Source organism: Rhodoferax sp. RT4P68 (assembly GCF_056521305.1).
The window spans coordinates 55,837-113,381 of record NZ_JBWMBB010000011.1; the positions used below are offsets into that span (position 1 = coordinate 55,837).

The window sequence follows — 57,545 nt, forward strand, 5'->3', positions numbered from 1 at the left end:
GCACGATCTCGTAGGCCGGCAGCGCGCTGTTCAGCGGTTGCACGGTGATGCTCTGCGGCTGGCCGCCGTAGCGCAGTTCCTCGATGCGGGCGCCGCGGTCTTCGATGATGATGCGCTCGATGCGCTGGTCGCGGCCCTGGGGCGCGGCGTTGTCGCCCACCAGCGGTGCGGGGGCTTGCGACCAGGCAGAAGTGGCCGCCGCCAGGCAGAAACAGGTGAACAGAAGTGCGCGCATGGCGCCATTGTAGGTGGCGCATTGCAGCGTACAGCGGCAGGCACAATGCCCCGATGAGCGACACGAACACTCTGCTGCTGGTCGATGGATCCAGCTATCTGTACCGCGCCTACCACGCGCTGCCGGACCTGCGCGGCCCCGATCAATTCCCCACCGGCGCGCTGCACGGCATGGTGGCCATGCTCACCAAACTGCGCGCGCAGTTCCCGTCGGCGCACGCGGTCTGCGTGTTCGATGCGCCCGGCAAGACCTTCCGCGACGATTGGTATCCGCAGTACAAGGCCAACCGCGCTTCCATGCCCGAGCCGCTGGTGCAGCAGATTGCGCCGATCCACGAAGTGGTGCGTCTGCTGGGCTGGCCGGTGCTCTCGATCCCCGGCATCGAGGCCGACGACGTGATCGGCACGCTGGCGCGCACGATGGCCGCGCGTGGCGGCACGGTGGTGGTCTCCACCGGCGACAAGGACATGGCGCAACTGGTCGACGCGCGTGTCACGCTGATCAACACCATGAGCAACGAGACGCTGGACCCGGCCGGCGTGCTGGCCAAGTTTGGCGTGCCGCCCGAGCGCATCGTCGACTACCTCTCGCTGATCGGCGACACGGTGGACAACGTGCCCGGCGTCGACAAGGTCGGCCCCAAGACCGCCGTGAAATGGCTGACCGAGCATGGCTCGCTCGATGGCGTGATGGCGGCCGCAGCCGACATCAAGGGCGCGACCGGCGACAACCTGCGCAAGGCGCTGGACTGGCTGCCGATGGGCCGCCAGCTGGTGACCATCCGCACCGATTGCGACCTGGCCGAGCAGGTGGCCGGCTGGCCCGGCGAGGCGGCGTTCGAGGCGCTGAAGTTCGCCGAGCCCGACCCGGCCGCCCTGCTGGAGTTCTACAACCGCTACGGCTTCAAGACGATGGGCCGCGATCTGCAAGCGCGCATGGCCGCGACCAAGCCCGCGCCTGCGACGACCGACGACCTGTTCGCCGAAGGCCCGGGCGACGCCGCCGAGCCCGCCGCCGTCGCCTGCGACCCCGTGGCGCCCAGCGGCGACTACCAGACCATTACCACCTGGGAGCAGTTCGACGCCTGGCTGGCCCGCCTGCGCGCCGCGCCGCTGGCCGCGCTGGACACCGAGACCGACTCGCTGGACCCGATGCGTGCCCGCATCGTCGGCATCTCGTTCGCGCTGCAGGCACGCGAGGCGGCCTACATTCCTTTGGCCCACAACTACGCCGATGCGCCCGACCAGCTGCCGTTGGACGAAGTGCTGGCCAAGCTCAGGCCCTGGCTGGAGGACGAGGCCGCCGGCAAGATGGGCCAGAACATCAAGTACGACAGCCATGTGTTCGCCAACCACGGCATCACCGTGCGCGGCTGGCGGCATGACACGCTGCTGCAAAGCTATGTGCTGGAGGCCCACAAGCCGCACAGCCTGGAGAGCCTGGCCGACCGCCACCTGGGCCGCAAGGGCCTGTCGTACGAAGACATCTGCGGCAAGGGCGCCAAGCAGATTCCGTTTGCGCAGGTCGACGTGCAGACCGCCACCACCTATTCCGGCGAAGACAGCGAGATGGTGCTGGACGTGCACCGCGTGCTGTGGCCCGAGCTGGACGCCGAGCCGGCGGCAGCGCCCAGCCGGCGCTATGTGTACGAGCAGATCGAGATGCACACCAGCGGTTTGCTCCAGCGCATCGAGCGCCATGGCGTGCTGGTCGACGCGGTCGCGTTGCACAAGCAGAGCCAGACGCTGGCCGAACGCATGATCGCGCTGGAGCATCAGGCCTACGAGCTGGCCGGCCAGCCCTTCAACATGGGCAGCCCCAAGCAGATCGGCGAAATTCTGTTCACCAAGCTGGGCATCCCGGTGCAGAAGAAGACCGCCACCGGCGCCCCGTCCACCGACGAAGAGGTGCTGGAAAAGCTGGCCGCCGACTACCCGCTGCCGGCGCGGCTGCTGGAGCACCGGGGCCTGGCCAAGCTCAAAAGCACTTACACCGACAAGCTGCCGCTGATGGTCAACCCCATCACCGGCCGCGTGCACACCAACTACGCGCAAGCCGTGGCCGTGACGGGCCGGCTGTCCAGCAACGAGCCCAACCTGCAGAACATCCCGATCCGCACGCCCGAGGGCCGGCGCGTGCGCGAGGCCTTCATTGCGCCGCCCGGGCATCTGATCGCCAGCGCCGACTACTCGCAGATCGAGTTGCGCATCATGGCCCACATCAGCGAAGACCCGGGGCTGCTGAGCGCCTTCGCCGAGGGCCGCGACGTGCACCGCGCCACTGCCTCCGAAGTGTTCGGCGTGGCGGTGGACGAGGTCAGCAGCGAGCAGCGCCGCTATGCCAAGGTCATCAACTTCGGCCTGATCTACGGCATGGGTGCGTTCGGCCTGGCCAGCAACCTGGGCATCGACCAGAAGGCCGCGAAGGTCTACATCGACCGCTACTTCGACCGCTTCGCCGGCGTCAAGCGCTACATGGACGAGACGCGCAAGAAGGCGGGCGAGCTGGGCTATGTGGAAACGCTGTTCGGCCGGCGCATCGTGCTGCCCGAGATCCTGGGCGGCAGCGGCCCGCGCCGCGCTGGCGCCGAGCGCCAGGCGATCAACGCGCCCATGCAGGGGACGGCGGCCGATCTGATCAAGCTGGCCATGATCGCCGTGCAAGCCGAGCTGGACCGCGCGGGCAAGTCGACCCGCATCGTGATGCAGGTGCACGACGAACTGGTGTTCGAGCTGCCCGAGGACGAAGAGGGCTGGCTGCGCACCGAGGTGCCCCGGCTGATGGCCGGCGTGGCGCAGCTCAAGGTGCCACTGCTGGCCGAGGTCGGCGTCGGCGCGAACTGGGACCAGGCGCACTGAAATCCCTGCCGCACGCAGGCCATGCGCCTGCGGTATCGTCCCGCGCGGCCCGCTGCACGGAACCAATGGCGACGGGTCTCCATATGTCAACCTTCCACCATTCCAGGAGCCCGCATGCTGCATGACGATCTGAAGGCCGATTTCGATTCCTTGCTGCCCGGACGCAGCACCGAACAGGGTGCCTCGCGCCGCACCGCGCTGAAGGCCGCGCTGGGCGTGGGCTACGCCGCCTCGACCTTGCCCATCATGGCGCAGACGGCCGTGAAGACCTCTGCCGAGGGGCTCACGGCGGGCGAAGTCAGCTTCGAGGTCAATGGCTTCAAGGTGCCGGCGTACCGCGCGGCGCCGGCCGGCAAGACCGGCTTGCCGGTGGTGCTGGTGATCCAGGAGATCTTCGGCGTGCACGAGTACATCGCCGACACGGCGCGCCGCTTCGCCAAGGCCGGCTATCTGGCCATCGCGCCGTCGCTGTACGCCCGCCAGGGCGACCCCACGCAGTACAGCGAGATCGCCAAGCTGCAGGCCGAACTGGTCAGCAAGGTGCCGGATGCGCAGGTCATGGCCGACCTGGATGCGGCGGTGAAATGGGCCGGTGCCAACGGTGGCGATGTGTCCAAGGTCGGCATCACCGGCTTTTGCTGGGGTGGCCGCATCACCTGGCTGTACAGCGCGCACAGCCCGAGCGTGAAGGCCGGCGTGGCCTGGTACGGCCGCCTGGTGGGCAACGCTTCCGAGCTGACGCCGCGCCACCCGGTGGATGTGGCGGCCCGGCTCAATGGCCCCGTGCTGGGCCTGTATGGCGCAGCCGACACCGGCATTCCGCTGGACACGGTCGAGAAGATGAAGGCGGCGCTGGCGACCGGCAACGCCGCTGCCAAGGCCTCGGAGTTCGTGGTCTATCCCGATGCGCCGCATGCCTTCCATGCCGATTACCGGCCGAGCTTCCGGCAGGGGCCCGCCGAAGACGGCTGGAAGCGCGCGCTGGCCTGGTTCAAGACGCACGGCGTGGCCTGACGCTCTGCGCTGCACACGCCAACGAGCCGCCCCAGGGCGGCTTTTTGTTGTGCGCCGAGCGATCCGCCCCGGGCTGGGCGCTTGTTCCTACACCGCCTCTTCCGCGCGGACGACGGGTGTTCGGCCACAGCCGGGCCACGATGCATGCCAGTCCCGCAAGGGTCGTTCAACACAGCACGTACCAGACGTGAAGGAGCAATGACATGGCAGCAGAAGAACGCGATCTGAACCGCGACCCGATCACCAATGCACCGGGCGCACACCCGGTCGGCACCGGCGTCGGCGCAGCCAGCGGCGGGGCCGCAGGCGCGGCCATCGGTGCGATCGGCGGCCCGGTGGGCGCGGCGATCGGCCTGGTGGCCGGTGCGGTGGTGGGTGGCCTGGCTGGCAAGTCGGTGGCCGAGGGCATCAACCCGACGGCCGAGGAAGCCCACTGGCGCGGTGCGTACGAGCGCGAGTCGTATGTCGAGCCCGGTCGCAGCTATGACGATTACGGCCCGGCTTACGCCTATGGCTGGACAGCACGCCCCGACTACACGGGCGACTTCGAACAGGCGGAAGCAGAACTGGCCCGTGACTGGGGCCAACGCCGTGGCAGCTCGGCGCTGAGCTGGGAGCAGGCACGCCCTGCCACCCGTGCGGCGTGGGACCGTGTGTCCGGCGATGTGGACTACGCGGAAGGCGACACCACCGCCGATCGCGACGACCTGCTGGAAACGCTGGACGATCTGCTCAAGACCAGCCGCGATGGCCAGAAGGGCTTTGCCGAATCCGCCGAGCACACGAAGACGGCTTCGTTGGCCCAGGTGCTGACGCAGCGCTCACGCGATTGCGCGCAAGCGGCCACCGAACTGGCGGCGCACATCGCCAAGCTGGGAGGCGAGGTCAACGATGGCGGAAGCGCCAGCGGTGCCCTGCACCGTGGCTGGGTCAGCCTGCGCGGCAGCGTGGGCGCCTTGAGCGACCTGGCGATGCTGGAGGAGTGCGAGCGCGGTGAGGATGCGGCACTGGCCCGCTACCGCAAGGCGTTGACGATGCCCATGCCCGCCGATCTCAAGGCCGTGGTGCAGCGCCATGCGGACGGTGCCCAGCGCAACCACGACCAGATCAAGCAGCTGCGCGACGCCGAGCGCGCCAAGGGCTGACGCGCGGGTTCAGCCCTTCGCCACGGGGCGGCTTGGGTCAGAACACCAGTCGCTCCAGCTGCCGGCGTACAGCGCAGTGCGCGGCAGGCCGGCGATCTCCATGGCGAGCAGATTCGGCGTGGCGGTGACACCGCTGCCGCAGTGGTGCACCACTGTGGCGGCATCGCGTCCTGCCAACAGGGCATCGAACTCGGCACGCAGTTGTTCGGCGCTCTTGAACAGGCCGTCCGGCCCGATGTTCTCCACATAGGGCCGGTTGAGCGCACTGGGGATGTGGCCGGCCACCGGGTCCAGCGGCTCGGTCTCACCCCGATAGCGTGCTGCCGCACGTGCATCCAGCACGGTTTGCTGCGGCCGGCCGATGTTCGACAGCACCTCGGCCGCATCGACCAACCGCGCCAGCGGCGGCCGCAGTTCGAAGTTCGTCTGGAAATGGCTCGGCTCGTCCCGGCCGGTCACCTCGCCGCCCGCTGCCTGCCAGGCCTGCAGGCCCCCGTCCAGTACGGCGACGGCCTCGTGTCCCATCCACTTCAACATCCACCACAGCCTGCCGCTGTAGTTGGTGCCGCTGCGGTCGTACGTGATGGCCTGCATGTCATTGGCAAAACCGACGCTGGACAACCAGATGGCGAACTTTTCGCGGTTGGGCAGAGGGTGGCGTCCACCGGAGGCCGGCTCGTCCGATTCGTGCGCCGTGAGGATGCCGCCCGCGCCGGGCGCGCCATGGCGGGCGCTGAGGTCACGGTCCAGGTCCGCATGCACCGCGCCGGGAATGTGGGCCTGCGCATACTGCGCGGCGCCTGCGGCCGGCTGCATCAGATCGAAGCTGCAATCGAACAGCATGTGGCGCTGGCCGCTTTGCTGCAGGGCTTGCAACTGGGCCACGGAGATCAGGGTGGTGTAGGGCATGGTGGCGAGGGGTGGAAGACGGTCGCGCCATTGTGATGCGGCGCGCGCGTCAGTGTTCCTCGGCCGGTGCTTTGGGGACGGCGCGCTGGCGCAGCACGGTGGCCGCCACGCCGCTGGCGATGACCAACGCCATGCCAGCCCAGCCGGCCCCGTCGATGGCATCGCCGAACAGCAGCACGCTGTAGATCGCCGCGAACACGATGCCGGAGTACTGCAGGTTGGCCACTACCAGCGTGCCGGCCTGCGACTGGGCAAGACCGTAGGCCCGCGTCATGCACAGCTGGCCCAGCGCTGCCAACACGCCGACCGGCAGCAGCCACAGCGCGTGGCGCCAGTTCCAGGGCGAAACGCCATCGATCAGCATCCACAGGCCCCCGAACACAGCGGAGCCGACCGCGAAATAGAACACCGTGCGCGTCTCCGGTTCGCCGATGCGCGACAACGCGATCACCTGCAGGTAGGCGAACGCGGCCGTCAGGCCCGACAGCAGGCCCATCAGCCCGGCGAAGCCCTGGCTCTGGTTCATGTCGGGCTTGAGCACCAGCACGACGCCGACGAAGCCGGCGAGCACCGTCAGCGCCAGCACGCCCTGCAGCGGCGGCAACGGCACGCGCCCGTCACGCCCCGGCATCGGCACCCAGGCCAGCAGCGCGCCGCCGATCAGGAAGGTCGCGATCCAGATGCTGCTCATGTAGTTCAGCGTCATGGCCGTGGCCAGCGGCATGTGGGCAATGGCAAAGAACCAGGCGCCCAGCGAGAACGTGCCGATCACGCTGCGCCACGCGTGCATGCCGGGGTAGCGCGTGGCCAGCGGCACCCCCTGCCGGCGCGCCAGCACGGCCAGGAACACGATGCCGATGACGCCGCGCCAGAACACCAGCTCGGCGCTGGTGAACCAGCTCGATGCGATCTTCACGCACACGCCCATCGTGGCGAACAGGAACGCGGATGCCACCATCCAGAGGCTTTGCATGGGCGAGGTCTTGTGGTTGGGTGGCGCACGCGAACGGCCGCCTCTCTGGGAAGCCGGCCGCGCGCAGCGCGCAGGCAGGGGCCGGGCGCGTCAGCGCGCGGGAGTCAGCGCGGTGGGCAGGGCAGGGCGGGCCGCCGGGCTGGGTGCCAGCTGCACCTGGCGCCGGTACCACTCGTGGAAGTGCTGCATACCGTCTTCCATCGGGCTTTGGTAGGGGCCGACCTCGTCGTCGCCACGCGCCATCAGCGCCCGGCGCCCGGCGTCCATGCGCAGCGCGATCTCGTCGTCCTCGACACAGGTCTCCATGTAGGCGGCCTGCTGCGATTCGACGAACTCGCGCTCGAACGCGGCGATCTCTTCCGGGTAGTAGAACTCCACCGTGTTCAGTGTCTTCTGCGGCCCCATGGGGTGCAGCGTCGAGACCGTGAGCACATGCGGGTACCACTCGACCATCACCGTGGGGTAGTAGGTCAGCCAGATGGCGCCATGGCGCGGCGGCTTGCCGTTGCGGTAGCCCATCAGCGCCTGCTGCCAGCGCTGGTAGGCCGGGCTGCCGGCCTTGCCCAGGCGGTTGGCCACGCCCACGGTCTGCACCGAGTACTGGTCGCCGAATTCCCAACGCAGGTCGTCGCAACTGACGAAACCGCCCAGGCCGGGGTGGAACGGTCCGACGTGGTAGTCCTCCAGATAGACCTCGATGAAGGTCTTCCAGTTGTAGTCGCACTCATGCAGCTCGACACGGTCGAAGACGTAGCCCTCAAAGTTGAGGTCGGCGCGCGGGCCCAAGCGGGCCAGGTCCTGCGCGACGCGGTGCGCCTGCGCGCCCTCGAACAGCAGGCCGTTCCAGTTCTGCAGCGGGTAGTTGTGCAGGTTCAGGCAGGGGTCCTGCGCGAAATGCGGCGCGCCCAGCAAGGCGCCGGCCGGCGTGCCGTTGCCGCCGCTGTAAGTCCAGCGGTGCAGCGGGCAGACGATGTTGCCGCCCGCGCTGCCGCTTTGCGTCTGCTGCAGTGAACCGCGCTCGCGCAGGATCAACGCCTGCCGATGACGGCAGACGTTGGACACCAGTTCCACGCCGTTCGGCGTGCGCACCAGGGCACGGCCCGCGCGCTCCTGCGGCAGGGTGTGGAAGTCGCCCACCTGGGGCACCAAGAGTTCATGCCCCACATAGCGGGGCCCGCGCTGGAAGATGGTCTCGATTTCGCGCTGGAACAGCGCCTGGTCGAAGTAACTGGAAACTGGAAGTTGGCTTGCGGCCTGCTGCAGTTGAAGACTTAAATCAGACATGCACGTCCTGACCTAGAGACTCCCCCTATGAAGGGGCAGGTGGTAGGCGCCTGTTCCGTCGGCGCTGGGGCTCTGGAGTTTGCGCGGGAGGGGTGAATCGGCTGTGCCGCTGCGGCTCCTTTCGAAGCGGGGGCGCTGGCTGGGAAACGGGAGGGGCGATTGTAGCCGCGCACGATGGCCGTTCCCTTTGCAAGGACGCCCCCAATCGACAGCGCCTAAAATCCGCCCCTTCGCCATCTGAATGCCACGTCTGCCCATGCCCAAGGCTTCCGCCTCGTCACTTTCTCCTGCCCCCATGCAGAACGTCCCGGCCAGCTACGAGGCAGCCTTGCAGGAACTTGAATCGCTCGTCGGCCAGATGGAGTCCGGGCAGATGCCTCTGGACGGCCTGCTGGCAGGCTATCGCCGCGGCGCCGAACTGCTGGGTTTTTGCCGCGACCGGCTGGGCGCGGTGGAAGAGCAGATCCGTGTGCTGGACCAGGGACTGCTGAAGCCCTGGAGCGCCGAATGAACGCCGCACCGGGCCGCCCCGTGCAAGCTCGCATCCCAGGTGAGGCCGATAGTGCCCTCGCGGGCGACAGGGCGATCGCCACGCCTGCCTTGCCCGCTGCGTTTGATTTGCACACCTGGAGCCAGCAGACGCTGGACCGCGTCGAGACCGCGCTGTCGACCTGGGTGGCGCCTGAGCGACCGGCTGATTTCGACCCCGACAGCTGGGCCGCGCTGGGCCACGAGGCGCCTGCTGCCCTGCGCGAAGCCATGCGCTATGCCGTGCTCGACGGCGGCAAGCGTCTGCGGCCCTGTCTGGTTCTCGCAGCCCGTGCCGCCGTCGCCCATGGCGAGCCGCCGGCGTTGAGCGCGGGGCTGGACGACGCCGCCCTGCGCGCGGCCTGCGCGGCCGAATTGATCCACGCCTATTCGCTGGTGCACGACGACATGCCGTGCATGGACAACGACGTGTTGCGCCGGGGCAAGCCGACGGTGCACGTACGCTTCGGCGAGGCACAGGCGCTGTTGGCCGGCGATGCGTTGCAGGCGCTGGCCTTCGAATTGCTGACGGCCGATGACGCCACCGCCCCGGCGCAGGTGCAGGCCACGCTGTGCCGGCTGCTGGCGCGCGCCGCCGGTTACGAAGGCATGGCCGGTGGCCAGGCGATCGACCTGGCCAGCATCGGCCTGCCGCTCTGCGAAGACCAGTTGCGTGGCATGCATCGCCTGAAGACCGGCGCACTGCTGCGCGGCAGCGTGATGCTGGGCGCGGCCTGCCGCGACCCGGGCCGCCCGCTGCCCGAGGTTGCGATCGCCGGGTTGAGCGCCTATGGTTCCGCCCTGGGCCTGGCCTTCCAGGTGGTCGACGACATCCTGGACGTGACCGCCGATTCGGCGACGCTGGGCAAGACGGCCGGCAAGGACGCCGAGCAGGACAAGCCGACCTACGTATCGGTTCTGGGCCTGGCGCGCTCGCAGGCTTACGCGCAGGAGTTGCTGCAACAAGCCCTTGCAGCCCTCGACGGCGCCAGGCTGGCCGACACGCGCGCCCTGCGTGCGTTGGCCGACATGGTGGTGAACCGCTCGAGCTGAGCTGCGGCGGACTACGGAGAAGATTACCTATGGCGACCTCGAACGCACAGCGCTATCCATTGCTGGACAGCATCAACGACCCCGCAGACCTGCGCCGCCTGGCGCGTACCGACCTGAAGCCGCTGGCCGACCAGCTGCGCGCCTTCGTGCTGGACAGCGTGTCCACGACCGGCGGCCACCTCAGCTCCAACCTGGGCACGGTCGAGCTGACCGTGGCGCTGCACTATGTCTTCAACACGCCGGACGACCGTTTGGTGTGGGACGTGGGCCACCAGACCTATCCGCACAAGATCCTGACCGGCCGGCGCGAGCGCATGGGCAGCCTGCGCCAGTTGGGCGGGCTGTCGGGTTTTCCCATGCGGGCCGAGAGCCGCTACGACACCTTCGGCACGGCGCATTCCTCGACCTCGATCTCCGCCGCGTTGGGCATGGCCATGGCCGCCAAACAGCTGGGTGAAGACCGCCAGTCCGTGGCGATCATCGGCGACGGCGCGCTGTCGGCCGGCATGGCGTTCGAAGCGCTGAACAACGCTGGCGTGTGCGACTGCAACCTGCTCGTCATCCTGAACGACAACGACATGAGCATCAGCCCGCCGGTGGGCGCGCTGAACCGCTATCTGGCGCAGCTGATGAGCGGGCATTTCTATGCGGCGGCCAAGAACGTGGGCAAGCAGGTGCTCAAGGCCGCGCCGCCGCTGTTCGAACTGGCCAAGCGGCTGGAGCAACATGCCAAGGGCATGGTGGTGCCGGCCACGCTGTTCGAGCAGTTCGGCTTCAACTACATCGGCCCGATCGACGGCCACGACCTCGAATCGCTGATCCCCACGCTGGAGAACATCCGCGAGCTGAGCGGTCCGCAATTCCTGCATGTCGTGACCAAAAAGGGCCAGGGCTACAAGTTGGCCGAGGCCGACCCCGTGGCCTATCACGGCCCCGGCAAGTTCGACCCCCGCGTTGGCCTGGTCAAGCCCAGCACGCCGGCCAAGCCCAGCTTCACGCAGGTGTTCGGCCAGTGGTTGTGCGACATGGCCGAGCGCGACCCGCGGCTGGTCGGCATCACACCGGCCATGCGCGAGGGCTCCGGCATGGTGGAGTTCGAAAAGCGCTTTCCCAAGCGCTACTACGACGTGGGCATCGCCGAGCAGCACGCCGTGACCTTCGCCGCCGGCCTGGCCTGCGAGGGGCTCAAGCCCGTGGTGGCGATCTATTCCACCTTCCTGCAGCGCGCCTACGACCAGTTGATCCACGACGTGGCGTTGCAGAAGCTGCCCGTGGTGTTCGCCATCGACCGCGCAGGCCTGGTCGGTGCCGATGGCGCCACGCATGCCGGCGCCTACGACATCGCGTACCTGCGCTGCATCCCCAACATGGGCATCGCCTGCCCATCGGACGAGAACGAGTGCCGCGCGCTGCTGACCACGGCGTTCGAGCAGGACCACCCGGTCGCGGTGCGTTACCCACGTGGCGCCGGCGCTGGCGTGGCCATCGCGCCCGGCCTGCAGGCACTGCCCTATGGACGAGGCGAAGTGCGCCGCACGGCCCAGGCCGAGGCCGGCCGCCGCCTGGCGATCCTGGCGTTCGGCACGCTGCTGCACCCGGCGCTGCAAGCCGCCGAGCGGCTGAATGCGACCGTGGTCAACATGCGCTGGGCCAAGCCGCTGGACCAGGCGCTGCTGCTGCAGATCGCCGCCGACCACGACGCACTGGTCACCGTGGAAGATGGCGCCATCATGGGCGGCGCCGGCAGCGCCGTGGGCGAGGCCCTGAATGCCGCCGGTGTCACCCGGCCGCTGCTGCAGCTGGGCCTGCCGGACCGCTTCATCGAGCATGGCGACCCGGTCAAGCTGATGGCCCTGCAAGGCCTGGACGCACCCGGCATCGAGCGTTCCATCGCCGAGCGCTTTCCTGCTTTGGTGGAACAAGCACAGGCTGCGTTGAAGCTCGTGGCGTGATGCGGTGCGGCGGCGGATGTGGTGCCCTGCCATGGGCGCGCCGCAGGGGTAAACCCGCACCGGCCGCCGTTCTGCGTTTTTCTACAATCCGCGCCTGACGCAAGTCCCCGTTTCTCCAAAAGGGAAGCGGGTTTTTTCATTCTGACCCTCGGAGAGTTTTTCAATGGATCGTCGTTCCGTTATCAAGAATGCCGGCATCGCCGGTGTGCTGGCCGCTGGCATCGCGCCGGCCGTGCACGCCCAGGCGGCAGTGCGCTGGCGCCTGGCCTCCAGCTTTCCGCGCTCGCTCGACACCATTTTCGGCAGCGCCGAGATGCTGTCCAAGACGGTGAAGGCCTTGTCCGGCGGCCGGTTCGAGATCACGGTGCACCCAGCGGGTGAACTGATGCCGGCCTTCGGAGTGGTCGATGCCCTGCAGGGCGACAACATCGAGATGGCGCAGTCTGCGGCCTACTACTTCACCGGCAAGGACCCGATCTTCGCCTTCAGCTGTGCCGTGCCCTTCGGCCTGACCGCCCGCCAGAACACCTCGTGGAAAGACTACGGCGGTGGCCGCAAGCTGCTCGACGACTTCTTCGGCAAGTACAACTTCAAGACCGCCAGCGCCGGCAGCACCGGCACGCAGATGGGTGGCTGGTACCGCAAGGAGATCAAGACCGTCGCCGACCTCAAGGGCCTGAAGATGCGCCTGGGGGGCGGTGTCTTCGGCGAAGCCATGGCCAAGCTGGGCGTGGTCGCCCAGAACATGCCGGCCGGTGACGTCTACCAGGCGCTGGAAAAGGGCACGCTGGATGCCGCCGAGTTCGTCGGCCCGCACGACGATGCCAAGCTGGGCTTCAACAAGGTGGCACCGTTCTACTACTACCCCGGCTGGTGGGAAGGCGGCGCCGACCTGGAGTTCTTCATCAACGTGAAGAAGTACGCCGCCCTGTCGGACGAGAACAAGGCCATCCTGGACGCCGCCTGCAAGGTGGCTGCCGTCGACATGACCGCCAAGTACGACGCCGTCAACCCGGTCGCGCTGAAGAAGCTGGTGGCTGAGAAGACCCAGCTCAAAGCCTTCCCCAAGTCGGTGATGGACGCCGGCTTCAAGGCCTCGATGGAAGTGTTCGCCGAGCACGAAGCCAAGTCGCCCGAGTTCAAGAAGATCCACGAGAGCATGCGCGCCTTCCAGCGTGACCAGATCCTGTGGAACCGCTTCTCCGAGTACCCGTTCAACCAGTACATGAACGGCGTCAAGATCTGACGCCCGCGGGCCCCGCAAGGCCCGGCAGGCAGACGAAAAAAAGCCCCGCCATGCGGGGCTTTTTTGCTGGGCGACGGCGTCAAGGCTTCTGCTGCTTGAGCGCGTCCTGCATGGCCTTCATAGGGTCGTCTGCCGCGCCGCTGTCGGCTGCAGGCTCGGCGGCGGGGGCCGTGCCCTCAGGGGTGAGTTCGGCTGGCGCGGCCGGTGCGTCGCCTTCGGGCTTCTCGTCGGCGCCATAACCGGCGTCCGAGCCGTAGCCGTCGGTGGCCTCGGGCTTGAGGCCTTCGCGCATCTGCTCGCCTACTTCTTTCAGATCATAGGTCTGCGCCTTGTCCAGGCTGCCGGTCACCAGGCCCGGGAAGGCGATCAACACGCCCACCATGAACAGCTGGATCAGCAGGAACGGGATGGCGCCCTTGTAGATCTGCATCGTGGTCACCGGGTCCATGACCTTCTGCGTGACGCGGTCCACATAGGGCTTGTCCGGTGCCACCGAGCGCAGGAAGAACAGCGCGAAGCCGAACGGCGGGTGCATGAACGAGGTCTGCATGTTCACCGCCAGCAGCACGCCGAACCAGATCAGATCGATGCCCAGCTTGTCGGCCACCGGCGCCAGCAACGGCACGACGATGAACGACAGTTCGAAGTAATCCAGGAAGAACGCCAGGAAGAAGATCAGCACGTTCACGAAGATCAGGAAGCCGACCTGGCCGCCCGGCAGGCCGGTCAGCAGGTGCTCGACCCAGATCGGGCCGTCTGCGGCCTGGAACACCAGGCCGAACACCGTGGCGCCGATCAGGATGAACATCACGAAGCTGCCCAGCTTGGTGGTCGAGGCCAGTGCCTGCTTGAGCAGCCTCATGTCCAACCGGCCGCGCGCCCAGCCCATCACCAGGGCGCCAATCGCACCCATGGCGCCACCTTCCGTCGGCGTGGCCACGCCCAGAAAAATGGTGCCCAGCACCAGGAAGATCAGCAGCAGCGGCGGGATCAGCACGAAAGTCACGCGCTCAGCCAGCCGCGACAGCAGGCCCATCTTCGTGAACTTGTTGACCAGCGCGATCAGCAACGCCACGAAGGCGCCGCCGCACATGGCCACGACCACCTTCTCGTCGGTGGCAACCGAGGTGACCGGCTCGCCACGCCACCAGGTGTGCACTTCTGGCATGTGCCGCGCCAGCACCACGGAGACGAGGAACGCGATGACCATCAGCACCACCAGCGACAGGTAGCCGCCGCTGCCATTGGGTTCGCGGTACACGCGCGCCTCGGGCGGCAGCGCCGGCACGTGCGAGGGGCGGAACACCGCCAGCAGCCCGATGTAGACGACGTAACAGCCCACCAGCATGAAGGCCGGCACGAACGCGCCCTTGTACATGTCGCCCACGCTGCGGCCCAACTGGTCGGCCATGATGATCAGCACCAGCGAGGGCGGCAGGATCTGCGCCAACGTGCCAGAGGCGGCGATGACGCCGCTGGCCATGCGCCGGTCGTAGCCATAGCGCAGCATGATGGGCAGCGAGATCAGGCCCATGGAGATGACGGAGGCGGCCACCACACCGGTCGTGGCGGCCAGTAGCGCGCCGACGAACACCACGGCCAGCGCCAGGCCGCCGCGCAAGGGGCCGAAGACCTGGCCCACGGTGTCCAGCAGGTCCTCGGCCATGCCGCTGCGTTCCAGGACCAGCCCCATCAACGTGAAGAACGGCACCGCCAACAAGGTGTCGTTGGCCATGATGCCGATCAGCCGCTGCGGCAGCCAGGCCATGACGGAGGCGGGGAACACGTTCAGCTCGATGCCGACGAAGCCGAAGAACAGCCCGCAGGCGCCCAGGCTGAAAGCCACCGGGAATCCCAGCAGCAGAAAACAGATCAAGCCCGCGAACATGATCGGGGCGAAATTGGCGGTGAAGAACTCCATGGCGATGCTTCTGCTTTCTTTTGGGGTTCAGCGCGCCACGGCCGCGGAGGCGGTGGCCGCCTTGTCGTCAGCCGCGCGCTGGCGCAGGATCTCGGCCAGTTCTTCTTCCGCGGTTTTCTCACCGGACTTGACGGTCGGGTCCGGACCATGGCCGGACAGGAAGGCCACGCGCTTGATCAGCTCCGACCAACCCTGCAGCAGCAACAGCGTGAAGCCGACCGGCAGCGCCAGCCACACTGGCCAGCGGATCAGGCCGCCGGGGTTGCCCGACATTTCGCCGGTCTGGTATTGCTGGATGAACATCGGCACGGTGTAGTACAGCACCACCAGGCACAGCGGCGTGAGGAACAGTGCGAAGCCCAGGATGTCGATCCAGATCTGCGCGCGCTTGGGCAGACGACTGTTGAGCACGTCGATGCGCACATGCTCGCGGTTCAGCAAGGTCAGGCCGGCCGCGACGAGGAACGACCAGGCGAACAGGTACCACTGCACTTCGAGGTAGGCGTTCGAACTCATGTTGAACACCTTGCGCACGATGGCGTTGACGGCGCTGATGACGGTGGACGCCAGGATCAGCCAGATGACCCACTTGCCGACCTGGGTGTTGAGCCAGTCGATGGCCCGCGAAAGCTTCAGTAAGCCGTGCATGTCTACCTCGATTTTTGGTGAACGCCTGACACGAAACACCCGACGCACCGGCGTTGTGCGCCAGTGGGTCGGGTGCGTGCGGCGCCGGCATTTTATAGGTGCACGCACCGCGCCCCGGGGCCCGCAATGGGGCGGGGCGCGACCCATAATGACCATCATGTCTGGCCACCCCGAGAATGCCCGCCTGCCCCCATCGCAAGCCGGTGCGGTGATCGACACCCCTGCGGTGCGCCAGGCCGGCCGCGACACGCTGTCATTGGCGTTGATGGACACGCGCAACCACACGCTGGCGCTGATCGCACATGGCGAGAACGCTGCGGCCAGCGCCGGGCAGATGCTCGGTGGCACGCACGGCGATCTGCTCTGGCTGGCTGGCCACGCAGGTTGGTTTGCCGAGTGCTGGATCGGGCGCAACACGCAGCGCCACCAGGGGCCGAACTGCCAGGCCCGGCCCACGCGGCTGCCGTCCGTCGACCCACGCGCCGATGCCTGGTGGGGTGAGACCTCGCGCGTGCTGGCGGCGTCGGATCTGCCGGGCGCAGCCACCACCCGCGCCTACCTGCTGGAGCAGCTGGAGACCACGCTCGAGCTGCTGGAGAAATCGCCCGAGGACGACGCCGGCCTTTACTTTTACCGTCTCGCGCTGCTGCACGAGGACATGTTGCGCGAGACCATGCTGGTGCAAGCCCAGCGCGCCGGCCTGTTGCTGGCGGTGCAGCTGCCCGCAGCGCGCCGCCCCCTGGCGCCGATCGGCCTGCCCGCCACGCGCTGGACTTTGGGTGCGACGCCTGGCGGTTTCGTGTTCGACGCCGAGAAGTGGTTGCACGACGTGCAGCTGCCCGAATTCGAGATCGACGCCCAGCCAGTGAGCTGGTCGCAGTTCGTCGAGTTCGTCGACGACGGCGGCTACGACCGGCCCGAATGCTGGCGCACCGAGGGCTGGGCCTGGCTGCAGGCATTGGCCGAGGGCGATGGCCGGCGCGGGCCGCGCTATGTGGAGCAGATCGGCGTGGCCAGCGGCGCAGTGCTGCAGCAGCGCTTCGGCCGGCGCGTGCGCGTGGCGGGTGCGCAGCCGGCCATGCACCTGAGCTGGTGGGAGGCCGATGCCTGGTGCCGCTGGGCCGGGCGGCGCCTGCCGGGCGAGGCCGAGTGGGAATACGCGGCCTGCACGGCCCAGCGCCGTGGCTTCGACTGGGGCGGCGTGCACGAGTGGACAGCCAGCAGCCTGCAGCCCTGGCCGGGCTATGCACCCGACCCCTGGGACGGCTACAGCACGCCGTTCATGGGGCGTGCGCGGGTGCTGCGCGGTGCCTCGTTCGCAACACCGGCGCGCCTGCGCGATGCGCGCTTTCGCAACTTCGCGATGCCGGACGATGACCTGCGCTTCGTGGGCTTTCGCAGCTGCGCCGTGTGATGGCGCGCGGCACGCTCAGGACGCTCAGGGCTTGATGGGCGCGCCGCTGGCAGCTGGCTGACCGATGGCGGCTTCCAGGCGTTTGTTGACCACCTGGTTCAGCGCCTTGAGTTTGGGCTCCAGATCGGCCCGCACGTCGGGCACCAGCTTTTCCGACAGCGGGCGGAACATCTCTTCCGTGGACTGCTGGTACTTCACGAAGATGGGCGATTCCAGCGTCGCGACCAGCTGCTTGAGCTCGGCTTCGGAGAACTTCGACTCCAGCACCGCGCCGCTGGTCGTGGGCAACAGGCGCAGCGCGCGTTCACGCATCAGGGGCACGACCTCGTCCACATACTTGCGCACGTCGAGCTGGATCTCCTGCAGCACGGCTTCGCGCTTTTCCAGCGGCACGCGCTGCTGCACCACGGCGGCGATCTGCTGCATCATCATCAGGGCCGGCCGCTCGGCCATGGCGCGGGCCTGGGACTCGACCACCGGGCGCTGCAACTGCAGCACCTTGGCCACGAGTTCCTTCTTGGCAGGTGAAATCTGGGCATGTGCCAGCGTGCAGCAGGCGGCCAGCAATGCCGTGGCGAGGACTTTGTTCAAAAGCGTCTTTCGGAAGGTGGAAATAGAAAAGCCATCGATGGTCGATGGCGCTTGCTCAGTATCGCGTGTGGCGCAGAAGGTGGTCAAGTTGCCAGCACCCGGACGATTTCAGGCAACAGCGTGTCGCCGCCTGCCTGCTGCACGCCCCGGTCCAGTGTCTGCAGCACCGCCTGAGCGATCGCGTGCGCCGCGCCCGTGTCCTGTGCCATGTCGTCGTAGTAGCCCAGGTCCTTGCGGGCGCTGGACAACGAGAAGCGCAGGCCCGATGGATCCTGTGCCATGAGGTAGGGCTTGAGCCGCTCCAACGCGGCGCCACCGCCGCCGCCCTTGGCCAGCACGTCGACAAACACCTGCGGCGCCACACCGGCGCGCTGGGCACAGGCTGCGGCCTCGGCCAGCAGCGTCACAAAGCCCAGCGACACATAGTTGTGCAGCAGCTTCATGCGGTGGCCGGCGCCGATCGGGCCGGCATGCGTGATGTTCTCTGCGAAGCAGGCCAGCAGCGGCCGGCACTCATCGAACAGCGCAGCGTCGCCGCCCACCAGCAGGTTCAAGCGGCCCTCGTGCGCTTCCTTTGGTGTGCGGGTCATCGGCGTGTCGAGAAAGCGGCCGCCGGCGGCTTGGACGGCCGCCGCCACGCGCTCGGTCGAGGAGGGCACGGCGGTCGAACAGTCGATCACCACGGCGCCCGGCTTGAGGCCCTGCAGCACGCCATCGGCGCCCAGCAGCACCGCTTCCACCTGGGGCGTGCCGGTCACGCACAGGATCACGATGTCGACCGCAGCCGCCAGCGCTGCGGGCGTCGCCACGGTCGTTGCGCCAGCGGCCAACAGCTCGTCCAGCGGCTGGTTGCCCGCATGCTCCAGCACTACCAGCGGGTAGCCGTGGCGAGCAATGTTGCGCGCAATGCCGTGGCCCATCATGCCCACGCCGATCATGCCGATGGTCTGCTTCATGGATTCACTTTCACTTGGGTTTGCACGAGGTAACAGCCGCGCCGCCGCAGCTGCTGGAGGGCGCGAATTGTCTGGCATATCCGACGCCCTCTTTCCACCTGGCTTGCGAGGCCCCAGGCGCACCTACGGCATCGCCACCATCGAGGGCGGCGGCGTCGGCCAGGAGGTGTGCCGACCCTCGGGGGCTATACCGCAACCGCGCTGGCGCTGGCAATGGGCCGTGGAAGCCTGGCCATCGTGGCGTTGCGCTTGCCGGTGGGCACGGCGTGCCCTTGGTCCGTTGCATCGTCCTGCACGGCCCCAGGTAGATGGAAGACACCGACGGCGTCGACCAGGCGGCCCACCTGCGCATTGAGGCTGGCAGCGGCAGCGGCCGATTCCTCGACCAGCGCCGCGTTTTGCTGTGTGACCTGGTCGAGCAGGCTGATGGCCTGGCCGACCTGTCCCATGCCTGCGGTCTGTTCGCTGTTGGCGGCGCTGATCTCGGTGATCAAGGCGGCCACGCGCTTCACCTGCGCGACGATGTCACCCATGGCCTTGCCCGCCGCACCGGCCTGCGCCGTGCCGACCTGGCTCATCTTCTCGCTCTCGCCGATCAGGCCCTTGATCTCCTTGGCGGCCTGGGCCGAGCGGCCTGCCAGGCTGCGCACTTCGGAGGCCACGACAGCAAAGCCGCGTCCCTGTTCGCCCGCGCGCGCCGCCTCGACCGCCGCGTTCAGGGCCAGGATGTTGGTCTGGAACGCGATGCCGTCGATCAGCCCGATGATCTCGCTCACCTTGCGCGAGCCGCCGGCGATCGCATCCATGGTGGTGACCACCTGACCCACCATGTCGCCCCCCTTCTCGGCCGCTGCGGCGGCGGCAGTGGCCAGCTGCGTGGCCTGACGCGCCGTGTCCGCGTTGGCCTGCACGGTCGAGCCGATCTGTTCCATCGACGCGGCGGTCTGCTGCAGGCTGCTGGCCTGCTGCTCGGTGCGTTGGCTCAGATCCTGGTTGCCGGCCGCAATCTCGTGGGCACCGGTGGCGATGCTGTCGCTGCTGGTGCGCACCGTGGAGACCACCTTGATGAGGCTGGTGTTCATGTCGCGCAGGGCAGACAGCAGCTGCCCGGTCTCGTCCTTGCTGCGGACCTCGATGTGCGAGGTGAGATCGCCTGCGGACACGGTCTTGGCGATGCGCACGGCGTTGGAGAGCGGCGCCGTGATGCTGCGGGTGATCCGCCAGGCCGCCAGCCCGCCGAGGATGACGCCCGCCGTGCACAGCGCCAGCATGATGAGGCGAGCACTCCCGTAGGCCGTCTGGGCTTGCTCAGCCGCCTCGATGCTGGCCTTGTCCGCGCTCTCGGCCAGTTCGCCCAGCGCATTGAGCCATGCCTGCATCGGCGCATCGACCTGGCTGCCCAGGAAGCGAGAGGCATCCTCGGCCAGATCTCCGCGCCCCAGTTCGACCACTTGGTCGACCAGCGGCATCGCCGTCGCCTTGAGCTTGGCCACTTTGGCAAAAAGCTCCTTGGCTTGCGGTGTGGTGTCCTCCAGCGAGCCGTACATCGCCTGCAGTTCATTCTCCGCAGCGTCGTAGTTCTGGCGCGCCTGCGCGATGCCACCGATGGCATTGCGCTTGCGGATCCCGTCGTAGAGCACGATATCGCGGCTGCGCAGGCCCACCTCGTTGACCGCGATGCGCATGGCAACCGCCAAACGCGCTTCCTTGTTGTTGACCGAAGCGATGTGGTCAAGCCGCTGCTGGATCTGGGCCATCGACGCCATGGCGAGGACCGACACACCCACGAGCAGCACCACCATCAGGCCGAAGCCAAGGGCCAGGCGGGTGCCCAGCTTGAGATTGCGCACTGCGTTCATTGAGTCTCCGTGATTGGGCGGAGCCATCTGCCGGGGTGGCTTTCGGTGCACGCGCCTGTCTGCTCGCAATGTATACCGAATTGGTGACTGAAAGTGACACCCGCGTCCCTTTCGGCGGGACGAGAACTCCGGCCGTCGAAGCCACCACGGCGCCTGCAGTTCGCTTCAAGTGAGACCTGGGTCAGGCCAACGACCCCACCGGCAACGTGACATCGAGCGGGGGCGCCACGGCGCCTCTGATTCAGTTCGAGTCGGAGGCCATCAACTGGGCACTTGTCCCATGCGCGGCAGCCCAGCCAGCCGCCGCGTGCGCAGCAGCAGCGTCAGCACAATGCCCAGGTTCAACAGATTCCAGGCGATGCCATTGATGAAGGCCGCCTGGTAGCTGCCGGTGAGGTCGAACACCTTGCCCGACATCCAGCCGCCCAGCGCCATGCCCAGCAGCGTGCACATCAGCACCGTGCCCACGCGGGCGCCAGCTTCCTGCGGCGGAAAGTGCTCGCGCACGATGATCGCGTAGGAGGGCACGATGCCGCCCTGGAACAGGCCGAACAGCGCCGACACCAGGAACAGCGGCACCAGGCCATCGAACGGCAGGAACATCAGCAGCGCCAGGCCCTGCAACGCCGAGCCGAGCAGCAGCGTGCGCAGGCCGCCGATGCGGTCGCAGATGGCGCCGGAGATCAGCCGACTGGCAATCCCGCAGGCCAGCATGACGGACAGCATCTGCGCCCCGCGCGCTGCACCGAAGCCCAGGTCGGTGCAATAGGCCACGATGTGGACCTGGGGCATGGCCATGGCCACGCAGCAGGCGGTGCCGGCTACGCACAGCAGGCCCTGGGCCATCCCCAGGCTCAAGCCAAAGGGGCGCAGCGTGGCAGCCACGGCTGGAGTGGGGCGAGCCGGTGCGGCGCTGGCACTGGCACTCGCACTCGCACTGGCGTCGAGCGGCGGGCGCTCGCGCATCAGCAGGGCCAGCGCGGCCATCGTCACGCTGCAGAACAGCGCCATGCCCAGGTAGGTCTGACGCCAGCCCACGCTCTCCACGAAGTGCTGCACCACCGGCGGCCATACCGTGCCGGCCAGGTAGTTGCCGCTGGCGCAGATGGCCACGGCCAGGCCGCGCCGCCGCACGAACCAGAGCGAGGTGTCGGCCACCAGCGGCGCAAAGGCAGCGCCGCTGCCCAGCAGCCCGACCAGCACGCCCTGGGCCAGCGCAAACGCGAGGATGCTGTTCGACAGCGCACAGGCAAGATAGCCCAGGCCCAGGCTGACGGCGCCCAGCAGCAGGGGCCACATCACGCCGAAGCGGTCGGCCAGCCGGCCCATCAGCACACCGCCCACGCCGAAGCCGATCATGAGCAGCGTGTAGGGCAGGGCGGCAGCCGAGCGTGTGACGCCGAACTCGGCTTGCACCGCAGGCAGCATCACCGACACCACGTACATGCCGCTGCTGCCCACCGTCATCAGCAGCAGCGTGACGGCCAGCCGCATCCAGGCGTGGCGCGAATCGGCGGCGTGCCGACGTGGTGGGGGGGTCATGGGGGCTGGTCTCCTGCAGTCCGGGCCGAAGGATAGCCGCTCCATTCGGTCGAGCGCGTTCACCTATGAGACTGCGGCAAGAGGCCGGGGGACACAAGATCGAGTGGTCCGGGCCCTTCAGATCTGGGACCTGCCCCTTCCTTCTTGCCCTGAAAGCCCTCCCCAAGCCGTTGCCGGGCTCAGCGCGCTGCCGGCTGCTGCAAGCTCCGATACATCACGTTCGAGCGCGTGAGGTGCTCGCGCATCGCCGCGTCGGCGGCGCTGCCGTCGCCCGCTGCGATGGCGTCGACGATGGCCGTGTGCTCGCGCAGCGTCAGCTGCTCGGCGCCGGGCGCGCGCACCATGGGCTGGTAGTAGTCACGGCCCCAGCGGAAGATGGCCTCGACGATGGCCGGAAAGATCGGGTTGCCGCTGATGCGCGCGATCTCGCAGTGAAAAGCCATGTCGCGGTCCAGGAACAGTTCGAGCTGGTCCAGCGCGGCGCGGTGTTCCTCGATGCGCTGGCGCAGCAGGGCCACGTCGCCCGGCGTGGCTTGCTGTGCGGCCATGCGGGCCATGCCGGCTTCCAGGAAGATGCGCGCCTGCTTCAGGTGCTCGAGCGTGTCGGGCTGGGTGTTGAGCAAGTGGCGCGCGCCGCTGCCGATCTGGCGGATCAGGCCATCCGCCGTGGGCACGACCACGCGTGCGCGCTCGCCGTGCGAGATCTCGACGATGCCCGAGCGCTCCAGCGACTGCAGGGCCTCGCGGATCGCCGGGCGGCCCACGCCGTACTGGTCCATCAGCTCGCGCTCGGGCGGCAACTGGTCGCCGGGGCGGATCTCGCCGCTCTGGATGCGCTGCATCAGCCGGTCCAGCACCTCCTGGTAGAGCTTGCGTTTCTGGATCGGGCCGTCGGCGTGCATGGCGCGATTATCCGGGCGGCCCGTCGCGCACCATGGCAAAGAAGTCAGCGCCGCCGAGCTGGCCGCCCTTGAGCGCGACCTCCAGTCCATCACGCTGCGGATCGTCCGACCAGGCCCGGCACAGCGGCACGCCTGGCGCCAGGCCGGCCGCCACCGTCAGCGCCTGCACGCCCAGTGCGGCCGCCACCTCGCCCGAGCTGTCTCCCCCGGCGACGGCGATGCGGCGCAGGCCGGGCGTGCGGTCCAGCAGCGTGCGCATCACCATCGCCAATGCTTCGCCGGTGCGGCGCGCCGCCTGCCCGCGCGTGAGGCCGGCCTGGGCCGCCGTGGTGTCGAAATCGCGCACGGCGGGGTCGTCCGGCCCCTGGGCGGTGTAGATGAGTGGGCTGTGGCCAGCGGCCAGCGCGGCGCAGGCTGCGGCCACCGTGGGCTCCAGAGCCTGCGCCGTGCCGGCGAGCGCAGCGGCCAGGTCCAGCCGCAGCGTCGCAAAGCCCCGCGCGCCAGCGCGTGCGATCTGTTGCGCGGTGACCGGCGAGCAGCTGCCGCTGACGGCTGCGATGGCCGCCACCGCGCCAGCCTGCGCCAGGGGCGGCGGCGCCGGCAGCAGCCCTTGTGCCTGCCAGTGGGCCGCCAGCGCGTACTGCAGGCCCGACGATGAGGCGGTGAACACGCCGGCACCGCGCTGCGTCCAGACCAATGCGCCGGCAGCGCGCAGCGTCTCCTCGTCCAGCACGTCGATCAGCACGATGGGCTGCGTGGCCACTGTCGTTGCAGTTGTCGCTCCCGCCTCTTGCGTCTCTTGCGTCTGTTGCGCTTCTCGCGCTTCTCGCGCTTCTCGCGTCGCTGCCGTCGCTGCCGTCGCTGCGGTGACGCGCGTCGCTGCCGTCACTCCCGTCGCTCCCGTCACTCCCGCCCGCTCCCCCGCGCCTGCCATGCAGATGGCCAGGCTGTCAGCGCCGCGCCCGGCCTTGAGCTGCGTGAAGTCGATCAGCGCGCGCGGCCGCTCGGTCTGCGCGCCCAGGTGGCGTCGCAGGTCGGACTCGGCCATCGGCGTGACCGGGTGGCGTGACATCGTGGGGTGCCGGTCCAGCCGATGGCCCTGGCCGTCGGCCACGGCGAACAGGTGGCCGAAGGCCTGGTAGCGCCCCAGCCGTGGCGCACCGACCACCATGGGCGACCAGATGCCGGGCATCAGCGGCACGCCGACGTCGATGGCGCAACCGATCGAGCCGAGGGTGGGCGACGAATCGAAGGTGGAGCAGACCTTGTAGTGCAGCACCGGTGCGCCCAGGGCCGCCAGCGCCTGCAGCGCAGGCCGCAGGTGCTCGTGCATCCACGCCGGGCTGCGCCCGCGCGAGGTGCCGGCCAACCCAACGCAGCGCACACCGGGAAAGCGCGCCAGCGCCTGCGCATCCGGCGTCTGCAGGAACAGCACGGTCGCTACACCGGCGCGCGTGAATGCCTCCAGCACATCGGTGGAGCCGGTGAAGTCGTCGCCGTAGTAGGCCAGCAGCAGGCCATCGGGCAATGTGGCGGGCGCTGCGGCTGAAGACCCGGCGTGCTGGACGGCTGGCTCGCCAGATGCCGCCATCACCAGCTCCCCAACGCGGCCAGCAGTTCGGGGTGATGCTCTGCATGCGTGGCCAGCGGCACGCCGGCCATGGCCGCGTCCCAGGCCTGGCGCATGGCGGCCACGCCGGCGCGGATGCCACCCGGGTGCCCGAGGATGCCGCCACCGGCCGCGTGGATCAGGTCGCTGCAGCCCAGCGCGGCATAGGTCGGCGCGGCCTGCAGGCCGGTCTGGCCGGAGCTGAACACCGGCATCGCGACCATCGGCGCATCGGGGAAGGCCGGCGTCAGCACGGCGCGCGCGGCGGCGATGACGCTGGCGTCGGGCTCGCTGAACTTGTTGGCCAGCCCGTTCACATGCATGTGGTCCGCACCGGCCAGCCGCCAGAACAGCTGCCATGGCGCGTAGTCCCATCCCAGCGCGGCGCAGCGCGACAAGCTGCCCCAGCCGGCGCGGTGCGCGTGGATGGGCAGCTGCGCATGTTTGCGCAGCGCCAGCAGGCCGGCCAGGCCGATGGCATTCAGCGTCACCATCACGCAGGTGCCGCCCAGCGCCAGCACCAGGTCGTGGCGCTGGCGCATCTGGTCAAGGTCGCCCGTGATGTTGAAGGCGACCATGGCCTTGCGGCCGGTCTTGGCCGCAGCGTCGTTCACCACCGCCATCACGGCGCGCGCGCGCTCGTCGAATGGGCAGTGCGGGCCGTCGGCCTGCAGCTCGTCGTCCTTGATGAAGTCGATGCCGCCTTCGACCAGCTGGCGCACGGTGTCGGCCGTCTGCTGCGGCGACAGGCCCACGCTGGGCTTGACGATGGTGCCGATCAGCGGCCCCGTCGGCACGCCCGCCAGTGCGCGCGTGCCGGCGACGCCGAAGGCCGGCCCGGGCGAAGCAGTGGCGAACGCGGGTGGCAGCTGCAGGCTCTGCAAGCGCAGGCCCGAGACCTGGCGCAGCTCGAACAGGTTGCCGGCCACCGTGGCCATCAGGTTGGGCAGCGAAGGGCCCATGTTCTCCAGCGGCCATGACAGGTGCAGGTGGCAGCGCGTGTAGCGGCTGCTGGCCATGCCGCCGGGCAGGCTGGGCTGGTCGCTGTGGTCGATCACGTCCAGCCGCTCCACGCGTGCGCCCGAGCGTGCCTTCAGCTCCGGTGTTTCGCCCGGCACGGCCGTGAAGGTGCCGCTGGACTGCTCGCCTGCGATCACCTCGGCCGCGCGCTGCGGGTCGTCGCCGGTCTCCAGCCAATAGCGGGCGTGGATGCGGCCGTCGGCCGATCCGAAAGAGGCTTGCATAGGGCGCCCGGCTTCAGGTGATGCGCCGGATGCTCTCGGCGATCTCGTCGCGCTCGAACACGCCCTTCCAGTCCTCGCGCATCAGCCGCGGCTTGCCGAAGGTGATGGCCTTGTTGCAGGCGTCCGAGAACTGGCCCGGGATCTCCTTGAAGATCACGGCCGAGAGGATGGTCATGTGGCCCAGTAGAAAGTCGCGCGCCGCGTCCGCCGGCACGCCGCGCGCCACCACTTCGTCCATGGCCTCGCGCATCACGTCCAGCAGTGTGGCGCAGACGGTCTCGGACAGGCCGGGCTCCAGCAGCGCCATCTGCTCGACCGTCACGCGGTAGGAGCGCAGGATGGGCGCATAGATGGTCTTGGCAATCTCCTCGCCCAGGTCGAAATCTGTCGGCGTGCCCTGCATCAGCGCGCTGACGACCGACTGCGGCGCGTGCCCGCCGCCGAAGAAATCGGGCACGCCGTCCTGGCGCAAATCGGCGCTGAAGATCGGCGGGTGGCACGGGTGGGCGACGAAGTAGGCCAGGTCGGCCCGCTCGGGCAGGTGGCCGGCAAAGGGCGCGGCCGCATCCAGCAGCATGACCATGGTGCCGGGTGCCAAGTGCGGCGCGATGGCGTGGGCGATCTTGCCGATCAGCGTGTCCGGCACCGCCAGGATGACGACCTGCGCGCCGTCCAGCGCGGCGGCCTGGTCCATGCAGGTGATGCCGGCCTCGTCCAGCAATCGCTGGCGGCCAACCTCGCCGACCTCCACATGGCGCACGTCGAAGCGCGAGCCCTGCAGGTTCTTGGACAGGCGTACGCCCATTTTTCCGCCTGCGCCGAGCAGGGCTATCGTGGTGGTCATGGTGTCTCCAGGCATGGTCGTTGGGTACCGGCCCAAGTGCGGGCGGAAGTTGTCCAATGGTATGATGACTACATCACGATGTCACTGCTTTTCTGCTTCAATGTAGGCAGGTGGTCGCACGGCCTCCGCCCGCCAGGCACAACAAGAAGACCTTCCGTTGGAAGGGTTCAGCGGCGACCGAGCTTGCGGTAGACCGTGGCCCGGCTGATGCCCAGCCGATGCGCGGCCAGCGCCACGTTGCCCCGCGCGTCGTCCACGGCCTTGCGGATCAGGGCACTTTCCAGCGCCTTGAGCGGCAGCGCGCTGGCGTCCGTCCCAGACGCCGTCGGCCTGGCGTCACCGGCCTGCACGGCGAGTCGCAGCCCCGACCACAAGGGCACGTCCAGCGGCTGTCCACTGCGCTGCGCATCGAACAACCCGGCCGGCGGCATCGCAAACAGCTCGCTGGCGTGCACCGGCGCGGCCGGGGTGTCGCCGGGCAGGTCCAGCATGGCGCGGGCAGGCGGGTTGGCGCCGGTGACCAGGCCGTCGGCATCCAGGCACAGCAGGCCGTCACCGTCGCCACCCAGCGCGACGCCGGGCCAGTTCAGCCGCAGCAGCAGTGCGTGTGGGCGGGCCAGCGTCAGCGCGTTCTCGATGCTGCGCGCGCCGTGTGCAGCCAGATGCTTGAGCTCGGGCCGCTCGGCCACGTCGATGCCGGTCAGGTCCAGCATGCCTGCGCAGCTGCCGTCCGGGCCACGCACCGGCGCTCCGGCGCAGCTGTAGGCACTGGTGTCGGCAAAGAAATGCTCGCCACGGTGCAGCCACACCGGCTGCTGCTCCAGCAGCGCGGCGCCGATGGCCGTGGTGCCGACGCGCGCCTCCGACAGATCGGTGCCGATGCGGGTGACCAGTGTGGCCCGCCGGTCAGCCGGGTCGATGGCGCCCTGGGCGTCGACCACCACGCCGTGGGCATTGGTGAGGATCGGGAAGTAGCGCGTCTGCGCCAGCGCCCGGGCCAGGCGCTCCAGCACCGGCCGCGCGGCGGCGACCAGGCGCTGGTTGGCCTCGGCTGTGGCGCGCGCGCGGCTTGGGCTGATGGCGTCGAAGTCCGGCCCCTGCCCGGGCCGGTGGCCCTGGGCCATGCAGCGCTGCCAGGAGCGCTCGATCCAGGGCGCGACCAGGCCGCAGGGGCCGGCCGGCGCGCGCTCCATCACCTGCTCGCGCGCACGGCGGATCAGGTCCGTGCGGTCGGGTGGGCAAGGGGTGGGGCGCAGCTGCATGCTCGGTCGTGCAAAGGGGCAGTAGGGGGGCGAGCGGGCATTGTGCGGCAGCCGTTCGCACCTTGTTTCATTTTGAGAATTTCAGGCCGCTGCGTCCCAGGTCTAGGGTTTCGCCTAGGTGGAGGGTCGGGTCGCCTCCCAACAATCGGCGGGCGATCCCACCCCCACAGATGGAGAACTATCCCATGCAGGTTCAATTGACGGTCAACGGCAAGGCATCCACGCTCGATGTGCCCCCCAATACGCTGCTGGTGCAGGCCATCCGCGAACAGCTGAAACTCACCGGCACCCATGTGGGCTGCGACACTGCCCAGTGCGGCGCCTGCACCGTGATCCTGAACGGCCGTGCCATCAAGTCCTGCAACGTGCTGGCTGCCCAGGTGAGCGGCGGCGAGATCACCACCATCGAAGGCCTGGCCAAGGAAGACGGCACCCTGCACCCCATGCAGGCGGCCTTCAAGGAATGCCACGGCCTGCAATGCGGCTTCTGCACCACCGGCATGGTGATGAGCGCGGTCGATCTGTGCACCCACCACCCCAAGGCTGACGAGGGCGAAATCCGCGAGCTGCTGGAGGGCAACATCTGCCGCTGCACCGGCTACCAGAACATTGTCAAGGCCGTCCAGATGGGCCAGACCACCATGGCTGCGGCCTGAAGGGGAACACCATGGGCGCTTCCGACTTTTCCAAGCTGCCGCACATCGGTGAAGCCCTGCTGCGCAAGGAGGACTACCGCTTCCTCACCGGCGCGGGCAACTACACCGACGACATCCAAACGGCCAACGTTAGCCAGGCCGTGTTCGTGCGTTCGCCCTATGCGCACGCCAACATCAAGAGCATCGACACCACCGCCGCCAGCGCCATGCCCGGCGTGGTGCGCATCTTCACCGGCAAGGATGTGGAAGGAAAGATGGGCGGTCTGCCCTGCGGCTGGCTGATCACCAGCACCGACGGCCAACCCATGAAGGAGCCGCCGCACCCGATCCTGGCCCAGGGCAAGGTGCGCTACGTGGGCGACCACGTGGCCATGGTCGTGGCCGAGACATTGGAGCAGGCCAAGAACGCGGCCGAGGCGGTCGAGGTCGATTACGACGTGCTGCCTGCCGTGGTGAAGGTGACCGATGCCGCCAAGGCCACGGCCCTGCACGAGGCCGCGCCCGACAACAACTGCTACAAGTGGGCGATCGGCGACAAGGGCCAGGTCGATGCGGCGTTCGCCAACGCCGCGCATGTGACCAAGCTCGATCTGGTCAACAACCGGCTGGTGCCCAACGCCATGGAGCCGCGCGCGGCCATCGGCTCCTACAGCCGCGGCACGGACGAATACACGCTGTACGTGTCCAACCAGAACCCGCACGTCGAGCGCCTGCTGATGACGGCGTTCGTGCTGGGCCTGCCCGAGCACAAGGTGCGCGTCATCGCGCCCGATGTCGGCGGCGGCTTCGGCTCCAAGATCTTCCTGTATGCCGAAGACGTGTGCCTGACCTGGGCCGCCAAGCAGCTCAACCGCAGCATCAAGTGGACGTGCGAGCGCGGCGAGGCTTTCCTCAGCGACGCGCACGGCCGCGACCATGTCAGCCACGCCGAGATGGCGATGGACAAGGATGGCAAGTTCCTCGCCATGCGCGTGCACACGGACGCGAACCTGGGCGCCTACCTGTCCACCTTCTCTACGGCCGTGCCGACCATCCTGTATGCCACGCTGCTGGCCGGCCAGTACACCTGCCCGCAGATCTATGTGGAGGTGGACGCCTGGTTCACCAACACCGCCCCGGTCGATGCCTACCGCGGCGCGGGCCGGCCCGAGGCCACCTACCTGCTGGAGCGCCTGGTCAGCCGCTGCGGCTGGGACATGGGCCTCTCTCAGGACGAGATCCGCAAGCGCAACTTCATCACCCAGTGGCCCTACCAGACGCCAGTGGCGCTGCAGTACGACGTGGGCGACTACATGCAGTGCATGACGAAAGCCCAGGAGCTGGCCGACGTGGCCGGCTTCGACGCGCGGCGCCAGGCGAGCGAGGCCAAGGGCCTGAAGCGTGGCATCGGCTACAGCAGCTACATCGAGGCCTGCGGCATCGCGCCATCGAACATCGCCGGGGCGCTGGGTGCGCGCGCCGGCCTGTTCGAGTGTGGCGAGGTGCGCGTGCACCCGACCGGCAGCGTCACCGTGTTCACGGGCTCGCACAGCCATGGCCAAGGCCACGAGACCACGTTCGCGCAGGTCGTCGCGGCCCGGCTGGGCATCACGCCCGATGCGGTCGACGTGGTGCACGGCGACACCGGCCGCGTGCCCTTCGGCATGGGCACCTATGGCTCGCGTTCGATCTCGGTCGGCGGCGCGGCCATCATGCGGGCGCTGGACAAGATCGAGACCAAGGCCAAGAAGATCGCCGCGCACCTGATGGAGGCGAGCGACGCCGATGTCGAGTTCGCCAACGGCGAGTTCACCGTCAAGGGTACGGACAAGAAGGTCACCTTCGGCCAGGTGGCGTTGACGGCCTACGTGCCGCACAACTACCCGCTGGACAAGCTGGAGCCGGGCCTGAACGAGACCGCCTTCTACGACCCGACCAACTTCACCTTCCCGGCCGGTACCTACATCTGCGAGGTCGAGGTCGACCCGGCCACCGGCGTCGTGCGCGTGGACCGCTTCAGCGCGGTGGACGACTTCGGCACCATCATCAACCCGATGATCGTGGAGGGCCAGGTCCACGGCGGCATCGTGCAGGGCATCGGCCAGGCCATCATGGAAAACTGCGTCTACGACGAGCACACCGGCCAGTTGCTGACCGGCTCGTTCATGGACTACGCCATGCCGCGCGCCGACGACTTTCCGCACTTCAAGCTCGAGACCGTCTGCACGCCCTGCACGCACAACCCGCTGGGCACCAAGGGCTGTGGCGAGGCGGGGGCCATCGGCTCGCCGCCGGCCGTCATCAACGCCGTGCTGGACGCGCTGGCGCCGCTGGGCGTGAAAGATTTCGACATGCCGGCCTCGCCCGGCCGCGTCTGGGAAGCCATTCAATCCGCGAAAGCCTGAGGGAGAACAACACCATGTACGCCATCACGATCGAACGCCCCGCCAGCACCGCCGATGCGGCCAAGCTCGCCACCGGCGGTGCCCGCCCGCTGGCCGGCGGCCAGACGCTGCTCGCCTCCATGAAACTGCGGCTGACCGACCCAGGCCAGCTGGTCGACCTGGGCGGCATTGCCGACCTGGTGGGCGTCAAGCGGGAAGGCAACGCGCTCGTCATCGGTGCCATGACGCGGCATCTGGCCGTGGCCAACAGCGACGAAGTCAAGGCCGCCATCCCCGCATTGGCTGACCTGGCCGCGCACATCGGCGACCGCCAGGTGCGCGCCATGGGCACGCTGGGCGGCTCGGTGGCCAACAACGACCCTTCTGCCTGCTACCCCAGCGCCGTGTTGGCATTGGGCGCCACCGTGATCACGAACCAGCGTGAGATTGCAGCCGATGATTTCTTCACCGGCATGTTCGCCACCGCGCTGGAAGAGGGCGAGCTGATCACCGCGATCCGCTTCCCGATCCCGAAGAAGGCGGCTTACATGAAGTTCAAGCAGCCGGCTTCGCGCTTCGCGCTGGTCGGCGTGTTCGTCGCGCAGACAGATGCGGGCGTGCGCGTGGCCGTGACGGGCGCTGCCACCAGCGTGTTCCGCCATGCCGGCCTGGAGGCCGCGCTCAGCGCCAACTTCACACCCGAGGCCGCGGCCGGCGTCAAGATCGACGCGACCGACCTGAACGCCGACATCCACGCCAGCGCCGCCTACCGCGCCAACCTGATCGGCGTGCAGACGCAGCGGGCCGTGGCCAAGGCCCTGGGATAAATTCGGGTCGCACCGTGCCGCGAGGCCCCGTCCCGGCGGGGCTTTTTCATTGGCGCACCTCTTCGTAAAGGCAAGCCCCTTGAGCTCACCATTTCCCACCATCGACGCGCTCATCGCCGGTCTGCAGGCGGCGGGCTATTTCGCCGACCGGCGCCTGGCCACAGCCGTCTTTCTGGCCCTGAAGCTGGAGCGCCCGCTGCTGCTCGAAGGCGAGCCCGGCGTCGGCAAGACGGCGCTGGCCAAGGCGCTGGCCACGGCCCTGCAGCGCCAGCTGCTGCGCCTGCAGTGCTACGACGGGCTTGAGCAGCGCGAGGCCCTGTACGAATGGAACTACGCCGCGCAGCTGCTGCACATGCGCGCAGCCGAAGGCCATGAGGATTCGGCGAGCCTGGAACGCGAGGTCTACCAGCCGCGCTACCTGATCCGCCGCCCTTTGCTGCAGGCCCTGCAGACGCCGGCGCCCGGTGCCGTGCTGCTGATCGACGAAGTCGACCGCGCCGACGAACCGTTCGAGGCCTTCCTGCTCGAATACCTGGGCGAGTACCAGGTCAGCATCCCCGAGATCGGCACCGTGCAGGCCCTGGCCGCGCCCGTGACCTTGCTCACAAGCAACCGCACGCGCGAGCTGAACGACGCCGTCAAGCGCCGCTGCCTGTACCACTGGCTCGACTACCCGGACCGCGAGCGCGAACTGGCCGTCGTGCGCGCGCAGGTGCCGGGCGCCAGCGAGGCGCTGTCGGCCCAGGTGGCCGAGGTGGTGGGCAGGCTGCGCAGCGCGCCATTCGCCAACGCGTTCCAGCGCGCCCCTGGCATCGCCGAAAGCGTGGAGTGGGCCAAGGCCCTGGTCGCGCTGGACACCCTGGCCATCGACCCGGAGGTAATGGCCGACACGGCCGGTATCTTGTTCAAGCAGCGCGAAGACGTGGCCGCGCTGACCAGCGACATGGCCGCCGCCTTGCTCAAGCCGGCGGACAGCGCATGACATTGCCCCCACGCGCATCGCTTCGCGTGTTGCTGACGCCCGAGGTGCCGCATCTGTGGCCCCGGCCCGCCGGGTGCCACTGACATGCAACTGGGCGACGCGCGCACCGGCAAGCTGGCCGACAACATTGCCGGCTTCGGCCGCACGCTGCGCCGTGCCGGCGTGCGGCTCGATGCCTCCCGCATCGCGCTGGCGCAGCAGGCCGCGCTGCTGATCGACCTGGGTCGCCGCGACGACCTGGGCGCCGCGCTGGAGGCCGTGATGCTCAGCCGCGAGCAAGACCGCGCTGTCTTCCGCGAGCTGTTCGACGCCTATTTCCGCAACCCCGACATCGCCGCCAAGCTGCTGGCGCAGATGCTGCCCAGCGCCGAGGGCAAGGCCGAGGCCAGCCGCCGCCGCCCGCGCGTCAGCGAAGCACTGTCGCCGCAAAAGGCCTTCGCCCAGGCCGTGCCGCCCAAGCCGCAGGAAGACAAGGTCGAGTTCGACGCCGCCATGACGGCGAGCGACCGCCAGCGGCTGCAGCATGGCGATTTCAATACGCTGTCGGCCAGCGAATTCCGGCTGGTCGAGCGGCTGGCGCGCGACATCGCCTTGCCCCTGCCGCAGGTGCCAGCACGGCGCACGCGGCCCGGCGCGCGCGGCGCACGCCTGCATTGGCCCTCTGTGCGGCGCGAGGCAGCCCGCCACGGCGGCGAGCTGCTGCGCCTGCCCCGCCTGGAGCGCCGGCCCCAGCCGCTGCCGCTGCTGGTGCTGGTCGACATTTCCGGCTCGATGGAGCGCTACGCCCGGCTGCTGCTGGCTTTTCTGCATGCAGCCACTCGCGGCCATCCTCGGCGCGACGTGTTCGCCTTCGGCACGCAGCTGACCGACCTGACGCCGGCCTTCCGACTGGCCGATACCGACGACATGCTGCTGGCCGCCAGTGCCGCCATCGAAGACTTCGCCGGCGGCACGCAGCTCGGCGCCTCGCTGCAGACTCTGCGGCGCCAACACGCGCGACGCCTGGTGGGCCGTCGCACGCTGGTGCTGCTGATCACCGACGGGCTGGACACCGGCGAGCCCGAGGTGCTGGACGAAGCGCTGGCCTGGTTGCGCCGCCGCTGCCGCCGCCTGCTGTGGCTGAACCCGCTGCTGCGCTTCGACGGCTATGCGCCCATCGCCCGTGGGGCCGCCGTGGTGCACCGCCATGCGCACGGCGCGCTGGCGGTCCACAATCTGTCGCGCCTGGAAGATCTCGCCACCAGCCTCGCCCGACTCATGAAATCCTGAACGTCATAACAAGAGGAACGACACCATGGAAATGCAAGGCAGCCGCCAACTCTCCGTCACCCAGCAGCAGGCCTGGGACGCGCTCAACGACCCCGAGGTGCTGAAGATCTGCATCCCCGGCTGCGACAAGGTCGAGGCCAGTGGCGATGGCCCATTGCCCCAGTACACCATCGGCATGGCTTTGAAGATCGGCCCGGTGTCGGCCAAGTTCACCGGCAAGATCAATCTGTCCGACATCGTCGTGCCGGCCAGCTACACCATCAGCTTCGAAGGGCAGGGCGGTGTCGCCGGCCACGGCAAGGGGACGGCCAAGGTGGTGCTCGTGCCCAACGACGGTGGCAGCGAGCTGCAGTACGGCGTCACCGCGCAGGTCGGCGGCAAGGTTGCGCAGCTGGGCCAGCGGCTGATCGACGGCGCGGCCAAGTCCATTTCCGAAGACTTCTTCAAGCGCTTCGACAACGAGATGCGCAAGCGCTTCCCCCCGCCGGAAGATGCCGCCGCCGAGGAAGCCGAGCCGGTGGAAGAGGCGGCCAAGGCCGGCTGGCTGGCCCGCCTCACCGGCAAGGCCAAGAAGGCCGACAACGCCTGACCCGAACGAAAGTACAGCGATGGAAAACCTCGACGTGATGGTGCTGCGCGGCCTGCGCGATTGGCGGTTGGCGGGCAAGCGCGCGCTGCTGGCCACCGTGGTGCGCACCTGGGGCTCGTCACCACGGCCCGTCGGCTCCATCATGGCCTTGAGCGAAGACGGCGCCGTGCTCGGCTCGGTCTCGGGCGGCTGCATCGAAGACGACCTGATCTACCGCTACACCCAAGCCTATGCGTCAGCGGTGGCTGCGCCTGCCGGCGACGCCACGCACCAGATGCCCTGCGGCCCGCCGAGCTTTGTCAAGTACGGCATCACCGCCGATGAGGCGCACCGCTTCGGCCTGCCCTGCGGCGGCACGCTGGAGCTGCTGCTGGAGCACGACCCGGCCGCCGACACCCTGGCCGCGCTGGTGGCCGCGCTGGAGACCGGCCGCCTGATGCGCCGCAGCGTGCGCCTGGCCGATGGTCACGCCACCGTCACCCCCGCCGATGCGCCGGCCGAGTTGACGGTGGACGCCGAGCAGCTGGTCAACACCTTCGGCCCGGAGTACCGCATGCTGCTCATCGGCGCCGGCCAGCTGACGGAGTATCTGGCGACCATGGCGCTGTTCTCTGGCTTTGCGGTGACCGTGTGCGACCCGCGCGACGAATACCGCGGCGCCTGGTCGGTGCAAGGCGTCACGCTCACACGCGACATGCCCGACGACGTGGTGCGCGCCTTCGGCCCCGACCGGCGCAGCTGCGTCGTGGCCTTGACGCACGACCCCAAGCTCGACGACCTGGCCTTGCTGGAGGCGCTGGAGACCCCGGCCTTCTACGTCGGCGCCATCGGATCGCGGCGCAACAACGAGGCGCGGCACCAGCGCATGCTCGAACACTTCGAGCAGACCGAGGCGTCGCTGGACCGTCTGCGTGGCCCCATCGGCATCTACATCGGCAGCAAGACCCCGGCAGAGATCGCAGTCAGCGTGATGGCCGAAATCCTCGCCGTGAAGAACGGCGTGCAGTTGCCGCGCGACATGGCCGTGACGCATGCCAAGAACGCGCGCGGCATCGCGGCGAACGAGCTGGAGCAGGCCGAGCCCGGGGCCGACCCGGCCGCAGCCGAGGTCTGCGGCATCGGTCGCTGAGCGCGGTGCGGCGGGCGCTCAGTGCGCCTCGGCTGCCTTGGCGGCCTCGATCGCATCGGCCGTGTTGTCGCCCGCGCCGTTGAAGAACACGTTCAGCAGCACGGCGGCAATGGCCGTCAGCAAGATGCCGGACTCCAGCAGCGGATGCAGGCCGTGCGCCATCTGCTGCATCCAGCGCGGTGCCACCAGCGGAATCAGCCCGAAGCCGATGGACAGTGCGACGATGTACAGGTTGTTGCGGTTGCCCTTGAAATCCACCGCCGTCAGGATGCGGATGCCCGTGGCCGCCACCATGCCGAACATCACCAGCCCGGCCCCGCCGAGCACGAAGGTGGGCACGCTCTCGACCAGCGCCCCCATCTTGGGCAACAGGCCCAGCACCACCATGATGATGCCGCCGGCCACGCAGACCCAGCGGCTGCGCACGCCCGTCACGCCGACCAGGCCCACGTTCTGGCTGAAGCTGGTGTAGGGGAAGGTGTTGAACACACCGCCGATGACCGTGCCCAGGCCATCGGTGCGCAGGCCGGCGGCCAGCTCGGCCTGGCCGATCTTCTTGCCGGTGATGTCCGAGAGCGCGAGGAACATGCCGGTCGACTCGATCATCACGACGATCATCACCAGCGTCATGGTCAGGATCATCACGATGTCGAAGGTCGGCATGCCGAATGCGAACGGCGTGACGAAGTCGAACCACTTGGCCTCGGCCACCTTGTGGAAGTTCATCTTGCCGATCGCCACCGCCACGGCGCAGCCGGCCACGATGCCCAGCAGCACCGAGATGTTGGCGATGAAGCCGCGGCCGAAGCGCACCAGCAGCAGAATGAAGACCAGCACCGCGCCGGCAATCGCCATCGTGTCCAGCGCGCCGTAGTTGGGGTTGTCGACCATCGGGATCGGGCCGGGCAGGCGCGTGAGCGGCGTACCCGCCGCCTCGGCACCGGCCCTGGCGGTGTCCACCATCTGCACCAGCGCCGGCACGTTGACGCTTTGCGCCGTCGGTGCCGGGCCACCCATCGCCCAGCCCACGCCCACGCGCATCAGGCTGATGCCGATGATGGCGATGATGGTGCCGGTGACCACCGGCGGAAAGAAGCGCAGCATCTTGCTGATGACCGGCGCGATCAGCATGGAGATGACGCCCGCGCCGATGATGGCGCCGAAGATTGCGCGCGCACCCTCGACGCCGGGCGTGGCGTTGGCAAATGCGACCATGGGGCCGACTGCCGCGAAGGTGACGCCCATCATCACCGGCAGCTTGATGCCGAACCAGCGCGTCATGCCGAAAGACTGGATCAACGTGACGATGCCGCAGCAGAACAGGTCGGCGCTGATCAGCAACGCCACCTGCGCCGGCGAGAGCTGCAGCGCGCGGCCCACGATCAGCGGCACCGCGACAGCGCCTGCGTAGATCACCAGCACATGCTGCAGGCCCAGCGCGGCCAGGCGGCCGGTGGGCAGTTGTTCGTCCACCGGGTGGATTGCGGTCGTGGTCATCGAGGTCTCTCCTGGGCGGGGGGGCGGGCGGGCTGCACGGCTGCAATGCTGGGGGAAGCTGCGGCGCGTGCTGGCCGGTTCTTCCCCCCACCACAGCGGGTTCTGTGAGGAGTGTGTGTCGCAACCCCCGTGCTGGGGGACCCGCGGCGACCTGATGATGCCCCAAATCGTATACAGACTAGATGGGTTTTAGTCTCCGGAAAAACCCTCAAATCGCATACGGGATGCGCCGTCAGGAGCCTCGGTAGGTGCTGTAGCTGAAGGGGCTCACGAGCAGCGGCACATGGTAGTGGCCGGCCGCATCGGCAATGCCGAAATCCAGCTGCACGCTGTCGATGAAGGGCGGCTCGGTCAGCTCCACGCCACGCGAGCGGAAGTAGGGCGCCACCTCGAACACCAGGCGCCAGCGGCCTACGGCCATGCTGGCGGCATCGAGCAAGGGCCCATCGTTGTTGCGGCCGTCGGCATTCAGCGTGAGCTGCTTGACCGTCTCCACGCGGCCATCGGTGTGGATGCGCTGCAGTTGCACCTGCATGCCCGCGGCCGGGCAGCCGTTGGCGGTGTCGAGAACGTGCGTGCTCAGGTGTCCCATGGGGTTTCCTTTTCGTTGAGGCAAAGAGAGGCTCCGAATCGTATACGAGCGGTTCCGGGTTCGGCGCAGCTGCAGAGGCGAAGAGGAGCATGGGCGTGGGACGCTGAAAAGGAAACGGGGCTGTACGTTCCGAACGCAAGCCCCGTGCCATCCGTCCAGCGACCCTGTCGTCAGGCGTCAGCGCTCTGGCCGATCTCGAAGTTCGACAGTTTTTCCAGCGCGCGCACCAGGGCCGAGTGGTCCCAGGCCGCGCCGCCCTGCGCTACGCAGGCCGAGAAGAGCTGCTGCACCGCCGCCGTGCCCGGTAGCGCCAGGCCCAGCGTGCGGGCCGACGCGAGTGCCAGGTTCAGATCCTTCTGGTGCAGCGCGATGCGAAAGCCCGGGTCCGTCTTGCGCTGGATCATGCGCTCGCCCAGCACGTCCAGGATGCGCGAGGTGGCGAGGCCCCCCATCAGCGCCTGGCGCACGGCTGCCGTGTCGGCCCCGGCGCGCGCCGCGAACAGCAGGCCCTCGGCCACGGCGTGGATCGTCAGCGCCACGACGATCTGGTTGGCCACCTTGCAGGTCTGCCCGTCGCCGCTTGTGCCCACGCGCGTGATGTTCTGGCCCATCAGCGCGAAGACGGGCTGCACGCGTTCGAACACCTCGGGCTTGCCGCCGCACATGATGGACAGCGTGGCGTTCCTCGCGCCCACGTCGCCGCCGGAGACGGGGGCGTCCAGGTAGTCGGCGCCCAGTGCTTCGATGCGGCGCGCGAAGTCTTTCGTCTCCACCGGCGAGATAGAGGACATGTCGACGACGACTTTGCCCTGGCCTGCGCGCTTGCCCGCGCCGTTCGCGAGGCCTTCGGCGACGCCGCCTTCGCCGAACAGCACGGCCGCCACGTCGGGCGTGTCCGGCAGCATGGTGATGACGATGTCGGCCCGCTCGGCCACACCGCGCGCCGAGACACATTGCGTGGCGCCGGACTCTGCGATCTCGGCCGGTACCTTGCCGCGCGTGTGCACGAAGAGCTGGTGCCCGCCGCGGATCAGGTGGCCCGCCATCGGCGCGCCCATGATGCCCAGGCCGATGAAGCCGATCTTCAGGGGGGAGGAGGTCATGCGTTTCCTTGTGGGTTCACCCGTTGCAGCCATGGCAGGCCCGCTTCGGTGGTGGTGGCCGGCTTGTACTCACAGCCGATCCACCCGTCGTAGCCAATGCGGTCCAGCAGCGCGAACAGGAACGGGTAGTGGATCTCCCCCGTGCCCGGCTCGTTGCGCCCCGGGTTGTCCGCCAGCTGGATGTGCGCGATGCGGCCCAGGTGCCTGGTCATCGTGGCCGCCAGCTCGCCTTCCATGCGCTGCATGTGGTAGATGTCGTACTGCAGGTAGGCGTTGCCCGCGCCGACCTCGTCCAGCACCGCCAGCGTTTGCGCGCTGCCGTGCAGGTAGAAGCCCGGGATGTCGAACGTGTTGATCGGCTCGACCAGCAGCTTCAGCCCCGCCTTCTTCAACGCGCCCGCCGCAAAGCGCAGGTTCTGCACCAGCGTCGCGCGCAGCAGCGCATCATCCACACCCGCTGGCGCCTTGCCCGCCAGGCAGTTGAGCTGCGGCACGCCCAGGGCCTGCGCGTACTCGATGGCCTGGCCGACGCCGGCGCGGAACTCGGCCACCCGGTCCGGCAGGCAGGCGATGCCGCGCTCGCCCGCGTCCCAGTCGCCGGCCGGCAGGTTGTGCAGCACCAGCTGCAGGCCGTGGTCATCCAGGCGCTGGCGGATCTCATGCGCCGCGAAGGCGTAGGGAAACAGAAACTCCACGGCTGTGAAGCCGGCCTGCGCAGCGAGGGCGAAGCGGTCCAGGAACGGCGCTTCGGTGAACAGCATGCTGAGGTTGGCAGCGAACTTGGGCATCACGTTGCTCCTGCTCAATCCAGCATCGCGGCAGCGATGGCAGTGGGCGCGTCCGACCGGTCAGCCGCCAGCTCTTCGAACTCGATCACGTTGTCGATCTCGGTCCCCATGGCGATGTTGGTCACCTGCTCCAGCAGCACCTCGACGACGACCGGCACCTGGTACTGCTCCATCCAAGCCTCGGCCTGGCGGATGGCCGGGGCGATCTCTTCCTGACGGTGCACGCGGATCGCCTTGCAGCCCAGGCCCTCGACCACCTTGATGTGGTCCACGCCGTAGCTGTGGACGGCCTCATCCTTCGGCGTGTTGATGTTGTCGAACGCCAGCTGCACGCAGTAGTCCATGCCGAAGCCGCGCTGGCTCTGGCGGATCAACCCCAGATAGCTGTTGTTGACCACGACGTGGATGTAGGGCAGCTTGAACTGCGCGCCGACCGCCAGCTCCTCCAGCATGAACTGGAAGTCGTAATCGCCCGACAGCGCCACGATCTTGCGTGACGGGTCGGCCGCGCGCACGCCCAAGGCGGCCGGCACCGTCCAGCCCAGCGGCCCGGCCTGGCCGCAGTTGATCCAGCGGCGCGGGCCGTAGATATGCAGGAACTGCGCCGCCGCGATCTGCGACAGGCCGATCGTGGAAACGTAGGTCACGTCCTTGCCGAAGGCGTTGTTCAGGCACTGGTACACGCGCTGTGGCTTCATCGGCACGCTGTCGAAGTTGGTCTTGCGCAGGTACTGGATGTCGCGCTTGCGGCCCAGGCATTCGCCGGCCCAGGCCGAGCGGTCGCGCAGCTTGCCGGCGGCCTTCCATTCGCGGGCGGCTTCGACGAAGAGCGTGAGCGCGGCCTTGGCGTCGGAGACGATGCCGTAGTCGGGCGCGAACACGCGGCCGATCTGGGTTGGCTCGATGTCGACGTGGATGAACTTCCTGCCCTTGCAATAGACCTCGGGGCTGCCGGTGTGGCGGTTGGCCCAGCGGTTGCCGATGCCCAGCACGAAGTCGCTCGCGAGCATGGTCGCATTCCCATACCGGTGGCTGGTCTGCAGGCCGCACATGCCGGCCATCAGCGGGTGGTCGTCGGGGATGCTGCCCCAGCCCATCAGCGTGGGGATCACCGGGATGCCGGCGATCTCGGCGAATTGCACCAAGAGGTCCGACGCATCGGCATTGATGATGCCGCCGCCGGCCACGATCAGCGGGCGCTCGGCTTCGTTGAGCATCGCAAGCGCCTTGTCGATCTGCTTGCGCGAGGCCGTGGGCTTGTAGACCGAGAGCGGCTCGTAGGTCTCGATGTCGAACTCGATCTCGGCCATCATCACGTCGAACGGCAGGTCGATCAGCACCGGCCCCGGCCGGCCCGAGCGCATCAGGTGGAACGCCTGCTGGAACGCACGCGGCACCTGCGCCGGCTCCAGCACCGTGGTGGCCCACTTGGTGACGGGCTTGGCGATGCTGGCGATGTCCACCGCCTGGAAGTCTTCCTTGTGCAGCCGGGCGCGCGGCGCCTGGCCGGTGATGCACAGGATGGGAATGCTGTCGGCGCCGGCCGAATACAGCCCGGTGATCATGTCCGTACCGGCCGGGCCGGAGGTGCCGATGCACACGCCGATGTTGCCGGCCTTGGCCCGCGTGTAGCCCTCGGCCATGTGCGATGCGCCCTCCACATGGCGCGCCAGCACGTGGGCGATCGTCTGCCGTTCGCGCAGTTGCGCGTACAGCGGGTTGATGGCAGCGCCCGGCACGCCGAACGCCTGTGTCACGCCTTCTTTTTCCATCACCAGCACGGCAGCGAGGGCTGCCTTCATCTTGGCCATGATTGCTCCTTGTTTGAACTGGGCCTGATGGTCGCGCTGCGTCGCCCGCTTGGGAACGCCTGGGGGCGGATATGACTTATTCCAGATTGGAATGCGCAGGCGAACCGTGCCTACACTCGCGGCCATGGACCGACTCATGACCATGCAAGTCTTCGTGCGCGTCGTCGAGACCGCCAGCTTCAGCAAGGCCGCAGCCGAGCTGGGCACCACGCAGCCCACCGCCACCAAGGCCGTGGCCGAGGCCGAGCGCCGCCTGGGCGCGCGCCTGTTGCACCGCAGCACGCGCGGTGTGACGCCGACCGAGGTCGGCCTGCTGTACTACGAGCGCTGCAAGCAGGTGGTGCGCGAGGTCGACGGGGCCGAGAACGTCACCGCGCTGATGCAGAGCGGCGCCACCGGCACCCTGCGCATCAGCAGCTCGGTGGCGTTCGGCCGGCGCGTGCTGGTGCCGCTGGTGCTGCGCTACATGCATGAGCACCCGCAGCTGCAGATCGACCTGAGCTTCGACGACCGCTACGTGAACCTGGTGGAGCAGGGCATCGACATCGCCGTGCGCATGGGCCGGCTGGCCGATTCATCGCTGGGCGCGCGCTACCTGGGCAGCAACCCGTGGATGCTGGCCGCCGCGCCCGGCTATCTGCAGGCGCGTGGCCAGCCGCGCACGGCGGCGGCGTTGGCAAAGCACGCCTGCCTGGTCTACAGCAGCGTGCAGGGCGATGCACGCTGGCTGTTCCACGGGCCGGGTGGGGCAGAGCATTCGGTGCCGGTGAAGGGCCCGCTGCGCTCGAACAACCTCTCGGCCGTGCTGGCCGCCTGCCGCGCCGGCATGGGCCTGGCGATCCTGCCGTGGTACGTGGCGCGTGAGTCGGTGGCCGATGGGGCCATCGTGCAGCTGCTGGCCGACCACGGGTTGCCGTCGCAGGAGATGCATGCAGTGTTCCCGTCGCCCAAGCTGGTGCCGCAGAAGGTCAGCGGGTTCATTGGGTGGTTGCAGAATCAGCTCGACGGGGAGTGGTGGTGAGCTTTGCTTTAAACTGTATTCACTATTTACACTGTTTTGTATTGAATCGGAGGGAGTTCTCGCGCTGACACGGTGCCGCGAGACTGCTGAATCCACTTCGATATTCGGGTGTGGCGCGGCTGCCGATCGTTGCACTGGATAGGCAACAGACCCCCGCCGTTCGAGCAATTCCGGGAAACCACGCACTTGCAGTGGCTGAAGATGCTGTATACACTAAGTCCCACTCCCGTGCAGCCCCCTCATGCCCCGCAAATCCACCACCACCCTGCGCCTCATGGAGCCAGTGCGCACACCTCGCGCAGCGCCCAGCAGCACCGACCAGATCGTCGAGTCGATCACCAGCGCCATCGTGGAGCAGCGGCTGATGCCGGGCACCAAGCTGGTGGAGCAGCAGATCGCCGATGTGTTCTCGGTCTCGCGCACCGTCGTGCGGCAGGCGCTCAACCAGTTGAGCCGCAGCCGGCTCGTCACGCTGCTGCCGGCGCGTGGCGCGTTCGTGGCGACAGTCAGCGCAGAAGAGGCGCGCCAGGTGTTCGAGTTGCGACGCCTGGTCGAAGGGGGCATGGCGCGTGAACTGGCCGCGCGCATCACCGACGCGCAGCTGCACGAGCTGAGGGCGCACCTGCGTGAGGAGCAAAGCGCCGTCAAGCGCGGCGACATCACCGGCCGCACGCGGCTGCTGGCCGACTTTCATGTGGTGTTGGCGCGCCTGCTGGGCAACGAAGTGCTGGCCGAGTTGATCGCCGACCTGCTGTCGCGCTCGCAGTTGATCGCGCTGATGTACCAGAGCGGCCATTCGGCCGAGCATTCGCAGTCCGAGCACATCGAGATCGTCGAAGCGCTGGAAAAGCGCGATGGCCGCGCCGCCGCGCGTTTGATGGAAAGCCACATCACCAGCGTGGAACGCAATTTGCGTTTGGACCCGCGCTCCCCCGACCTTGCCGCCGTGCTGCGGCGCAAACCATGACGCCGACATGAACGCTTCGCCCAACGCCAGCCGGTACCCGCGCGACCTCGCCGGCTATGGCCGCAACCCGCCGCATGCGCAGTGGCCAGGCGGTGCCCGCGTGGCCGTGCAGTTCGTGCTGAACTACGAGGAGGGCGGCGAGAACTGCGTGCTGCACGGTGATGCTGGCAGCGAGCAGTTCCTGTCGGAGATGTTCAACCCGCCGGCGTTCCCAGATCGGCACATGAGCATGGAAAGCATCTACGACTACGGTTCGCGCGTTGGCGTGTGGCGGCTGCTGCGCGAGTTCGAGCGTCGTGGCTTGCCGCTCACCGTGTTCGGCGTGTCGATGGCGCTGGAGCGCAACCCCGAGGTCACCGCTGCATTCGTCGAACTGGGCCACGAGATCGCCTGCCACGGCTGGCGCTGGATCAACTACCAGACCTTCGACACCGATGTCGAGCGCGAGCACATGCGCATCGGGATGGAGATCCTGCAGCGCATCACGGGCCAGCGGCCACTGGGCTGGTACACCGGCCGCGACAGCCCCCACACGCGCCGCCTGGTGGCCGACCATGGCGGCTTCGAATACGACAGCGACTACTACGGCGACGATCTGCCGTTCTGGCTGCAGGTCAAGAAGACCGATGGCGCGCTGGCGCCGCAACTGGTCGTGCCCTACACCATGGATTGCAACGACATGCGCTTCGCGCTGCCGCAGGGTTACAGCCACGGCGACGAGTTCTTCCAGTACCTGCGCGATGCCTTCGACGTGCACTACGCCGAGGGCGCTGACCGGCCCGCCATGATGAGCATCGGCATGCACTGCCGCCTGCTGGGCCGGCCCGGCCGCATGCGCGCGCTGCAGCGCTTTCTGGACCACGTGCAATCGCACGACCGGGTCTGGGTCACGCGGCGCATCGACATCGCGCGCCACTGGAAGCAGGTGCATCCCTTCGATGCGCGCACCGCCTTTGTCTGGGAGTGAACATGCCACTGACCTTGGAGCAGCTGAACGCAGCCACGCAAGCCGACTTCACGGCGCTGCTGGACGGCACCTACGAACACTCGCCCTGGGTTGCCGAGGCGGCCTGGCCGGCGCGGCCGTTCGCCTCGCTGGCGGCGCTCAAGCACGCGCTGGCACAGGCCGTGCGCGATGCCGGGCGTGAGCCGCAACTGGCGCTGATCCGCGCCCACCCCGAGCTGGCCGGCAAGGCCATGGCCAGCAACACGCTGACGGCCGAGTCGACGAACGAGCAGGGCAAGGCCGGGCTGACCAACTGCACGCCCGACGAGCTGGCGCTGATCAGCCAGCTGAACCTGGCCTACATCGCGCGCTTCGGCTTTCCGTTCATCCTGCCGGTGCGCGGGCCGCGCGGCACGGGCTTGAACAAGCAGCACATCATCGCCACCGTGCAGCGCCGGCTGCAGAACCACCCCGACTACGAATTCGCCGAGGCGCTGCGTTGCATCCACCGCATCGCCGAGATCCGCTTGGACGACAAGTTCGCTGCCGCGCCTACGCTGGGCAACCTGGTGTGGGACTGGGCCGAGCAACTGGCCGCGCACAGCGACCCGGGCTATGCCGAACGTGGCGAGTTGACCGTCACCTACCTGACCGATGCGCACCGCGCCTGCGCTGCGCAGCTGGCCGCCTGGATGCGCGATGACTGCGGCTTCGACGAGGTGTCGATCGACGCCGTGGGCAACGTGGTCGGCCTCTACCACGGCAGCGACCACAGTGGCGGGCAAGAAGTGCCGCGCCTGTTGACCGGCAGCCATTACGACACCGTGCGCAACGGCGGCAAGTACGACGGCCGCCTGGGCATCCTCGCCCCCATGGCCTGCGTGCGCGAGCTGCACCGCGCCAAGCGACGCCTGCCGTTCGGTTTCGAGGTCGTGGGCTTCGCGGAAGAAGAAGGCCAGCGCTACAAGGCCGTGTTCCTGGGCTCGGGCGCGCTGACGGGCGATTTCGACATGGCGTGGCTGGACCAGAAAGATGCCGACGGCATCACCATGGGCGAGGCCATCCGCCACGCCGGCCTGCGCATCGAAGACATCGCCAGCCTCAAGCGTGATGCGAGCAAGTACCAGGGCTTCGTCGAGGTGCACATCGAGCAGGGGCCGGTGCTCAACGAGCTCGACCTGCCGCTGGGCATCGTCACCTCCATCAACGGCAGCGTGCGCTACGTGGGCGAGGTCGTCGGCATGGCCAGCCACGCCGGCACCACGCCGATGGACCGTCGGCGCGATGCAGCGGCGGCTGTGGCCGAACTGGTGCTGTTCATGGAAAAGCGTGGCGGCAGCGAGCCGCATCTCGTGGCCACCGTCGGCATGCTCGAAGTTCCCAGCGGCTCCATCAACGTCGTGCCGGGCCGCTGCAAGTTCAGCCTGGACATCCGCGCGACCACCAACGAGGCGCGTGACGCCTGCGAGCGCGATGTGCTGGCCGAGTTGCAGGCGATCTGCGAACGCCGCGGCGTGCACCACACGGTCGAAGAGACCATGCGCGCATCCGCCGCGCCCAGCGCCGCCGGCTGGCAGCACCGGTGGGAGCAAGCCGTGCAGGCCCAGGGCTTGCCGCTCTACCGCATGCCCAGCGGGGCCGGGCACGACGCCATGAAGCTGCACGAACTGATGCCGCAGGCCATGCTGTTCGTGCGCGGCGAGAACGCCGGCATCAGCCACAACCCGCTGGAATCGACCACCAACCACGACATGGAACTGTGCGTGCGCGCGTTCCAGACCCTTCTCGACCAACTCGCGAGCGAACCACGATGAGCAACACCACCTATGACGCGCTGGACCAATGGGTCGATGCGCATTTCGACGAGCAGGTCCGCTTCCTGCAGGCCCTGGTGCAGGTGCCGACCGACACGCCCCCTGGCAACAACACGCCGCACGCGCTGCGCACGGCTGCGCTGCTGAAGGCTTTCGGCTTCGACGCGCAGGCGCATGAAGTGCCGTTTGCCACAGTGCAGGCGCACGGCCTGGAATCGATCACCAACCTGGTGGTGCAGCGCCGCTACGGCAAGGGCGGCCGCGTGGTCGCACTGAACGCGCATGGCGATGTCGTGCCCCCCGGCGATGGCTGGACGCACGACCCCTATGGCGGCGAGGTGGAAGGCGGCAAGCTGTACGGCCGTGCCTCGGCTGTCAGCAAGTGCGACTTCTCCACCTTCAGCTTCGCGGTGCGGGCGCTGGAGGCGGCCGGCGTGCCGTTGGCCGGTGGCGTCGACCTGCTGTTCACCTACGACGAAGAGTTCGGCGGCGAACTCGGCCCGCTGTGGCTGCTGGACAAGGGACTGACCAAGCCCGATCTGGAAATCGCGGCCGGCTTCAGCTACCAGGTCGTCACCGCGCACAACGGCTGCCTGCAGCTGGAAGTGACGGTGCACGGCAAGATGGGCCACGCGGCTGTGCCCGAGACCGCCGTCGACGCGCTGCAGGCGGCCAACCGCATCCTGACCGCGCTGTACGCCGAGAACGGGGTGCTCCAGCAGACCAAGAGCGCGGTCAAGGGCATCAATTCCGGCTACATCAATGTCGGCCAGATCAACGGCGGCACCAATACGAACGTGGTGCCGGGCAAGGTCGTGCTGAAGGTGGACCGCCGCATGATTCCCGAGGAAGACCCGGAGGCGGTGGAAGCCGGCCTGCGCGCGATAATCACCAACGCGGCAGCGGGGCAGGACGGCATCACGGTGGAGGTCAAGCGCCTGCTGCTGGCCCGCTCCATGGCGCCGCTGGCGGGCAATGCACCGCTGGTCGATTCGCTGTGCCGCCACGCGACCGATCTGTTCGGCGAGCCGGTGGAAGCATCCGGCACGCCGCTGTACACCGACGCACGCTTGTTCAGCGAGCGCGGCATCCCGGCCGTCATCTATGGCGCCGGCCCGCGCACGGTGCTGGAATCGAACGCCAAGCGCGCCGACGAGCACATCGTGCTGGACGACCTGCGCCGCGCCACCAAGGTGGTGGCGCGCACGCTGTTCGACCTCTTGAAGGCCTGACGGCCGTGCCGGCGCGCTGGTGGTGGTGCGCGTTGGGCCTGCTGCTGCTGCAGGGCTGCGCCAGCGTCAGCGTCTCGTCCATCTCGCCGGCGCGCTACCTGGCCGAGCGGCGAGGCGATGCATTGACCAGCGGGCGCCTGAGCAGCGCCGCGCAAGAGGTGCTGAGGGTGGTCGGCATCGACCGCTGCCGCGAAGACACGCTGGCCTGCCGCGAGACGCTGCGCCTGGCCGAGGGCATCACCGAAGAGCAGCGTTTGTCGGCCTTGTCCGAGCTGTGGCTGGAGGCGGCGCTGGCGATCGACAAGTCCGTCCCCGGCCAGCCGCTGGTGCCGGACGACGCCACGCTGAAAGCCTGGCTGGAGACCGCGCGCCACGCCTACGCCTACCTGTTCCACACCGCGCGCAGCCCGGGCCAGCGCGCGTTCGAGGACCGGCAGACGCAGGTGCGCGACTACTACAACTACGCGGTGCAGCAGACCGTCACGCGGCTGTTCCACCGCTACCGCAGCGGCCCGGTGCCCGAGAGCCCCGGTACGCCCGTGGAAGTGGTGGGCTGGCGCGTCGGCAGCCGGGCCGATGCGCTGCGCCTGCCGCGCAACGCGGCGCTGCCTGACGAGCTGATCCCGGCCTCTTCGCTGCGTTTCTCCGGTCTGCGCAACACCTACCGGCGCGATGGCTTCGGCGCCGAGCTGATCGCCGTGATGCCACCGGCCCCTGAGGCCCAGGCCGATGCACAGCCGTTCGACGAGAGCCGCTTCCCGGTGATCACGGCGCTGCTGCGCTTCGACGGTGCCACGCTGGCCGAGGTGATGGCCACGCGCGACGTGCACGTGCTGCTGTTCGACCCGCACCGCAGCGACCAGGTCGACCTGGCCGGCGTCAACGTGCCGCTGGCCGCCAATTTCACGGCCGGCTATGGGCTGTGGCTGGCGCGCTCGGGCTTTGCCGTGCAGTCGCTGCGCACGCTATTCGGTCTGTCGGACGGCATCGTGCGCCCGCGCATTCAGCTGATGCAGCCCTACGACCCGAGCCGGCGCACCATCGTCATGCTGCATGGGCTGGCCAGCAGCCCCGAGGCCTGGGTCAATGTGGCCAACGAGGTGCTGGGCGATGCGCAGCTGCGCCAGACCTACCAGATCTGGCAGGTCTACTACCCGACCAATGCGCCGCTGCCGCTGAACCAGCGCGCCATCCGCGAGGCGCTGCAGCAGACGCTGGCGCACTTCGACCCGCAGGGCGCCACCCAGGCTTCGCGCGACATGGTGCTGGTGGGGCACAGCATGGGCGGCGTGCTGGCGCGGCTGCTGGTCTCGTCGGCCGGTGACCGCCTGTGGCAGGCGCTGCCGCCGACGCTGCTGCAGCGCGATGCTGCGGGCCAGCACCAGCGGCTGGACCCGTACATTGCCTTCGAGCCACTGCCCCAGGTCACGCGCGCCATCTTCATCGCCGCGCCGCACCGGGGCACACCGTTTGCGGACAACCGGTTCTCACGCCGCATCGCCAACCTGGTGACGCTGCCACTGACCATGCTGGAGCAGGTGGCCGACATGCGCGGGCTGTTCGTGCGGCCGGCGCAAGACGGCGACGGGGCGGCCGAGCAGGGGCCGCAGCGCATCCCCAACAGCATCGACAACCTGAGCGATGGTGACCCGTTCGTGCGCGCCGCCGCCGCGCTGCCGATCTCGCCGCGCGTGCGCTACCACTCCATCCTGGGCCAGGCCGACCCGGCGCTCGCGTTGCCGGTCAGCAGTGATGGCGTGGTGCCCTACGCCAGTGCGCACCTGCCGGGCGCGGTGACGGAGCGCGTGCTGCCGTCGCAGCACAGCGTGCAGGAACACCCGCTGGCGATCGTGGAAATCCGCCGCATCCTGCGCGAGCAGCTGGGCGCAAGCGCGACGGGCGCAGCGCCGGCCACGGGGCGCTGAGGCCGCTGCCCCTCTACGCCCACCCGCGAGGGGGACGGTCTGAGGCGGCAGCCGTTGCTCTTGCCCCCTCGCCGGCTCACGTCAGGGGGTCGGGCAGAGGGGGCTGCGGCCCATCATCGCGGATGGCCGCAACTCAGCGCGGGGCTGCAGTCTCCGCCTGCTCCAGACACTCCACGAACAACTGCAGCAGCGCCCGCGCGAACAAGTCCATGTTCACGGGCCGATCGGTCAGCCCTGTTTCCACCACGCGGGTGAGCGCCGTCGCCCCCACCACCGCCAGGCATGCGCGCCCGGCCGGGTCGCCATACGGGCTGCCAGATGGACCGGCCGCGCCGCTTTCGCCCAGCCCCCACACCGCGCGGTGACTGTCGCGCATCTTGCCCGCCACCAGCAACGCGTACGGCTCGGTCTCGGCGCGCAGCCCGGCCATGTCCGCAGCCGTCATGCCCAGCAGTGCGCGGCCCGCACGGCGCGAATAGACGACCGCACCGCCGAGGAAGTACGCCGACGCGCCGGGGATGGCCAGCAGCGCGGCCGAGACCAATCCGCCGGCCGACGATTCGGACACGGCCACCGTCTCGCCGCGCGCACGCAGCAAGGTGGCCACGCGGGTGGCGAGCTCAGCGAGCGGGGGCAGGTCGTGGGCGATGGGCATGGGGGTTGTCGGTGAGGGGAACGAGCGGCGATTGTGGCGTCACACCTTGGCCCCAACGCAGTTCCGCACGCGCGCCATGGCGAAAGCCCTCGACCCGCCTGGCCCGCGCTGCGGCTGGCAGCAGAGGTCGGGGTGACGGTGTTACAAGTCATGCCCATGAACGCTTCCGACTGGATCCCACGCAGCCTGGCCCGGCTGCTGCCCACACCCAAGGCCGGCAAGGTGGACGACCGCACGCCGAGCGCGCCGCGCAGTCTGCAGGCCCGCCTGCAGGCCACGCTGCGGCGCGACCCCGAGGCGCTGACGCCGAGCGCACTGCGCCGGCTGCTGGCGCAGCTGCAGGCGGTGGTCGATCCGCATGTGAGCGAGGTCGAGGCCGGCCGGCGCGCGCGCGAAGTGATGGGCTGGTATGCGGCGGCCACGCCCGCCGAGAGGCGCGACCTGTGGCTGCTGGTGGTCGAGCAGTTCGCCCCAGACGCCGACGAGGTGCGCGCCGCGCGCGAGCACTACGACGCCGTGCACGGCACGCCGGAGCAGGGCGCCGCCGAGATCCGGCTGCGCAGCGCCTTTGTCTCGCCGCGCACGCGCATGCTGCAGCGCTTCGTGGCCGACGCGCAGGGCCTGGGCTTCCTGGTCGAGCTGCGGGCCGAGCTGCTGCGCGAGCTCAAGGCCGACCGCCGCCTGCTGCCGCTGGACGCCGAGCTCGAAGCGCTGTTCACCACCTGGTTCGATGTCGGCTTTCTGGAGCTGCGGCGCATCAGCTGGGATTCGCCGGCCTCGTTGATCGAGAAGCTGATCCGTTATGAAGCCGTGCACGACATCCGCAGCTGGGCCGACGTGAAGAACCGCCTCGACAGCGACCGGCGCTGCTACGGCTTCTTCCACCCGCGCATGCCGAGTGAGCCGCTGATCTTCGTCGAGGTGGCGCTGATCGACCACCTGGCCGCCGGCATCACGCCGCTGCTGGACGAGCATGCTGCCGTGTACGACCGCACCAAGGCCACGACGGCCATCTTCTATTCCATCAGCAACACGCAGACCGGCCTGCGCGGGGTGAGCTTCGGCGACTCGCTGATCAAGCGCGTGGTGGAGACGCTGCGCGAAGAATTCCCCAAGCTCAAGCAGTTCGCCACGCTGTCGCCGATCCCCGGGTTTCGCGGCTGGCTGGCCAAGAACGCCGCCACCATGCTGGAGCGCCTGCCCGCCAAAGAGCGCACCGCGCTGGCCAGCGCGCTGGGCGCCAACCCGGTGCAGGCCGAGCATGTGCTGGCCGGTGCCGAGCGCGCGCTGGTTCTGGACGAATCCGCACCGCTGCGCCGCTTTCTGTTGCGCTGCGCCGCGCAGTACCTGGGCCGCGAGCTGGCCGACGGCCGGCCGCTGGACCCGGTGGCCCGCTTCCACCTGGGCAACGGCGCACGCATCGAGCGGCTGAACTGGGCGGGCGACCCATCGGCCAAGGGCCTCAAGCAGGCCTGCGGAGTGATGGTCAACTATCTGTACGATCTGCGCCGGCTGGACAAGCACCGCGCCATGACGGCAGCAGGCCGCATCCCGCTGGCGTCCGAGATCGAGCGACTGTTGCTCTAGCGCGCAGGCGCTGCCCGCAAGGCGCTACAAGGCGCGGCCCCGCGCGACGACACCACAAGAACGAACTGGAGCGAGACATCACACCGACCCGTGGCCACCGTGCCCACGTTCCCCAGCAGCAGGCGCTGACATTGCGCATTCGACGATTCGACAACCGCCTCCAAGGAGACAACACCCGTGATCCACAACCGCCGTGACATCTTGCGCATTGCAGCCGCCACCAGCGCCGCTTGCGCCAGCCCCTGGGCCTTCGCCCAATCGGGCTGGCCCACCAAACCCGTCACGGTCGTCGTGCCGTTTCCGGCCGGCGGCGGCACCGATGCGTTTGCCCGTCCGCTGGCGGCGCAATTCTCCAAGTTGACCGGCAAGACGCTGGTCATCGACAACAAGGGCGGCGCCGGCGGCACCGTGGGCGCCAGCATCGCCGCGCGCGCGCAGCCGGACGGCTACACGCTGTTCATGGGGGCAGTGCACCACGCGATTGCGCCCTCGATGTACCCCAAGCTCGACTACGACCTGGAGAAGGACTTCGTGCCGCTGGCGCTGCTGGCCAACGTGCCGCAGGTGGTGGTGGTCAACCCCAAGCGCGTGCCGGTGAACGACATCCGCGCCTTCCTCGATCTGGTCAAGCGCAGCCCGGCCAAGTTCAACTACGCATCGGCCGGCGCGGGCACCTCGCACCACCTGGCCGGCGAGCTGTTCAAGCAGCAGACCAAGACCTTCATCACGCACATCCCCTACCGCGGCGCGGGCCCGGCGCTGCAGGACTTGATCGCCGGTAACGTGGACGTGATGTTCGACGGCCTGGGTTCGTCGGCGGCGCACATCAAGGGTGGCCGCATCAAGCCGCTGATGGTCTCGGGCACCAAGCGCAACCCCTCGCTGCCCGACGTGCCCTGCGCCGCCGAAGTGGGCTTGCCCGACTACACCGTGACCACCTGGTACGGGCTGTGGGCGCCCAAGGGAACGCCGGCGGACATCCAGGCCCGCATCGTCGAAGAGGTCAACCGCGCGGGCGCGGCCGATGAGATCAAGGCCGTGTGGGCCAGCAACGGGGCGGACTTCGGCACCCTGACGTCCGCACAGTTCGGCAGCTTCGTCCGTGGGGAAATCCAGCGCTGGGCGGCCGTGGTCAAAGCCTCGGGAGCAAAATTAGACTAACCCCCCAGTCTTCGCGCTGCGCGCTTCGCCAACCTCCCTCTGCTGCGCGAGGGGGACGCACCCAGCGGCCTGGCAGAGCCAGTTCCGCGGGTGCCCTGGCGCAGGGCCAGCTGCGGGGCCACTGGATGCAGCGCCGAGGGAACCTGAGATGAACACCGACCACCACAACCACAACCTCTTCGTCGCGCTGCGCGCGGCTTTCCCCACCGATCTGGACGCCGTGGCCATCGACGCCGGCGCGTCGATGACCTACAGCTGGCGCGACCTGGAGCGCGCCAGCGCCATGATTGCCAACCTGCTCGACGGGCTGGACTTGCCGCCCGCATCGCGCATCGCCGTGCAGGTCGAGAAATCGGTCGAAGCCGTGCTGCTGTACCTGGCCGTGCTGCGCGCCGGCCACGTCTTTCTGCCGCTCAACACCGCCTATCAGAGCGCCGAGATCGGCTACTTCATCGGCAACGCCGAGCCGGCCGTGGTGGTCTGCAGCCCGGCCAATTTCGGCTGGGTCAGCAAGATCGCCTTCCAGAGCGGAACGCAGCACGTTTTCACGCTGGGCGACGACCGCGACGGCACGCTGCTGCAGCGCGCCGCGCACTGCAGTGACCAGCACGAGCCTGCACAGCGCGGGCCGGACGAGCTGGCCGCCATCCTCTACACCAGCGGTACGACGGGGCGCAGCAAGGGCGCGATGCTGAGCCACCGCAACCTGCTCAGCAACGCCCAGGTGCTCAAGGATTACTGGGGCTGGGAGAAGGGCGACGTGCTGGTGCACGCGCTGCCCATCTTCCATGTGCACGGTCTGTTCGTGGCGCTGCACGGCGCGCTGCTGAACGGCAGCAAGATGCTGTGGTTCTCGCGCTTCGACCCCAAGGCCGTGATCGCGCGGCTGCCCGAGGCCACTGTCTTCATGGGCGTGCCCACGCTGTATGTGCGCATGCTGGCCGAGACGGCCTTGAACCAGCAGGCCGTGCGCAACATGCGCCTGTTCATCTCGGGCTCGGCGCCCTTGCTGATCGAGACCTTCAAGGACTGGCAGGCCCGCACCGGCCACACCATTCTGGAGCGCTACGGCATGAGCGAGACGGCCATGCTCACGTCCAACCCCTGCCGCGCCGAAGACGGTGAGCGGCGCGGCGGCACGGTTGGCTTCCCGTTGCCGGGCGTGGACCTCCGGGTGGTGAACGATGCCGGCCAGGCCGTGCCGCGTGGCGAGATCGGCGGCATCCAGGTGCGCGGGCCGAATGTGTTCCAGGGCTACTGGCGCATGCCCGAGAAGACGGCCGAAGAGTTCACAGCGGATGGTTTCTTCAAGACTGGCGACGTGGGCCGTATCGATGCCGACGGCTACGTCACCATCGTCGGCCGCAGCAAGGACCTGATCATCAGCGGCGGCTACAACGTCTATCCGGCCGAGATCGAAGGCTTCCTGAACGACATGCCGGGCGTGGCCGAAAGCGCCGTGGTCGGCGTGCCGCACCCGGACTTCGGCGAGGTCGGCGTCGCCGTGCTGATCGCCCGGCCGGGCGCGGCGGTCGATGGCGATGCGCTGCTGGCGCAGCTCAAGGCGCAGCTGGCCAACTTCAAGATTCCCAAGCGCTGCTTCGTGGTGGGCGAGCTGCCGCGCAACACGATGGGGAAGGTGCAGAAGAATCTGCTGCGGGAGCAGTACAAGGGGTTGTTTGCGTGAGGTGGACGATTAACGAAGCCCCGAATGACATGGACGTGTCCTATGAAGAAGGCTTTTCAATACGTTCTGATTCACAACCCCACCGGGTTTGCATGCTTTCTCACTGTGTGGGTTGTGGGAGGAGGCTACTGGCTTGTCACACTCACTGGCCTTGTTGCTCCGGTTGACAACTGGATGATGTTCCAGTTCCTCGGGTCGTGTAGCTTGTACGTCTTCTTTCTTTTTCCTTTATGGAATTTTCTGTTTGGGAAGACGTTCTGATTGCTTGCATCGCCTTCGGATTGGAATGTGTCGATGCCGAACGCTGCGCGAGCTGGTCGAAGTGGCGCGAGCCAACCACGAAATGATCGAAAGGACTTGGGATGAGTACTTCGGCTGATGCAGTGCGTTTTGACGACGACAGCATGGGGGTGCACCTGGACGATGGCCGGGTCATTGCCGTGCCTCTGGCATGGTTCCCTCGGCTGCTGGCGGCCACGCCGGAACAGCGGGCCCAGTTCGAACTCAGTCCGCGCGGCATTCACTGGGAAGCGCTGGATGAAGACATCTCGATCGACGGCCTTCTGGCCGGTCATGGTGACCTGACCCACGGCCGCGCCGTGACGTCGGCCTGACGACTGGGGGTTGGCGAGCGTGCTGCCCGCCACATCCGCGCCACCGGAGCCGGCCCGACGTCAGGCCACCAGCGGGAAGGTCAGCGCGATGAACCAGGCGAAGGCCAGCGCGTTGGCGATCGCGGCCACCACCGGGCTCGCCGTGCGGGCGTGTGCCCAGCGGCTGAACAGCCCATAGACCACGAACAGCAGCAGGATGGCCGGCACGATGATCGCCAGGAAGAACAGCCGCCCCGGGTTCAGCGCGATCGCCAGCACGAGCGATAACAGGAAGGCGAGCTTGCTCGCGAAGTAGGCGCCCGTGGGCGCCGCGCGCCCCCGCGTCAGCCACTCGTCGGCCAGGAAGTACGGCAGCGTGCCCGCGCACAGCGCCAATACCAGCGGCACCCGCACCGCCTCGGGCCACAGGTTGAAGACGTAGCGGTCCAGCGGCACACCCACGGCGAGCAGCGCATAGGCCGTGGTCATCAGTGTGGCCATGGCGAGGGCCGCACGCTGCGAGCCCGGTCGGGCCGCTGGCCGCCAGCCCAGCAGCCACAAGCCGCCCAGGGTGAGCAGCCCGTACAGCGCGAAGTGCAGCAGCAGGTAGTCGCCCAGCAGAATGGGCAGTACGTCGGTGGGCAGCTTCCACAGCACCAGCGGCACCAGCACGGCCGGCGCCACGGTCAGCACCGCCTGGCCGCGCCGGCCCCACCAGCGCCGGCGCGCGGGCGCCGTGCTGGCTGCATCGGTCGCCGGCCCTGGCGCAGCCACACGCGGCAGCCAGCCCGCCAAGGGCCAGGCCAGTGCCACCAAGCCAAGCAGCAGCAGCCCGAGCGACGCAGCGCGCGCATCGATGAAGGGCTGCTGCGTACCCAGGCGGCCGAAGGCGGCGTTCAGCCAGGCCAGCGTCTGGGCCTGCGTGTGCGCGCTGTAGAGCACGCCGATGTGCTCCACGCCGGGCGAGAGCGTGGCGCGCCGTGCCGTGCCGTCGGCGAACTGGCCGTAGGTGGTGTCGAGCCTGGCCTGTGCACCCGCTACGCGGCCGACCACGCGCAGCGCCTCGTTGGCCATCATCTGCGGCTCCAGCGCACCGCTGACGACGAGCAGGTTGCGCGGGCTGTCGGGTGGTGTGTCGGCCACGATGCTCGGCGCAAAGAGCGAGATGCCGACGCTGGCCTGAACCGCGGGGTGGGCCTGCGCGTGGCGCACGATGATGTCCGACGCCATCGAATGCCCGAGCACGGCATAGCGCCCTTGGGCGCCCGCCAGGCTGGCGGCGAACGCGCCCATGTCGGCCATGGAGGCCATCAGCGTGCGCTGGCTCGCGTCCTGGTCGGCGAGGCCGCCCCGCATCGGCGACGGGTTGCGGCCATGGCCCGGCAAATCGAACGTGACGGCGACGAAGCCGTTGCGTGCCAGCGTCAGCGCAAAGGGCTGCATCAGTTGCTGAGAGCCGGCAAAGCCATGCGCGATCAGCACCACCGGCGCCGGTGCTGCAGTGCCTGCAGGGCGCCAGACCGTGACCGGCGTCTGGCCGAGGCGCATCGTCTGGACCGTGATGCCCTCCCGCAGCCGCTCCAGCTTGGCGACGCCCACCGCAGTCAGCAGCAGCGCCATCGCGCCGACCGCCCACCGCCACCAGGCTACGGCCCTCATGCCGGGGACGGGCCGGTGAGGCTGACGGCGGGGCACGGGCGAGTGGATGAAAGCTGGGGCATGCCCCGATTCTGCTGTCCGTTCCGTGCGGCGTCTGATCGCAGGCGAAAGCCCGCGTGTGCAGCGCGCTGCAGCGACGCTCTGGCGCGGCACGCCGACGCTATTTGTCGACCAGGGTAATCACGTCGCCCCGCTCGCCGCGGCGCAGGCGCTCCAGATGAAATTGCACCAACGGCTCCTTCGGTTCGCTTTGCGCCAACTCCTCGAAGGCAGCCAAGGCCTCGGGCTGCTCCGACGCCATCAACGCATACGCCTGCGCGTAACGCTCCAGCGCTGGCGCATCGACCGGCAGATCCAGCCCGTCATGCGCGGGCTGGAACACCTTCAGCGGTTTGGTCTTGCCCTTGAAGATCAACCGTCCCACGCAGCGCACCGCCATCGCCGGGCAGGCGACGAGCACATCTTCGGACACGCACAGTCGCGTGCCCAGGCTCTTGTTCGAACTCTCCAGCCGCGACGCGGTGTTCACCGGGTCCCCCAGCGCGCGGTAGTCGAAGATCGTCTTGCCGCCGAAATTGCCGACGATCACCTCGCCGCTGTGCACGCCGATGCGGGTGTGGCCGAACGGCACGCCGCTGGCCTGCTGCTTGAGGGCGAAGGCGGTCGCAAAGCGCTGCAGTTCCATGGCGCAGCCGACGGCCCG

General features: G+C 68.6%; 48 protein-coding genes (2 of these 48 only partly in view). 25 read left to right on the forward strand and 23 right to left on the reverse strand.

What is annotated here, in order from left to right:
• Positions 1-235, reverse strand: partial view of a hypothetical protein gene (locus AC099J_RS21980; RefSeq protein ID WP_479617423.1) — the 5' portion only. 92 nt of this gene lie to the left of the window's left edge; only the first 235 of its 327 coding nucleotides appear in the window; the start codon lies at positions 233-235; its stop codon lies off the left edge, out of view.
• Positions 236-288: 53 nt separating this feature from the next.
• On the opposite strand from AC099J_RS21980, the gene polA reads away from it, so the two are divergent.
• From polA to AC099J_RS21995, 3 genes are all read left to right on the forward strand, one after another.
• Complete coding sequence (gene polA, locus AC099J_RS21985; RefSeq protein WP_479617424.1) at positions 289-3,093, forward strand: DNA polymerase I; 2,805 nt, start codon at positions 289-291, stop codon at positions 3,091-3,093.
• A 114-nt stretch (positions 3,094-3,207) separates the two neighbouring features.
• On the forward strand, positions 3,208-4,107 hold the full coding sequence (locus AC099J_RS21990) for a dienelactone hydrolase family protein (protein ID WP_479617425.1): 900 nt from the start codon (positions 3,208-3,210) through the stop codon (positions 4,105-4,107).
• 203 nt (positions 4,108-4,310) lie between these two features.
• Complete coding sequence (locus AC099J_RS21995) at positions 4,311-5,252, forward strand: ferritin-like domain-containing protein (RefSeq protein ID WP_479617426.1); 942 nt, start codon at positions 4,311-4,313, stop codon at positions 5,250-5,252.
• A 9-nt stretch (positions 5,253-5,261) separates the two neighbouring features.
• On the opposite strand, the gene AC099J_RS22000 is transcribed toward AC099J_RS21995, so the two are convergent.
• The 3 genes from AC099J_RS22000 to AC099J_RS22010 form a co-directional block, all read right to left on the reverse strand.
• A complete protein-coding gene (locus AC099J_RS22000) occupies positions 5,262-6,161 on the reverse strand; it encodes a sulfurtransferase (protein ID WP_479617427.1) in 900 nt (299 codons plus the stop codon).
• Positions 6,162-6,210: 49 nt separating this feature from the next.
• Positions 6,211-7,134, reverse strand: coding sequence for a DMT family transporter (locus AC099J_RS22005; protein WP_479617428.1), 924 nt, complete (start codon positions 7,132-7,134; stop codon positions 6,211-6,213).
• 90 nt (positions 7,135-7,224) lie between these two features.
• Complete coding sequence (locus AC099J_RS22010) at positions 7,225-8,418, reverse strand: aromatic ring-hydroxylating oxygenase subunit alpha (protein ID WP_479617429.1); 1,194 nt, start codon at positions 8,416-8,418, stop codon at positions 7,225-7,227.
• A 256-nt stretch (positions 8,419-8,674) separates the two neighbouring features.
• On the opposite strand from AC099J_RS22010, the gene AC099J_RS22015 reads away from it, so the two are divergent.
• The 4 genes from AC099J_RS22015 (at position 8,675) to AC099J_RS22030 (ending at position 13,197) form a co-directional block, all read left to right on the forward strand.
• Entirely contained in the window at positions 8,675-8,929 is a 255-nt protein-coding gene (locus AC099J_RS22015; protein WP_479617592.1) for an exodeoxyribonuclease VII small subunit, read from the forward strand.
• 74 nt (positions 8,930-9,003) lie between these two features.
• Positions 9,004-9,999 carry a polyprenyl synthetase family protein gene (locus tag AC099J_RS22020; protein WP_479617593.1) on the forward strand — a complete coding sequence of 332 codons (996 nt, stop codon included), beginning with the start codon at positions 9,004-9,006 and terminating at the stop codon, positions 9,997-9,999.
• 29 nt (positions 10,000-10,028) lie between these two features.
• Positions 10,029-11,951: a 1-deoxy-D-xylulose-5-phosphate synthase gene (gene dxs, locus AC099J_RS22025; protein WP_479617430.1), complete on the forward strand. Its 1,923-nt coding sequence runs from the start codon at positions 10,029-10,031 to the stop codon at positions 11,949-11,951.
• A 163-nt stretch (positions 11,952-12,114) separates the two neighbouring features.
• Positions 12,115-13,197: a TRAP transporter substrate-binding protein gene (locus AC099J_RS22030; protein WP_479617431.1), complete on the forward strand. Its 1,083-nt coding sequence runs from the start codon at positions 12,115-12,117 to the stop codon at positions 13,195-13,197.
• A gap of 79 nt (positions 13,198-13,276) precedes the next feature.
• On the opposite strand, the gene AC099J_RS22035 is transcribed toward AC099J_RS22030, so the two are convergent.
• Together AC099J_RS22035 and AC099J_RS22040 are read right to left on the reverse strand one after the other, a co-directional pair.
• On the reverse strand, positions 13,277-15,118 hold the full coding sequence (locus AC099J_RS22035) for a TRAP transporter large permease (RefSeq protein ID WP_479617432.1): 1,842 nt from the start codon (positions 15,116-15,118) through the stop codon (positions 13,277-13,279).
• 27 nt (positions 15,119-15,145) lie between these two features.
• Positions 15,146-15,766 (reverse strand): TRAP transporter small permease subunit, encoded by a 621-nt coding sequence (locus AC099J_RS22040; protein ID WP_479617433.1) that lies wholly within the window; start codon positions 15,764-15,766, stop codon positions 15,146-15,148.
• Between the two features lie 157 nt (positions 15,767-15,923).
• On the opposite strand from AC099J_RS22040, the gene AC099J_RS22045 reads away from it, so the two are divergent.
• Positions 15,924-17,180, forward strand: a complete 1,257-nt coding sequence (locus tag AC099J_RS22045) for an SUMF1/EgtB/PvdO family nonheme iron enzyme (RefSeq protein WP_479617434.1) — start codon at positions 15,924-15,926, stop codon at positions 17,178-17,180.
• 24 nt (positions 17,181-17,204) lie between these two features.
• Here AC099J_RS22045 and AC099J_RS22050 read toward each other — a convergent pair whose 3' ends face one another.
• From AC099J_RS22050 to AC099J_RS22090, 9 genes are all read right to left on the reverse strand, one after another.
• Entirely contained in the window at positions 17,205-17,771 is a 567-nt protein-coding gene (locus AC099J_RS22050; protein ID WP_479617435.1) for a DUF2059 domain-containing protein, read from the reverse strand.
• Positions 17,772-17,854: 83 nt separating this feature from the next.
• Complete coding sequence (locus AC099J_RS22055) at positions 17,855-18,727, reverse strand: NAD(P)-dependent oxidoreductase (protein WP_479617436.1); 873 nt, start codon at positions 18,725-18,727, stop codon at positions 17,855-17,857.
• 185 nt (positions 18,728-18,912) lie between these two features.
• The gene (locus AC099J_RS22060) at positions 18,913-20,586 is read right to left on the reverse strand and encodes a methyl-accepting chemotaxis protein (RefSeq protein ID WP_479617437.1); all 1,674 of its coding nucleotides are present in this window, start codon (positions 20,584-20,586) and stop codon (positions 18,913-18,915) included.
• A gap of 261 nt (positions 20,587-20,847) precedes the next feature.
• On the reverse strand, positions 20,848-22,128 hold the full coding sequence (locus tag AC099J_RS22065) for an MFS transporter (protein WP_479617438.1): 1,281 nt from the start codon (positions 22,126-22,128) through the stop codon (positions 20,848-20,850).
• A gap of 179 nt (positions 22,129-22,307) precedes the next feature.
• The gene (locus AC099J_RS22070) at positions 22,308-23,030 is read right to left on the reverse strand and encodes a transcriptional regulator NanR (protein WP_479617439.1); all 723 of its coding nucleotides are present in this window, start codon (positions 23,028-23,030) and stop codon (positions 22,308-22,310) included.
• 7 nt (positions 23,031-23,037) lie between these two features.
• A complete protein-coding gene (locus AC099J_RS22075) occupies positions 23,038-24,621 on the reverse strand; it encodes a four-carbon acid sugar kinase family protein (RefSeq protein ID WP_479617440.1) in 1,584 nt (527 codons plus the stop codon).
• On the reverse strand, positions 24,621-25,883 hold the full coding sequence (locus AC099J_RS22080; protein WP_479617441.1) for a ribulose-bisphosphate carboxylase large subunit family protein: 1,263 nt from the start codon (positions 25,881-25,883) through the stop codon (positions 24,621-24,623). Before AC099J_RS22080 ends, AC099J_RS22075 begins: the two co-directional genes overlap by 1 nt.
• Before the next feature lie 13 nt (positions 25,884-25,896).
• Positions 25,897-26,727, reverse strand: a complete 831-nt coding sequence (locus AC099J_RS22085) for a phosphogluconate dehydrogenase C-terminal domain-containing protein (RefSeq protein WP_479617442.1) — start codon at positions 26,725-26,727, stop codon at positions 25,897-25,899.
• 167 nt (positions 26,728-26,894) lie between these two features.
• The gene (locus AC099J_RS22090; protein ID WP_479617443.1) at positions 26,895-27,989 is read right to left on the reverse strand and encodes a helix-turn-helix domain-containing protein; all 1,095 of its coding nucleotides are present in this window, start codon (positions 27,987-27,989) and stop codon (positions 26,895-26,897) included.
• A 185-nt stretch (positions 27,990-28,174) separates the two neighbouring features.
• Between AC099J_RS22090 and AC099J_RS22095 the strand changes: the two genes are divergently transcribed.
• From AC099J_RS22095 to AC099J_RS22125, 7 genes are all read left to right on the forward strand, one after another.
• The gene (locus AC099J_RS22095) at positions 28,175-28,645 is read left to right on the forward strand and encodes a (2Fe-2S)-binding protein (protein WP_479617444.1); all 471 of its coding nucleotides are present in this window, start codon (positions 28,175-28,177) and stop codon (positions 28,643-28,645) included.
• Between the two features lie 11 nt (positions 28,646-28,656).
• Positions 28,657-31,029 carry a xanthine dehydrogenase family protein molybdopterin-binding subunit gene (locus AC099J_RS22100; protein ID WP_479617445.1) on the forward strand — a complete coding sequence of 791 codons (2,373 nt, stop codon included), beginning with the start codon at positions 28,657-28,659 and terminating at the stop codon, positions 31,027-31,029.
• Between the two features lie 14 nt (positions 31,030-31,043).
• A complete protein-coding gene (locus tag AC099J_RS22105; RefSeq protein WP_479617446.1) occupies positions 31,044-31,835 on the forward strand; it encodes an FAD binding domain-containing protein in 792 nt (263 codons plus the stop codon).
• 79 nt (positions 31,836-31,914) lie between these two features.
• Positions 31,915-32,817 carry an AAA family ATPase gene (locus AC099J_RS22110; RefSeq protein ID WP_479617447.1) on the forward strand — a complete coding sequence of 301 codons (903 nt, stop codon included), beginning with the start codon at positions 31,915-31,917 and terminating at the stop codon, positions 32,815-32,817.
• An 84-nt stretch (positions 32,818-32,901) separates the two neighbouring features.
• The gene (locus tag AC099J_RS22115; RefSeq protein ID WP_479617448.1) at positions 32,902-34,086 is read left to right on the forward strand and encodes a vWA domain-containing protein; all 1,185 of its coding nucleotides are present in this window, start codon (positions 32,902-32,904) and stop codon (positions 34,084-34,086) included.
• A 25-nt stretch (positions 34,087-34,111) separates the two neighbouring features.
• Positions 34,112-34,675, forward strand: coding sequence for an SRPBCC family protein (locus AC099J_RS22120; protein WP_479617449.1), 564 nt, complete (start codon positions 34,112-34,114; stop codon positions 34,673-34,675).
• Between the two features lie 19 nt (positions 34,676-34,694).
• Entirely contained in the window at positions 34,695-35,804 is a 1,110-nt protein-coding gene (locus AC099J_RS22125) for an XdhC family protein (protein ID WP_479617450.1), read from the forward strand.
• An 18-nt stretch (positions 35,805-35,822) separates the two neighbouring features.
• On the opposite strand, the gene AC099J_RS22130 is transcribed toward AC099J_RS22125, so the two are convergent.
• The 5 genes from AC099J_RS22130 to gcl form a co-directional block, all read right to left on the reverse strand.
• Positions 35,823-37,301, reverse strand: a complete 1,479-nt coding sequence (locus tag AC099J_RS22130; RefSeq protein ID WP_479617451.1) for a nucleobase:cation symporter-2 family protein — start codon at positions 37,299-37,301, stop codon at positions 35,823-35,825.
• A 232-nt stretch (positions 37,302-37,533) separates the two neighbouring features.
• Positions 37,534-37,893, reverse strand: a complete 360-nt coding sequence (gene uraH, locus AC099J_RS22135) for a hydroxyisourate hydrolase (RefSeq protein ID WP_479617452.1) — start codon at positions 37,891-37,893, stop codon at positions 37,534-37,536.
• A 170-nt stretch (positions 37,894-38,063) separates the two neighbouring features.
• Positions 38,064-38,996 carry a 2-hydroxy-3-oxopropionate reductase gene (locus AC099J_RS22140; RefSeq protein ID WP_479617453.1) on the reverse strand — a complete coding sequence of 311 codons (933 nt, stop codon included), beginning with the start codon at positions 38,994-38,996 and terminating at the stop codon, positions 38,064-38,066.
• Complete coding sequence (gene hyi / locus AC099J_RS22145) at positions 38,993-39,784, reverse strand: hydroxypyruvate isomerase (protein WP_479617454.1); 792 nt, start codon at positions 39,782-39,784, stop codon at positions 38,993-38,995. Before hyi ends, AC099J_RS22140 begins: the two co-directional genes overlap by 4 nt.
• A 14-nt stretch (positions 39,785-39,798) precedes the next feature.
• Positions 39,799-41,595, reverse strand: coding sequence for a glyoxylate carboligase (gene gcl / locus AC099J_RS22150; RefSeq protein ID WP_479617455.1), 1,797 nt, complete (start codon positions 41,593-41,595; stop codon positions 39,799-39,801).
• A gap of 124 nt (positions 41,596-41,719) precedes the next feature.
• Between gcl and AC099J_RS22155 the strand changes: the two genes are divergently transcribed.
• The 6 genes from AC099J_RS22155 to AC099J_RS22180 all read left to right on the forward strand — a co-directional run bounded on the left by AC099J_RS22155 (position 41,720) and on the right by AC099J_RS22180 (position 49,500).
• The gene (locus tag AC099J_RS22155; protein WP_479617456.1) at positions 41,720-42,616 is read left to right on the forward strand and encodes a LysR family transcriptional regulator; all 897 of its coding nucleotides are present in this window, start codon (positions 41,720-41,722) and stop codon (positions 42,614-42,616) included.
• A gap of 241 nt (positions 42,617-42,857) precedes the next feature.
• Positions 42,858-43,583, forward strand: coding sequence for a GntR family transcriptional regulator (locus AC099J_RS22160; protein WP_479617457.1), 726 nt, complete (start codon positions 42,858-42,860; stop codon positions 43,581-43,583).
• A 7-nt stretch (positions 43,584-43,590) separates the two neighbouring features.
• The gene (gene puuE / locus AC099J_RS22165; protein ID WP_479617458.1) at positions 43,591-44,550 is read left to right on the forward strand and encodes an allantoinase PuuE; all 960 of its coding nucleotides are present in this window, start codon (positions 43,591-43,593) and stop codon (positions 44,548-44,550) included.
• 2 nt (positions 44,551-44,552) lie between these two features.
• Positions 44,553-46,343, forward strand: coding sequence for a 2-oxo-4-hydroxy-4-carboxy-5-ureidoimidazoline decarboxylase (uraD, locus tag AC099J_RS22170; RefSeq protein WP_479617459.1), 1,791 nt, complete (start codon positions 44,553-44,555; stop codon positions 46,341-46,343).
• Positions 46,340-47,575 carry a M20/M25/M40 family metallo-hydrolase gene (locus AC099J_RS22175; RefSeq protein ID WP_479617460.1) on the forward strand — a complete coding sequence of 412 codons (1,236 nt, stop codon included), beginning with the start codon at positions 46,340-46,342 and terminating at the stop codon, positions 47,573-47,575. The genes uraD and AC099J_RS22175 overlap by 4 nt, the downstream gene beginning before the upstream one ends.
• Positions 47,576-47,580: 5 nt before the next feature.
• Entirely contained in the window at positions 47,581-49,500 is a 1,920-nt protein-coding gene (locus AC099J_RS22180; protein ID WP_479617461.1) for an esterase/lipase family protein, read from the forward strand.
• A 133-nt stretch (positions 49,501-49,633) separates the two neighbouring features.
• On the opposite strand, the gene AC099J_RS22185 is transcribed toward AC099J_RS22180, so the two are convergent.
• A complete protein-coding gene (locus AC099J_RS22185; protein ID WP_479617462.1) occupies positions 49,634-50,155 on the reverse strand; it encodes a CinA family protein in 522 nt (173 codons plus the stop codon).
• A gap of 156 nt (positions 50,156-50,311) precedes the next feature.
• Here AC099J_RS22185 and AC099J_RS22190 point away from each other — a divergent pair, with 156 nt between their 5' ends.
• The 4 genes from AC099J_RS22190 (at position 50,312) to AC099J_RS22205 (ending at position 55,204) form a co-directional block, all read left to right on the forward strand.
• On the forward strand, positions 50,312-51,742 hold the full coding sequence (locus AC099J_RS22190) for a malonyl-CoA decarboxylase (RefSeq protein WP_479617463.1): 1,431 nt from the start codon (positions 50,312-50,314) through the stop codon (positions 51,740-51,742).
• Positions 51,743-51,919: 177 nt separating this feature from the next.
• Positions 51,920-52,903, forward strand: coding sequence for a Bug family tripartite tricarboxylate transporter substrate binding protein (locus AC099J_RS22195; protein ID WP_479617464.1), 984 nt, complete (start codon positions 51,920-51,922; stop codon positions 52,901-52,903).
• 148 nt (positions 52,904-53,051) lie between these two features.
• Positions 53,052-54,590, forward strand: a complete 1,539-nt coding sequence (locus tag AC099J_RS22200) for a malonate--CoA ligase (protein WP_479617465.1) — start codon at positions 53,052-53,054, stop codon at positions 54,588-54,590.
• Between the two features lie 383 nt (positions 54,591-54,973).
• Positions 54,974-55,204 (forward strand): DUF2442 domain-containing protein, encoded by a 231-nt coding sequence (locus AC099J_RS22205; RefSeq protein ID WP_479617466.1) that lies wholly within the window; start codon positions 54,974-54,976, stop codon positions 55,202-55,204.
• Positions 55,205-55,264: 60 nt separating this feature from the next.
• Here AC099J_RS22205 and AC099J_RS22210 read toward each other — a convergent pair whose 3' ends face one another.
• Both AC099J_RS22210 and AC099J_RS22215 read right to left on the reverse strand, forming a co-directional pair.
• A complete protein-coding gene (locus tag AC099J_RS22210) occupies positions 55,265-56,842 on the reverse strand; it encodes an alpha/beta hydrolase (protein ID WP_479617467.1) in 1,578 nt (525 codons plus the stop codon).
• Positions 56,843-57,002: 160 nt separating this feature from the next.
• On the reverse strand, positions 57,003-57,545 hold the 3' end of the coding sequence (locus AC099J_RS22215; RefSeq protein ID WP_479617468.1) for a CHASE2 domain-containing protein. The gene runs 1,626 nt beyond the window's last position; 543 of the gene's 2,169 nt are visible here — the last part of the coding sequence; its start codon lies off the right edge, out of view; it ends in the stop codon at positions 57,003-57,005.

Excerpts from the sequence above, each read along its gene's own strand:
- polA (WP_479617424.1), top strand. The coding sequence starts at position 289 with ATGAGCGACACGAACACTCTGCTGCTGGTCGATGGATCCAGCTATCTG.
- AC099J_RS21990 (WP_479617425.1), top strand. The coding sequence starts at position 3,208 with ATGCTGCATGACGATCTGAAGGCCGATTTCGATTCCTTGCTGCCCGGA.
- AC099J_RS21995 (WP_479617426.1), top strand. The coding sequence starts at position 4,311 with ATGGCAGCAGAAGAACGCGATCTGAACCGCGACCCGATCACCAATGCA.
- AC099J_RS22000 (WP_479617427.1), bottom strand. The coding sequence starts at position 6,161 with ATGCCCTACACCACCCTGATCTCCGTGGCCCAGTTGCAAGCCCTGCAG.
- AC099J_RS22005 (WP_479617428.1), bottom strand. The coding sequence starts at position 7,134 with ATGCAAAGCCTCTGGATGGTGGCATCCGCGTTCCTGTTCGCCACGATG.
- AC099J_RS22010 (WP_479617429.1), bottom strand. The coding sequence starts at position 8,418 with ATGTCTGATTTAAGTCTTCAACTGCAGCAGGCCGCAAGCCAACTTCCA.
- AC099J_RS22015 (WP_479617592.1), top strand. The coding sequence starts at position 8,675 with ATGCCCAAGGCTTCCGCCTCGTCACTTTCTCCTGCCCCCATGCAGAAC.
- dxs (WP_479617430.1), top strand. The coding sequence starts at position 10,029 with ATGGCGACCTCGAACGCACAGCGCTATCCATTGCTGGACAGCATCAAC.
- AC099J_RS22030 (WP_479617431.1), top strand. The coding sequence starts at position 12,115 with ATGGATCGTCGTTCCGTTATCAAGAATGCCGGCATCGCCGGTGTGCTG.
- AC099J_RS22035 (WP_479617432.1), bottom strand. The coding sequence starts at position 15,118 with ATGGAGTTCTTCACCGCCAATTTCGCCCCGATCATGTTCGCGGGCTTG.
- AC099J_RS22040 (WP_479617433.1), bottom strand. The coding sequence starts at position 15,766 with ATGCACGGCTTACTGAAGCTTTCGCGGGCCATCGACTGGCTCAACACC.
- AC099J_RS22045 (WP_479617434.1), top strand. The coding sequence starts at position 15,924 with ATGTCTGGCCACCCCGAGAATGCCCGCCTGCCCCCATCGCAAGCCGGT.
- AC099J_RS22055 (WP_479617436.1), bottom strand. The coding sequence starts at position 18,727 with ATGAAGCAGACCATCGGCATGATCGGCGTGGGCATGATGGGCCACGGC.
- AC099J_RS22060 (WP_479617437.1), bottom strand. The coding sequence starts at position 20,586 with ATGAACGCAGTGCGCAATCTCAAGCTGGGCACCCGCCTGGCCCTTGGC.
- AC099J_RS22065 (WP_479617438.1), bottom strand. The coding sequence starts at position 22,128 with ATGACCCCCCCACCACGTCGGCACGCCGCCGATTCGCGCCACGCCTGG.
- AC099J_RS22070 (WP_479617439.1), bottom strand. The coding sequence starts at position 23,030 with ATGCACGCCGACGGCCCGATCCAGAAACGCAAGCTCTACCAGGAGGTG.
- AC099J_RS22075 (WP_479617440.1), bottom strand. The coding sequence starts at position 24,621 with ATGGCGGCATCTGGCGAGCCAGCCGTCCAGCACGCCGGGTCTTCAGCC.
- AC099J_RS22080 (WP_479617441.1), bottom strand. The coding sequence starts at position 25,883 with ATGCAAGCCTCTTTCGGATCGGCCGACGGCCGCATCCACGCCCGCTAT.
- AC099J_RS22085 (WP_479617442.1), bottom strand. The coding sequence starts at position 26,727 with ATGACCACCACGATAGCCCTGCTCGGCGCAGGCGGAAAAATGGGCGTA.
- AC099J_RS22090 (WP_479617443.1), bottom strand. The coding sequence starts at position 27,989 with ATGCAGCTGCGCCCCACCCCTTGCCCACCCGACCGCACGGACCTGATC.
- AC099J_RS22095 (WP_479617444.1), top strand. The coding sequence starts at position 28,175 with ATGCAGGTTCAATTGACGGTCAACGGCAAGGCATCCACGCTCGATGTG.
- AC099J_RS22100 (WP_479617445.1), top strand. The coding sequence starts at position 28,657 with ATGGGCGCTTCCGACTTTTCCAAGCTGCCGCACATCGGTGAAGCCCTG.
- AC099J_RS22105 (WP_479617446.1), top strand. The coding sequence starts at position 31,044 with ATGTACGCCATCACGATCGAACGCCCCGCCAGCACCGCCGATGCGGCC.
- AC099J_RS22115 (WP_479617448.1), top strand. The coding sequence starts at position 32,902 with ATGCAACTGGGCGACGCGCGCACCGGCAAGCTGGCCGACAACATTGCC.
- AC099J_RS22120 (WP_479617449.1), top strand. The coding sequence starts at position 34,112 with ATGGAAATGCAAGGCAGCCGCCAACTCTCCGTCACCCAGCAGCAGGCC.
- AC099J_RS22125 (WP_479617450.1), top strand. The coding sequence starts at position 34,695 with ATGGAAAACCTCGACGTGATGGTGCTGCGCGGCCTGCGCGATTGGCGG.
- AC099J_RS22130 (WP_479617451.1), bottom strand. The coding sequence starts at position 37,301 with ATGACCACGACCGCAATCCACCCGGTGGACGAACAACTGCCCACCGGC.
- uraH (WP_479617452.1), bottom strand. The coding sequence starts at position 37,893 with ATGGGACACCTGAGCACGCACGTTCTCGACACCGCCAACGGCTGCCCG.
- AC099J_RS22140 (WP_479617453.1), bottom strand. The coding sequence starts at position 38,996 with ATGACCTCCTCCCCCCTGAAGATCGGCTTCATCGGCCTGGGCATCATG.
- hyi (WP_479617454.1), bottom strand. The coding sequence starts at position 39,784 with ATGCCCAAGTTCGCTGCCAACCTCAGCATGCTGTTCACCGAAGCGCCG.
- gcl (WP_479617455.1), bottom strand. The coding sequence starts at position 41,595 with ATGGCCAAGATGAAGGCAGCCCTCGCTGCCGTGCTGGTGATGGAAAAA.
- AC099J_RS22155 (WP_479617456.1), top strand. The coding sequence starts at position 41,720 with ATGGACCGACTCATGACCATGCAAGTCTTCGTGCGCGTCGTCGAGACC.
- AC099J_RS22160 (WP_479617457.1), top strand. The coding sequence starts at position 42,858 with ATGCCCCGCAAATCCACCACCACCCTGCGCCTCATGGAGCCAGTGCGC.
- puuE (WP_479617458.1), top strand. The coding sequence starts at position 43,591 with ATGAACGCTTCGCCCAACGCCAGCCGGTACCCGCGCGACCTCGCCGGC.
- uraD (WP_479617459.1), top strand. The coding sequence starts at position 44,553 with ATGCCACTGACCTTGGAGCAGCTGAACGCAGCCACGCAAGCCGACTTC.
- AC099J_RS22175 (WP_479617460.1), top strand. The coding sequence starts at position 46,340 with ATGAGCAACACCACCTATGACGCGCTGGACCAATGGGTCGATGCGCAT.
- AC099J_RS22185 (WP_479617462.1), bottom strand. The coding sequence starts at position 50,155 with ATGCCCATCGCCCACGACCTGCCCCCGCTCGCTGAGCTCGCCACCCGC.
- AC099J_RS22190 (WP_479617463.1), top strand. The coding sequence starts at position 50,312 with ATGAACGCTTCCGACTGGATCCCACGCAGCCTGGCCCGGCTGCTGCCC.
- AC099J_RS22200 (WP_479617465.1), top strand. The coding sequence starts at position 53,052 with ATGAACACCGACCACCACAACCACAACCTCTTCGTCGCGCTGCGCGCG.
- AC099J_RS22210 (WP_479617467.1), bottom strand. The coding sequence starts at position 56,842 with ATGAGGGCCGTAGCCTGGTGGCGGTGGGCGGTCGGCGCGATGGCGCTG.